Source organism: Streptomyces sp. NPDC037288 (genome assembly GCF_055603265.1).
Window position 1 is genome coordinate 55,122 of sequence record NZ_JBVJVY010000019.1, and the last position, 54,641, is coordinate 109,762.

The 54,641-nt window shown below is 72.0% G+C and carries 50 protein-coding genes and 1 pseudogene (2 of these 51 cut by a window edge); 23 read left to right on the forward strand and 28 right to left on the reverse strand.

All coding sequences use genetic code 11. The features are described from left to right. Positions 1 to 2,194: the 3' portion of a D-alanyl-D-alanine carboxypeptidase gene (locus tag ACZ7GZ_RS21840; protein WP_471026526.1), read on the forward strand. 341 nt of this gene lie to the left of the window's left edge; the window shows 2,194 of its 2,535 coding nt (coding positions 342-2,535); its start codon lies off the left edge, out of view; its stop codon occupies positions 2,192 to 2,194. A gap of 236 nt (positions 2,195 to 2,430) precedes the next feature. After that, on the forward strand, positions 2,431 to 4,335 hold the full coding sequence (locus ACZ7GZ_RS21845; protein WP_471026528.1) for an MFS transporter: 1,905 nt from the start codon (positions 2,431 to 2,433) through the stop codon (positions 4,333 to 4,335). On the opposite strand, the gene ACZ7GZ_RS21850 is transcribed toward ACZ7GZ_RS21845, so the two are convergent. After that, positions 4,336 to 5,178: a hypothetical protein gene (locus tag ACZ7GZ_RS21850; RefSeq protein WP_471026531.1), complete on the reverse strand. Its 843-nt coding sequence runs from the start codon at positions 5,176 to 5,178 to the stop codon at positions 4,336 to 4,338. It lies immediately after the preceding gene. A 74-nt stretch (positions 5,179 to 5,252) separates the two neighbouring features. Here ACZ7GZ_RS21850 and ACZ7GZ_RS21855 point away from each other — a divergent pair, with 74 nt between their 5' ends. From ACZ7GZ_RS21855 to ACZ7GZ_RS21865, 3 genes and pseudogenes are all read left to right on the forward strand, one after another. After that, positions 5,253 to 6,041, forward strand: a complete 789-nt coding sequence (locus ACZ7GZ_RS21855; protein WP_471026534.1) for an SDR family oxidoreductase — start codon at positions 5,253 to 5,255, stop codon at positions 6,039 to 6,041. A gap of 61 nt (positions 6,042 to 6,102) precedes the next feature. Next, positions 6,103 to 6,795 (forward strand): annotated as a pseudogene (locus ACZ7GZ_RS21860) (SLC5/6 family protein); the annotation flags it as partial. A 38-nt stretch (positions 6,796 to 6,833) separates the two neighbouring features. After that, a complete protein-coding gene (locus tag ACZ7GZ_RS21865) occupies positions 6,834 to 7,448 on the forward strand; it encodes a hypothetical protein (protein WP_471026535.1) in 615 nt (204 codons plus the stop codon). A 30-nt stretch (positions 7,449 to 7,478) separates the two neighbouring features. On the opposite strand, the gene ACZ7GZ_RS21870 is transcribed toward ACZ7GZ_RS21865, so the two are convergent. Beyond that, on the reverse strand, positions 7,479 to 8,594 hold the full coding sequence (locus tag ACZ7GZ_RS21870) for an ADP-ribosylglycohydrolase family protein (RefSeq protein ID WP_471026537.1): 1,116 nt from the start codon (positions 8,592 to 8,594) through the stop codon (positions 7,479 to 7,481). 297 nt (positions 8,595 to 8,891) lie between these two features. Continuing rightward, entirely contained in the window at positions 8,892 to 9,299 is a 408-nt protein-coding gene (locus ACZ7GZ_RS21875) for an ATP-binding protein (RefSeq protein ID WP_471026539.1), read from the reverse strand. 113 nt (positions 9,300 to 9,412) lie between these two features. On the opposite strand from ACZ7GZ_RS21875, the gene ACZ7GZ_RS21880 reads away from it, so the two are divergent. Both ACZ7GZ_RS21880 and ACZ7GZ_RS21885 read left to right on the forward strand, forming a co-directional pair. Then, the gene (locus ACZ7GZ_RS21880) at positions 9,413 to 10,225 is read left to right on the forward strand and encodes a helix-turn-helix domain-containing protein (protein ID WP_471026541.1); all 813 of its coding nucleotides are present in this window, start codon (positions 9,413 to 9,415) and stop codon (positions 10,223 to 10,225) included. Further along, positions 10,222 to 10,410: a DUF397 domain-containing protein gene (locus ACZ7GZ_RS21885; protein ID WP_471026544.1), complete on the forward strand. Its 189-nt coding sequence runs from the start codon at positions 10,222 to 10,224 to the stop codon at positions 10,408 to 10,410. Before ACZ7GZ_RS21880 ends, ACZ7GZ_RS21885 begins: the two co-directional genes overlap by 4 nt. On the opposite strand, the gene ACZ7GZ_RS21890 is transcribed toward ACZ7GZ_RS21885, so the two are convergent. Further along, a complete protein-coding gene (locus ACZ7GZ_RS21890; RefSeq protein ID WP_471026547.1) occupies positions 10,398 to 13,457 on the reverse strand; it encodes a tetratricopeptide repeat protein in 3,060 nt (1,019 codons plus the stop codon). The genes ACZ7GZ_RS21885 and ACZ7GZ_RS21890 overlap by 13 nt on opposite strands. Positions 13,458 to 13,546: 89 nt before the next feature. Here ACZ7GZ_RS21890 and ACZ7GZ_RS21895 point away from each other — a divergent pair, with 89 nt between their 5' ends. Next, positions 13,547 to 14,053 (forward strand): DUF2165 domain-containing protein, encoded by a 507-nt coding sequence (locus tag ACZ7GZ_RS21895; RefSeq protein WP_471026549.1) that lies wholly within the window; start codon positions 13,547 to 13,549, stop codon positions 14,051 to 14,053. Here the strand turns inward: ACZ7GZ_RS21895 and ACZ7GZ_RS21900 are convergent. The 4 genes from ACZ7GZ_RS21900 to ACZ7GZ_RS21915 all read right to left on the reverse strand — a co-directional run bounded on the left by ACZ7GZ_RS21900 (position 14,046) and on the right by ACZ7GZ_RS21915 (position 18,539). Further along, the gene (locus ACZ7GZ_RS21900; protein ID WP_471026551.1) at positions 14,046 to 14,612 is read right to left on the reverse strand and encodes a hypothetical protein; all 567 of its coding nucleotides are present in this window, start codon (positions 14,610 to 14,612) and stop codon (positions 14,046 to 14,048) included. The genes ACZ7GZ_RS21895 and ACZ7GZ_RS21900 overlap by 8 nt on opposite strands. A 59-nt stretch (positions 14,613 to 14,671) precedes the next feature. Further along, a complete protein-coding gene (locus ACZ7GZ_RS21905) occupies positions 14,672 to 17,257 on the reverse strand; it encodes a bifunctional FO biosynthesis protein CofGH (protein ID WP_471026554.1) in 2,586 nt (861 codons plus the stop codon). 76 nt (positions 17,258 to 17,333) lie between these two features. Continuing rightward, positions 17,334 to 17,540 (reverse strand): hypothetical protein, encoded by a 207-nt coding sequence (locus ACZ7GZ_RS21910; protein ID WP_471026557.1) that lies wholly within the window; start codon positions 17,538 to 17,540, stop codon positions 17,334 to 17,336. 144 nt (positions 17,541 to 17,684) lie between these two features. After that, positions 17,685 to 18,539 carry a TIGR03619 family F420-dependent LLM class oxidoreductase gene (locus tag ACZ7GZ_RS21915; RefSeq protein ID WP_471026559.1) on the reverse strand — a complete coding sequence of 285 codons (855 nt, stop codon included), beginning with the start codon at positions 18,537 to 18,539 and terminating at the stop codon, positions 17,685 to 17,687. A gap of 155 nt (positions 18,540 to 18,694) precedes the next feature. On the opposite strand from ACZ7GZ_RS21915, the gene ACZ7GZ_RS21920 reads away from it, so the two are divergent. Then, positions 18,695 to 20,212 (forward strand): CehA/McbA family metallohydrolase, encoded by a 1,518-nt coding sequence (locus ACZ7GZ_RS21920; protein WP_471026562.1) that lies wholly within the window; start codon positions 18,695 to 18,697, stop codon positions 20,210 to 20,212. Here ACZ7GZ_RS21920 and ACZ7GZ_RS21925 read toward each other — a convergent pair. Then, positions 20,199 to 20,717, reverse strand: a complete 519-nt coding sequence (locus ACZ7GZ_RS21925; RefSeq protein ID WP_471026563.1) for a PadR family transcriptional regulator — start codon at positions 20,715 to 20,717, stop codon at positions 20,199 to 20,201. The two genes, ACZ7GZ_RS21920 and ACZ7GZ_RS21925, sit on opposite strands and share 14 nt — an antisense overlap. Before the next feature lie 57 nt (positions 20,718 to 20,774). Between ACZ7GZ_RS21925 and ACZ7GZ_RS21930 the strand changes: the two genes are divergently transcribed. Next, on the forward strand, positions 20,775 to 21,380 hold the full coding sequence (locus tag ACZ7GZ_RS21930; protein WP_471026564.1) for a hypothetical protein: 606 nt from the start codon (positions 20,775 to 20,777) through the stop codon (positions 21,378 to 21,380). After that, positions 21,377 to 22,690: a carotenoid oxygenase family protein gene (locus ACZ7GZ_RS21935; RefSeq protein ID WP_471026566.1), complete on the forward strand. Its 1,314-nt coding sequence runs from the start codon at positions 21,377 to 21,379 to the stop codon at positions 22,688 to 22,690. Before ACZ7GZ_RS21930 ends, ACZ7GZ_RS21935 begins: the two co-directional genes overlap by 4 nt. Here the strand turns inward: ACZ7GZ_RS21935 and ACZ7GZ_RS21940 are convergent. From ACZ7GZ_RS21940 to ACZ7GZ_RS21955, 4 genes are read right to left on the reverse strand one after another with little or no spacing between them, the layout of a single operon-like run. After that, positions 22,687 to 23,082: a hypothetical protein gene (locus tag ACZ7GZ_RS21940; RefSeq protein WP_471026567.1), complete on the reverse strand. Its 396-nt coding sequence runs from the start codon at positions 23,080 to 23,082 to the stop codon at positions 22,687 to 22,689. The genes ACZ7GZ_RS21935 and ACZ7GZ_RS21940 overlap by 4 nt on opposite strands. Before the next feature lie 26 nt (positions 23,083 to 23,108). Next, positions 23,109 to 23,684 carry a protease inhibitor I42 family protein gene (locus ACZ7GZ_RS21945; protein ID WP_471026570.1) on the reverse strand — a complete coding sequence of 192 codons (576 nt, stop codon included), beginning with the start codon at positions 23,682 to 23,684 and terminating at the stop codon, positions 23,109 to 23,111. 25 nt (positions 23,685 to 23,709) lie between these two features. After that, complete coding sequence (locus ACZ7GZ_RS21950; RefSeq protein ID WP_471026571.1) at positions 23,710 to 25,344, reverse strand: peptidoglycan-binding protein; 1,635 nt, start codon at positions 25,342 to 25,344, stop codon at positions 23,710 to 23,712. 10 nt (positions 25,345 to 25,354) lie between these two features. After that, positions 25,355 to 25,777, reverse strand: a complete 423-nt coding sequence (locus tag ACZ7GZ_RS21955; protein WP_471026574.1) for a hypothetical protein — start codon at positions 25,775 to 25,777, stop codon at positions 25,355 to 25,357. 146 nt (positions 25,778 to 25,923) lie between these two features. On the opposite strand from ACZ7GZ_RS21955, the gene ACZ7GZ_RS21960 reads away from it, so the two are divergent. Then, positions 25,924 to 26,319 (forward strand): nitroreductase/quinone reductase family protein, encoded by a 396-nt coding sequence (locus ACZ7GZ_RS21960; RefSeq protein ID WP_471026575.1) that lies wholly within the window; start codon positions 25,924 to 25,926, stop codon positions 26,317 to 26,319. A gap of 30 nt (positions 26,320 to 26,349) precedes the next feature. On the opposite strand, the gene ACZ7GZ_RS21965 is transcribed toward ACZ7GZ_RS21960, so the two are convergent. From ACZ7GZ_RS21965 to ACZ7GZ_RS21990, 6 genes are all read right to left on the reverse strand, one after another. Next, a complete protein-coding gene (locus ACZ7GZ_RS21965) occupies positions 26,350 to 27,801 on the reverse strand; it encodes an aldehyde dehydrogenase family protein (RefSeq protein ID WP_471026577.1) in 1,452 nt (483 codons plus the stop codon). A 5-nt stretch (positions 27,802 to 27,806) separates the two neighbouring features. After that, on the reverse strand, positions 27,807 to 29,537 hold the full coding sequence (locus ACZ7GZ_RS21970) for an N-acyl-D-amino-acid deacylase family protein (RefSeq protein ID WP_471026580.1): 1,731 nt from the start codon (positions 29,535 to 29,537) through the stop codon (positions 27,807 to 27,809). 13 nt (positions 29,538 to 29,550) lie between these two features. Continuing rightward, on the reverse strand, positions 29,551 to 30,669 hold the full coding sequence (locus tag ACZ7GZ_RS21975; RefSeq protein ID WP_471026582.1) for an LLM class flavin-dependent oxidoreductase: 1,119 nt from the start codon (positions 30,667 to 30,669) through the stop codon (positions 29,551 to 29,553). A gap of 99 nt (positions 30,670 to 30,768) precedes the next feature. Continuing rightward, positions 30,769 to 31,527, reverse strand: coding sequence for an SDR family NAD(P)-dependent oxidoreductase (locus tag ACZ7GZ_RS21980; protein ID WP_471026584.1), 759 nt, complete (start codon positions 31,525 to 31,527; stop codon positions 30,769 to 30,771). Positions 31,528 to 31,537: 10 nt separating this feature from the next. Next, complete coding sequence (locus ACZ7GZ_RS21985; protein ID WP_471026708.1) at positions 31,538 to 32,455, reverse strand: LLM class F420-dependent oxidoreductase; 918 nt, start codon at positions 32,453 to 32,455, stop codon at positions 31,538 to 31,540. 5 nt (positions 32,456 to 32,460) lie between these two features. Then, positions 32,461 to 33,684 carry an amidohydrolase family protein gene (locus ACZ7GZ_RS21990; RefSeq protein WP_471026587.1) on the reverse strand — a complete coding sequence of 408 codons (1,224 nt, stop codon included), beginning with the start codon at positions 33,682 to 33,684 and terminating at the stop codon, positions 32,461 to 32,463. Positions 33,685 to 33,873: 189 nt separating this feature from the next. Between ACZ7GZ_RS21990 and afsR the strand changes: the two genes are divergently transcribed. The 4 genes from afsR (at position 33,874) to ACZ7GZ_RS22010 (ending at position 38,623) form a co-directional block, all read left to right on the forward strand. Beyond that, the gene (gene afsR / locus ACZ7GZ_RS21995; protein WP_471026590.1) at positions 33,874 to 36,849 is read left to right on the forward strand and encodes an SARP-family global regulator AfsR; all 2,976 of its coding nucleotides are present in this window, start codon (positions 33,874 to 33,876) and stop codon (positions 36,847 to 36,849) included. Positions 36,850 to 37,059: 210 nt separating this feature from the next. After that, positions 37,060 to 37,281 (forward strand): hypothetical protein, encoded by a 222-nt coding sequence (locus tag ACZ7GZ_RS22000; RefSeq protein WP_471026592.1) that lies wholly within the window; start codon positions 37,060 to 37,062, stop codon positions 37,279 to 37,281. A 186-nt stretch (positions 37,282 to 37,467) separates the two neighbouring features. Beyond that, entirely contained in the window at positions 37,468 to 37,629 is a 162-nt protein-coding gene (locus tag ACZ7GZ_RS22005; protein WP_471026593.1) for a DUF397 domain-containing protein, read from the forward strand. A 73-nt stretch (positions 37,630 to 37,702) separates the two neighbouring features. After that, on the forward strand, positions 37,703 to 38,623 hold the full coding sequence (locus ACZ7GZ_RS22010) for a hypothetical protein (RefSeq protein WP_471026595.1): 921 nt from the start codon (positions 37,703 to 37,705) through the stop codon (positions 38,621 to 38,623). A 1,105-nt stretch (positions 38,624 to 39,728) separates the two neighbouring features. Here the strand turns inward: ACZ7GZ_RS22010 and ACZ7GZ_RS22015 are convergent. Next, positions 39,729 to 41,366, reverse strand: coding sequence for a FadD3 family acyl-CoA ligase (locus ACZ7GZ_RS22015; protein ID WP_471026597.1), 1,638 nt, complete (start codon positions 41,364 to 41,366; stop codon positions 39,729 to 39,731). Between the two features lie 87 nt (positions 41,367 to 41,453). Between ACZ7GZ_RS22015 and ACZ7GZ_RS22020 the strand changes: the two genes are divergently transcribed. From ACZ7GZ_RS22020 to ACZ7GZ_RS22030, 3 genes are read left to right on the forward strand one after another with little or no spacing between them, the layout of a single operon-like run. Next, the gene (locus ACZ7GZ_RS22020; RefSeq protein WP_471026599.1) at positions 41,454 to 42,608 is read left to right on the forward strand and encodes a lipid-transfer protein; all 1,155 of its coding nucleotides are present in this window, start codon (positions 41,454 to 41,456) and stop codon (positions 42,606 to 42,608) included. 6 nt (positions 42,609 to 42,614) lie between these two features. Next, entirely contained in the window at positions 42,615 to 43,025 is a 411-nt protein-coding gene (locus tag ACZ7GZ_RS22025) for a Zn-ribbon domain-containing OB-fold protein (RefSeq protein WP_471026602.1), read from the forward strand. Continuing rightward, positions 43,022 to 43,795 carry an enoyl-CoA hydratase/isomerase family protein gene (locus tag ACZ7GZ_RS22030; RefSeq protein WP_471026603.1) on the forward strand — a complete coding sequence of 258 codons (774 nt, stop codon included), beginning with the start codon at positions 43,022 to 43,024 and terminating at the stop codon, positions 43,793 to 43,795. Before ACZ7GZ_RS22025 ends, ACZ7GZ_RS22030 begins: the two co-directional genes overlap by 4 nt. A gap of 259 nt (positions 43,796 to 44,054) precedes the next feature. Here ACZ7GZ_RS22030 and ACZ7GZ_RS22035 read toward each other — a convergent pair whose 3' ends face one another. The 4 genes from ACZ7GZ_RS22035 to kbpA all read right to left on the reverse strand — a co-directional run bounded on the left by ACZ7GZ_RS22035 (position 44,055) and on the right by kbpA (position 48,504). Beyond that, positions 44,055 to 44,486, reverse strand: a complete 432-nt coding sequence (locus ACZ7GZ_RS22035) for a hypothetical protein (protein WP_471026605.1) — start codon at positions 44,484 to 44,486, stop codon at positions 44,055 to 44,057. Next, a complete protein-coding gene (locus ACZ7GZ_RS22040; protein WP_471026608.1) occupies positions 44,487 to 45,071 on the reverse strand; it encodes a hypothetical protein in 585 nt (194 codons plus the stop codon). A gap of 144 nt (positions 45,072 to 45,215) precedes the next feature. Then, positions 45,216 to 47,573 (reverse strand): protein serine/threonine kinase AfsK, encoded by a 2,358-nt coding sequence (afsK, locus tag ACZ7GZ_RS22045; protein WP_471026609.1) that lies wholly within the window; start codon positions 47,571 to 47,573, stop codon positions 45,216 to 45,218. Positions 47,574 to 47,751: 178 nt separating this feature from the next. After that, the gene (gene kbpA, locus ACZ7GZ_RS22050) at positions 47,752 to 48,504 is read right to left on the reverse strand and encodes an AfsK-binding protein KbpA (protein WP_471026611.1); all 753 of its coding nucleotides are present in this window, start codon (positions 48,502 to 48,504) and stop codon (positions 47,752 to 47,754) included. A gap of 122 nt (positions 48,505 to 48,626) precedes the next feature. Here kbpA and ACZ7GZ_RS22055 point away from each other — a divergent pair, with 122 nt between their 5' ends. Beyond that, positions 48,627 to 49,274, forward strand: a complete 648-nt coding sequence (locus ACZ7GZ_RS22055; protein ID WP_471026614.1) for a TetR family transcriptional regulator — start codon at positions 48,627 to 48,629, stop codon at positions 49,272 to 49,274. A gap of 87 nt (positions 49,275 to 49,361) precedes the next feature. Here ACZ7GZ_RS22055 and ACZ7GZ_RS22060 read toward each other — a convergent pair whose 3' ends face one another. Beyond that, positions 49,362 to 49,814: an Lrp/AsnC family transcriptional regulator gene (locus ACZ7GZ_RS22060; protein ID WP_055710012.1), complete on the reverse strand. Its 453-nt coding sequence runs from the start codon at positions 49,812 to 49,814 to the stop codon at positions 49,362 to 49,364. A gap of 82 nt (positions 49,815 to 49,896) precedes the next feature. Between ACZ7GZ_RS22060 and ACZ7GZ_RS22065 the strand changes: the two genes are divergently transcribed. Continuing rightward, on the forward strand, positions 49,897 to 50,514 hold the full coding sequence (locus ACZ7GZ_RS22065) for a LysE family translocator (protein ID WP_471026616.1): 618 nt from the start codon (positions 49,897 to 49,899) through the stop codon (positions 50,512 to 50,514). 78 nt (positions 50,515 to 50,592) lie between these two features. On the opposite strand, the gene ACZ7GZ_RS22070 is transcribed toward ACZ7GZ_RS22065, so the two are convergent. Both ACZ7GZ_RS22070 and ACZ7GZ_RS22075 read right to left on the reverse strand, forming a co-directional pair. After that, positions 50,593 to 51,072 (reverse strand): nitroreductase family deazaflavin-dependent oxidoreductase, encoded by a 480-nt coding sequence (locus ACZ7GZ_RS22070; RefSeq protein ID WP_471026617.1) that lies wholly within the window; start codon positions 51,070 to 51,072, stop codon positions 50,593 to 50,595. Continuing rightward, a complete protein-coding gene (locus tag ACZ7GZ_RS22075) occupies positions 51,072 to 52,280 on the reverse strand; it encodes an acyl-CoA dehydrogenase family protein (protein ID WP_471026619.1) in 1,209 nt (402 codons plus the stop codon). The genes ACZ7GZ_RS22070 and ACZ7GZ_RS22075 overlap by 1 nt, the downstream gene beginning before the upstream one ends. Positions 52,281 to 52,356: 76 nt before the next feature. On the opposite strand from ACZ7GZ_RS22075, the gene ACZ7GZ_RS22080 reads away from it, so the two are divergent. Continuing rightward, a complete protein-coding gene (locus ACZ7GZ_RS22080) occupies positions 52,357 to 53,529 on the forward strand; it encodes a thiolase C-terminal domain-containing protein (protein ID WP_471026622.1) in 1,173 nt (390 codons plus the stop codon). Between the two features lie 25 nt (positions 53,530 to 53,554). Next, complete coding sequence (locus ACZ7GZ_RS22085; RefSeq protein WP_471026624.1) at positions 53,555 to 54,223, forward strand: pyridoxine/pyridoxamine 5'-phosphate oxidase; 669 nt, start codon at positions 53,555 to 53,557, stop codon at positions 54,221 to 54,223. 40 nt (positions 54,224 to 54,263) lie between these two features. Here the strand turns inward: ACZ7GZ_RS22085 and ACZ7GZ_RS22090 are convergent, their stop codons facing one another. Continuing rightward, positions 54,264 to 54,641, reverse strand: the final stretch of a protein-coding gene (locus tag ACZ7GZ_RS22090; protein ID WP_471026626.1) for an NmrA family NAD(P)-binding protein. The gene runs 468 nt beyond the window's last position; only the last 378 of its 846 coding nucleotides appear in the window; the start codon falls outside the window, past its right edge; its stop codon occupies positions 54,264 to 54,266.

Below are 54,641 nucleotides of genomic sequence, written 5' to 3' on the forward strand. Positions count from 1 at the left end.
GGCAGACACGGAGGCGGACGCGAAGGCGGACGCGGACGCAGGCGCGAAGGCGAAGGCGGAGAAGAAGCCGGACGCGAACGCCAAGCCGAACACCGGTCAGTCCACGGACGAGGACGGCGAGAAGGCCGACGCGGTAGCGAAGGCGAAGGCGGAACCGGACTCCGCGGCCGACACGGACGGCAACGCGGAGACCGACGCGAAGGCAGAGGCCGCCGAAGGCGAAGCAGAGACGAAGGAAGCCGAGGACGGCGACGCCGACGCCGACGCGAAGGCCGAAGACCGCGACGCCGGCGTGGAGGCCGAAGACCGCGACGCCGACGCGAAGGCCGAAGACCGCGACGCCAAGGCGAAGGCCAAGGTCCGCGACGCCAAGGCGAAGGCCAAGGTCCGCGATGGCGAAACCGACGCCAAGGCCGAAGACCGCGACGCCGGGACTAAGGCCGGGGACCGCGACGCCGACGCGGAGGCCGGGGACCGCGAGGGCGGAGCCGAGGCGGACGGCGCCGGGGATGAGCCTGAGGACGCCGACGGCGGGGACGACCCGCAGGGGCCGCCCGCGGCCGGCAACGAGACCCGCACGGGTGGTGCGGGTGGGAACGACACCGACGCCGAGGGCGAAGCCGAGGCGGCGGACGCCATCGATCAGCCCACCACCGTCTTCAAGGCGATATCGCCCAAGCCGGCCCCGCAGGTCGACCAGCCGACGACCATGCTCAAGCTCGGCAGCAAGCCGGACACACCCAGGACCTCCAAGGCCCCCGAGTCCGACCCCGAGCGCACCAGCAAGTTCGTCGCGCTGAAAAACGACATCGCGCCGGCGACCAAGCCCGCCGCCAAGCCCGCCGCCAAGCCGGACGCCACCACCCCCGTCCCCCAGATCGGCCCCGAGCGCACCACCCAGCAGCCCCTTCCCCCGAAGCCCCCGCTGGACCTCCTGGCGGAGCTGACGAACACGCCCCCGCCCCCGGAGACCCCGGTCCGCACGATCGTGCGCCGGGTCAAGATCTGGACCCCCCTGGTCCTGCTCCTGGCGATCATCTTCGCGGTCGTACAGACCCTCCGCCCGCTGCCGTCCCCCACCCTCGCGCTCACCGCCAAGGACAGCTACACCTTCGACGGCACGACCAACCTGCCCTGGCCGAGCGAGGGACAGGGCTGGATGGACGGCGACGGCATCGGCACGATGGGTCACTTCGGCAAGCAGACGCCCGTGGCCATCGGCTCGGTCGCCAAGACCATGACCTCCTACATCATCCTCCGGGACCACCCGCTCAAGCCGGGCGAGGAAGGCCCGAGGATCCCGGTGGACCCGCAGGCGGAGAAGGAGGGCGGCTACGACAAGAGCGGCGGCGAGTCCACGCTCAACACCGTCAAGGCCGGCCAGTACCTCACCGAGAAGCAGGCCCTGTCGGCCGTCATGATCCCTTCCGCGAACAACATCGCCCGGCTGCTGGCGCGCTGGGACGTGGGCTCGGAGGGGGCGTTCGTCAAGAAGATGAACGCCACCGCGAGGGACCTGGGGATGACCAACACGACGTACACCGACCCCTCGGGCCTGAAGGAGACGACCGTCTCCACCGCCGAGGACCAGGTGAAGCTCGGTCGCGCGGTCGTCAAGAACCCCGCCCTGGTCGCCATCACCAGCGCGGCCAGCTGGACGGACCCCTCCGGCCACAACTGGAACAACGTGAACGATCTGCCGTACCTGATCGGCGCGATCGGCATCAAGACCGGCAGCACCACCGCGGCCGGCGGCAATCTGCTCTTCGCCTCCCGCAGGCAGGTCGGCGGCGAGACGGTGACGATCGTCGGCGCGATCCTCGGCCAGCACCAGGGGACGTCGATCCTCAAAACGGTCAACCGGGTCAGCAAGACCGCGCTGCTCGCCGCCCAGGACGCGCTGACGTCCTCGAAAATCCTGAAGCAGGGCGACGTGGTCGGCTATGTGGACGACCAGCTCGGCGGCCACACCCCGGTCGTGCTCACCAAGGACGTCCCGGCCGTCGGCTGGGCGGGCCTGAAGGTGAAGCTGTCCTTCACCTCCGGCAAGGTGCCGCACACCGCGAAGACCGGCACCAAGGTGGGCATGCTCACCGTGGGTGACGGTACGGCCGGAGCCGTCAAGGTCCCGGTGGCCCTGCAGAAGGACCTGACCGAGCCCGGCTTCGGCGCCAAGCTGACCCGCCTGGGCTGATCGCACCGCGCCCCGTCCGCCCCGCGCAGCCCGTCCGCAGCGCCCCCACCCGGGGGCCCCGCGGCGGGCTGCGTGCTAGCGTCACGAATCGGGGCAGGTCGCCGGTCACGGGACACGACCGCGAACTGAACGGAAAGCTGCCGGGAACACCAGGGAACCCGGCCGGGAACAGAAGCGGCCGGCAGACCACGGACCACGGCCGAGAACAAGAGACGGGACACGGGGAGTGCCTTCAGGTGGCAACAGCGGAGCCGACACGCGCCGACGACGCCGATCCGGGCTCGGGATCCGGCCCGCGAATACGCCTGTCCACAGCTGACCGGGAGCGTCGCACCGACCTGCCGGACGGTCGTACGGGCCTGCCCGGCGGTCACACCGACCGCCCGGGCGGCGCTACCGACCGTGATCGTCCCGGCACCCCGCCGCGCCGACTCGCGGGCCTCCTCGTCGCCGCCGAGCCCCTGCGGCAGCGGCTGCTCCGCCACCCCGTGCTGTCCATGACGGCCCTCGCGGGTGTCCTCCACATCATCTGGTTCTTCACCTTCGCGAACAGCGGCGGTGATCTCGCGGCCCAGGACGCCTGGGCGGAGTTCGTCGGCCGGCACCCGGACTCGGCGTACAACCTCGCCTGGTACGGCGGTATGCACCCGGTGTCGTACAGCGTGGTGTCGCCGTACCTGATGGCCGTCCTCGGCGTCCGTACGACGATGATGATCGCCGGAACCGTCTCGGCGGGCCTGCTGACCCTGGTCATGATCCGCAGCCGGGCGGTGAAGAACCCGCTGTGGGCCTCGCTCGCCGGGATCTTCGCGCTGCTGTGCAACGCGATCTCGGGCCGGGTGACCTTCGCTCTCGGCACGATGTTCGCGCTCGGCGCCGTCGGGGCCGTCTTCTGCTGGCCGTACCGGTGGCGGTACAAACGCTGGGCGAAGGCGGCGGTGGCCGCTCCCCTGGCCGGTCTTTCCACCATGGCCTCGCCCGTGTCGGGCCTGTTCGTGGGCCTGGTCGCGGCCTCGCTGTTCCTGCAGAAGCGACGGCCGGGCGCCTGGGCGCTGGGGCTCGCCCCGACGGCGGTGGTCGCCGCCTCCTACTTCCTCTTCCCTTTCTCGGGCACCCAGCCGATGACCATAGGGTCGGTGGTACTGCCCCTGCTCTACGGCCTGCTGTGCCTCTTCCTGGTGCCGAAGGAGTGGGTGACCGTCCGGCTGACCGCCGCCGTCTACAGCGTGGGCGTGCTCCTGGTCTGGCTGATCAGCTCGCAGATCGGGTCGAACATCTCGCGGCTGCCGATGCTGTTCGCGGGGGCGGCACTCATCGCCGCCCTGCCGTTCACGGTGCGCAAGTCGCGCAAGTGGTACACGACCGTGCTGGCGCTCCTCGGCTTCGTCGGCTGGATCGGCTTCAAGACGGTCGACGACATCATGCACACGACCCCGGCCGCGTCCTGGGCCCGGGAGCTCGCCCCGCTCGTCCACCAGCTGCAGAAGGCCGGCGCCGAGAAGGGCCGCGTCGAGGTCGTCCCGGCCCGCTCGCACCGGGAGGCGTCCGCGCTCGCGCCGTACGTCAACCTGGCGCGCGGCTGGAACCGGCAGGCCGACATGGAGCGCAATCCGCTCTTCTACGACGACACGCTGAACTCGGCGAACTATCACGAGTGGCTGCAGCGCTGGGCGATCCACTTCGTCGTCCTGCCGAAGGACGACCCGGACGGCGACGGCGGCGAGCGTGAGGTGGAACTGCTCCGGCGCGGGATGCCGTATCTGAAGCAGGTCTGGGGCGACGCCAACTGGCAGCTGTTCCAGGTGACCGATCCGACGCCGCTCGCCGAGCCGGACGCGGTGGTGGACCGCGCCGGGCAGGGGGAGATGACGCTGCGGGTGCGCAAGGCCGGGCGGATCCTGATCAGGATCCCGTACTCGCCGTGGCTGAGCGTCGTCGACGAGCACGGCAAGAGCCTGAAGGCGCCGCAGGAGACGAAGGCGAAGACGTACGTCAACGTCAACGGGTGTCTGATGGAGACGCCGGAGGACGCCAAGGGCGACAAGTGGACGATGCTGCTCGCTCCGCGGGCCGGGACGTACAGGTTGGCGGCGCCGTACCAGCTGCCTCGCGGTACTCCGTGCCCTGACGCGCTGAAATGATCAGCCGCGCAGTTCGGTGACGTAACGATCCGTGCCCGGGACCGTGGGGATGAACGGCGCGATCAGCTCCAGCCTCCCCAGCCCCGACCCGGCCACCTGCTCGTCCAGACCCGTGAAGTGGTCCTCCCAGCACTCCCGCGGGTCCTCCTCCAGGAACCACAGCAGGGTCAGCCGGGTGTCCACGCCCTCGACCTGCCGGACGTAGGTCATACGGTCGCCGGGCAGCGGGGTGGGCCGGAACACGGTCACCATCGCGGCCGGGGAGCCGGGCAGCCGCTTCGGCAGGTGCCGGACGCGCAGCCACCGCAGCAGCTCGGCCCGCTGCCCGGCCGACTCGCTGTCGATCACCTCCAGCACCAGCCCGGCGTAGGGGTGGTCGAGGGCGTGGAAGTCCCTGGGGCCGGCCGCGCCGTCCCGGTACACCGTCGTCTCGTGGTCCTGGAAGGCCGTGAAGACGTGGGTGCGGGCGTGGTGGACACGGGCGTCGCGGTTCAGGCGCTTGTTGATGGCGACGGTCCACTTCATGTGGTCGTCGTAGCGTCCGTCGGTGATCCAGTAGGTGGAGAGGTAGCAGCCGGTGGTGACGGGCCGGGCGACCGCCGACTTCTCGGGATACCGCAGGAGCTGCAGGTCCCGGGTGGCGACCCAGCGGCGGCCGGCGTACATCCAGGGCATGGCCATCGCGCCGGCGTAGTAGTGGTCGTCCTCGTACCAGCGGTTGTAGGCGTACTCGTGGCCGGGGTGCGGCTCGACCATGGTGATCAGGGCGTGGCCCGGGTGGACGCCGTACGGGCCGACGGCGGCCAGCTCGCCGTACAGCGCGCCGCGGGTGTCCTCGCTCATGCGCTTCCCCTTTCCTGCGGTGCGCCATACTCTGACGCTCCGTCAGATAAAGCGCCATACCGCGGGAGGCACCGATGTCCCTGCTCGCAGGCAAGACCGTCGTCGTCTCGGGAGTCGGCGCCGGGCTCGGCCGCCAGGTCGCCGCGGCCGTCGTGCGGGACGGCGGGAACGCGGTGCTCGGGGCGCGCACCGAGGCGAACCTCGCCAAGAGCGCGGCCGAGATCGACCCGGACGGCACGCGCACGGCGTACCGGCCGACCGACATCACCGACGAGGACCAGTGCACGGCGCTGGCGGAGCTGGCGCGGGCCCGCTTCGGCGGCATCGACGCGGTGGTGCACGTGGCCGCCTGGGACTCTCATTTCGGCGGGCTCGAGGACGCGGACTTCGCGACCTGGCAGTCGGTCATCGACGTGAACCTGCTCGGCACCCTCCGGATGACACGGGCCTGCCTGCCGGCACTGAAGGCGGGTGGGGGCGGTTCGGTGGTCTTCATCGGGACGCAGTCGGCACTCGCCGCGCCCTCCCAGGTGCGGCAGGCCGCGTACGCCGCCTCGAAGGGGGCGCTGACCAGCGCGATGTACTCGCTGGCACGGGAACTGGGACCGCACCGGATCCGGGTCAACACCGTACTGCCGGGCTGGATGTGGGGGCCGCCGGTGCAGGCGTACGTCCAGTTCACCGCGCAGAGCGAAGAGCTGACGGAGGCGGAGGTGCTGGGGCGGCTGACGGAGCGGATGGCGCTGCCGGAGCTGGCGACGGACGGGGACGTGGCGGACGCGGCGGTGTTCCTGTCCTCGGACCGGGCTCGGGCCATCACCGGCCAGTCCCTGCTGGTCAACGCGGGAGAGCTGATGCGCTGAGGCAACGGGCCCACCCTGCCCGACTGTTCGTATATATAGACGCTGCTCACCAAGGCGAACAATTTTACACCACGCACAGAAGCCGGACGGCTCCGACTCCTACGGCCTGATGACCGAACAGCTCCTGCCGCACGGCCTGTTGGGGCTGGTCGTCGTCGGCTTCTTCTCTCACACGATGGCCATGTGCTCCTCCGACGCCAACGCGATCGCGGCGGTGTTCACGCGGGACGTGGCGCCGGTGCTGTCCGCACGGGCCCGGACATGGGGCCGGCGCTCGGGCCTGATCGCCGCCCGCGTGACGACGGTCGTCTTCCTCGGCCTGTCCATGGCGGTGGCCACGCAGGTCGACTCCCCCGCCTTCAAGGACATCATCACCGTCGTCATCAAGTGGGTGGCCGGGCTGATGGGCCCGATCGCGATCCCGATGATGCTGGGCCTGCTCCGCCCGTTCCGCCGCTCCGGCCCCACGGCGGCCCTTACCAGCTGGGCGGCGGGCCTGCTGGCGTTCTGGCTGGTCAACTACCCCGTCAACGGGCACGTCTCCGGCGGGGTCCCCCTCCAGTACCAGGTCTCGGTGCCGCTGGCGGTGTCCCTCGTCCTGTACGTCGTCATCGGTTTGGTGAAGCCGGAGGACACACCGGAACGCCTGGCGATCATCGAGAAGGTCAACACCGACGGTGATGCGGTGGCCGCGGTTCCGGTGCCCGCGAGTGCGGGGGACGATGCGTTGGGCGTGTCCAACCAGCCTGGGTAACCTGCCCGTTGACATTGATCGGCAGGAACGGGGAACGAATGAGCATCCAAGCGTGGCGGGCGGCCTCCCGGCTGGTGGGCCGCCGTACCACCCTGCGCTATCTCACCGTCGGCGTCGGCGCATCGCTGCTGGCGGCGTGCAAGGGGAACGACGAGGGCAAGGGGAAGGGGCCGGGGAAGGGCCAGGCGACAGGGACGGGCAAGGGCACGGCCGGCCCGAGCGGATCGTCGCCGGCGCCCGGGGTGACCGGAAAGGCCTTCGCGGCGTTCGTCCGCGGCTCCTGGAAGGTCACCTCGAAGCCCTCCTCCGGAGCCCCCTTCTCCTACTCCATGAACATCGCCGACGGTACGTGGTCGATGAACGGCAGCGGGAAGTCGGTCAAGGGCACCTGGGCGCTCCAGGGCGGGCGGCTGGTGATGAGCGTCCCCGAGGACATGGGCGGTGACAGCTCCGGCGCACAGAGCGCCGCCGCCTCCCACGTCCCCGCGTCGGTCGGCGACTTCGCGAACCAGGTCCTCCCCTGGCAGCCGCCCGGGACGGCCGGCACCGATTCCGGTCAGCGGCTGGAGGTGATGTACGCCCACGGGGTTCTGCACATCATGCACGTGGACGAGAACGGCAGCACGACCGAGCACACCTGCACCCGGGCCTAGGGCCCCGGTCCGCCGCCGCGGGTGCCCGGCTCAGGCCCGTGGATACCGGGCCAGCCACCCCGGCGACGACCCGGCGGGCCCGTGCAGGGCCGGCCCCTGGGTCATCTCCATCGCGAAGTCGTCGGCGAGTTCCAGCACCGTGGGACGGCCCTCCAGCTCCGCCAGCCACCCCGGCGGGAGGGCCGTCTCGCCGTGCAGGGCGCCGAGGAGACCACCGGTCAGCGCGCCCGCCGCCGCCGACGGTCCGCTCTGGTTCACCGCCAGACACAGCCCGTGCCGCACGTCCTCCCCCACCAGCGCGCAGTACACGGACGCCGCCAAAAGCCCGTCCGCCGTACCGTCGCCGGCCAGTTCCTCCACCCGCGTCGGACCGGGAATCCCCTGCCGCACCGCTCCCAGCGCATGCTGCAGCGCGTCCGAGACGGGCTGGTGGCCCGGCCGGGCGGCCAGCAGGGACAGGGCCCGCTGCACGGCACCGTCCAGGCTGTCGCCCCGGGCCAGGCCATGCACGATCACGGCGTACGCGCCCGCCGACAGGTAGGCGATGGGGTGCCCGTGGCTCTGCGCCGCGCACTCCACCGCGAGCTGTGCGACCAACTGCGGCTCCCAGCCGACCAGCAGCCCGAACGGCGCCGACCGGGCCACGGCCTCCGGACCCAGCTCACCGGGGTTCTTCGGCGACTCCAGCGTGCCCATGGTCTCGTCACCGAACCCGATGAGCAGCGCCCGGGTCGGCTCGCGCCGGGCGTACAGCCACTCCTCGCGCGCGAGCCAGCCGTCGTCCTTGCGCCGCTCGTCGGGCCCCCAGTCCCGCTGGGTCGCCGTCCAGCGCAGGTACGCCCGGTGCAGATCGGTCGGCGGGTGCCAGGCGCCGGTGTCCCGGCGTACCTGCGCGCGTATCAGGCCGTCCACGGTGAACAGCGTGAGCTGGGTGTGGTGGGTGACCGTACCGCGCCGCCCGTGCCCGAAGGCCAGGTCGAGCAACCCCTCGGGGCCGTAGGCGGTCCGGATCTCGTCCAGGGACAGCGGATCGGCGGGCCCGCCCAGCGCATCGCCCACGGCGACCCCGAGCAGGGCACCGCGCACCCGGCTGCGGAAGTCCTGCTGTTCGGCTCGGCCCCAGACGGCCCCGGATGTCGTACCCACGCAGACCTCCTCATGGCACCGTCCGTCCGTACGACGCTAGGCACTGTAATCGACGGGGAACGGTCCGTTCACGCGGGCAAATCACCCTCCACGGGTCATTCCCCCCGACCAGTTCCTGGACCTTCTTCTGACGAAGGTCCGGCCGGTGGTGGCGCAGGGCCCGCTGCTCGGGGCGGTAACGGGACAGGACCCCGTGTTCGCCCCGGTCCTGGTCCCGGCGGCGGAAAGGTGAGCGGACCTCACGGCACGTTCAGCCGCCACTCCGCCTCCGCGACGACTTCGCCGCCGGCGCCCTGGTCATGGACCGCCGCGACCCGGTACGAGCTCGGCCCATACGGTCTTCGCGTTCGCCGGCGCCTTTTCCACGCCCCAGCGGTCGGCGTACGCCGCGACGATCCGCAGGCCCCGGCCGGTCTCCGACCCCTCGGCCACCGGCTCGTGCAGACACGGGCCCCCGTCGCCCCGGGCGTCGGTCACCTCGATACGGAGGGTGCCGTCGTCGTGCAGCGTCAGTCCGAGGCGGAAGTCCCGCCCTCGCACCCGCCCGTGCAGCACGGCGTTGGCCGCCAGCTCCGCCACGATGTGCACCGCCTCCTCGAACGGCACGCCCCACTCGTCCAGTTGGCGCTCGGCGAAGAGCCGGGCCAGGCGGGCGCCTCTGCGGGTCGCCGAGAGCTGGATCGTGAGGCGGGTTTTCTCATTCATGTCACCCAGCGTGGCCGCCGATCCCTACTCTGAACAGCGACGACCACAGTACGCAGCGTCACTGTCCGGGCGCTCGGCGTGGTCGTACGGCTCGTACGTCACAAGGGGGCAGCGTGGAGGACGAAGAGGCCGAGGCCGTACTCAAGGCGGTCGGACGGCAGATCAAGGTGTGGCGGGAGGCCGCCGGGCTGAAGCAGGGGCAGTTGGGGGCGCGGATCAAGTACAGCGAGGAGATGGTCTCGTCCGTGGAACGCGGACGGCGTTCCCCCAAGCCGGACTTCCTGGACGCGGCCGACGAAGTGCTGGGTGCGGGCGGCAAGTTGGCGGCGATGAAGGAGGATGTGGAGAAGGCGCGGTATCCGAAGAACGTCCGGGACTTGAAGCAGCAGGAGGACGAGTCAGTCGAGCTGGGCGCCTACGCCAACCACTACGTGCATGGCCTGTTGCAGACCCCTGAGTACGCAAGAGGCCTGTACACGATGCGACGCCCGTCGTATACGGAGGAGGAGATCGACCGTCATGTCAGCGCCCGCCTGGCGCGGCAGGAGATCTTCGAGCGCGTACCGAGCCCGACGATCACGTTCGTTCAGGAAGAGGTGACCCTGCGGCGCCCCATCGGAGGCCGCACGGTGTTGCGGCGGCAACTGGAACAGCTTCTGAACGTCGGCACGTTGAGGCACGTCGAGATCCAGGTGATGCCAACCGACCGCGAAGACCATGCGGGCATGGGTGGGCCGTTTCGCCTGTTGAAGCTCCGGAACGGCAAAACCGTGGCACACGAGGAAGGGCAGACCTACAACCGGCTGATCAGTGACCCCCGGGAAGTACAGCTTCTTGAGATGCGCTATGGGATCATCCGAGCGCAGGCTCTCCCGCCCCGGGAGTCGCTGACATTTATCGAAAAGGTGCTGGGAGAAGAGACATGACCACCCGCACGCTGACGTGGTTCAAGAGCAGCTACAGCAGCAACGAGGGCCCCGACTGCGTCGAAGTAGCCATAACCCCCGGCGCCGTCCACCTCCGCGACTCCAAGAACCGGAACGGCGCCCAACTCGCCGTCAGGGATACCACCTGGACGGAGTTCCTGGACTTCGCCGCTCACTCCGCGTAACGCGCCCGCATCTCGTCGCGGGCCGTGATCACCCTGGCCAGGCGGGGTGCGAGTCTGGACCGGTCGATGCCGGGGCTGTGCAGCAGGATGCCGAGGTGGTCGGCCAGGGTCGCCAGGCCGGGCCAGTCATACAGGACCAGCGCACGGTCCAGCGATGCGTCCAGGAGGGGCCACCTGTGAAAGGCCGTGCTGAGGGTGGCTGCGAAGAGGACACGCAGGGTCGGTGGCCGGGGACCGTCTCGCCGTACCGCGGGGAGAATTCTCGTCCACACAGGGCGGGCGGCGGCCAGACCCTCCCCTCCGCTCACCGCCAGCGCCAGCCTCAGCAGGCGGGACGGTTCGTCTTCCGGCCGCTCGGCCTCGGCCGCCGCCCGGGCCCGCGGCCAGTCCCGCAGGAGCAGGTACGCCCAGCACCGGTCCCCGGCCGTGTCCGCCGCGGCCAGTGCTTCCTCGAAGCGGCCGTCCAACAACCGCAGGCGGGACACCTGCGGCTGTGCCCACTCGGCGTCGGCACGGCTCATGGTGACGTACCGGTCCAGGGCCGCGGAAGCCTGTTCCAGCCGGCCGACGCCGATGTCCGTCAGGAACCTGTTCGCCAGGGCCCACGCGCCGTCGGGGTCCAGCTCGACCGCGCGGTAGGCGTCGGCGAGCGCCTTGTCGTACACGCGCCGACGACGGTGGATCCTGGAGCGGTGCACCAGGGCCCAGGGGTAGTCCGGCGCGAGGCTCAGCGCGCGGTCGAGGTCGTCGACCGCCTCCTCGTCGCGGCCGTGTTTGCTGTGCAGGGCGCCTCGGCTGGCGTACACCGAGGCGTAATCGGCATCCAGGTCGATGGCCCTCTGGTAGTCGGCGAGCGCCTCCTCCTCGCGGTCGGCCGCGCTCAACGCGTCGCCCCGCTCGCACAGCACCCAGGGCGCCTCGGGAGTCAGGTGCACGGCGCGGTCGAGGTCGGCCAGTTGTTGTGCGCGCTCGCCCCGTGACCGCCGTACGCGGGCGCGGCGGACCAGGCCCCAGACGAAGTCCGGGGCGATCTCGAGGGCCCGGTCCAGGTCCGCGAGTGCGAGGTCGGACCGGCCGAGCGCGTGGTACGTGGTGCCCCGCACGGCCCAGGCGACGTTCCGCGTCGGGTCGAGTTCGATCGCTCGGTCCAGATCTCGTAGCGCGGCGTCGTAGTGCCCGGATATCCGGTGGTAGTCACCGCGTGTGGTCAGGTGCCGGGGGTCGTCGGGTGCCAGGGCGGTCGCCCGGTCCAGGTCCTCGATGGCGCCCTCGTAGTCGCCCAGTGCGGCGCGGACGGCACCGCGGCCGTGGAAGGCGCGCGCCAGGCCGGGGTCCAGGGCGAGGGACCGGTCGTATTCGGTCATGGCGCGCTCGTATGCGCCGTCGGTCCTGAAGAGCCCGCCGCGGACGGCGTGCGCCAGGGCCCGGGAGGCGGTGTCGAGCGCGGCCCGGTCGAGAAGCAGGGTGAAGGGGGCGGCCCGGTCCGGAGCCTGCAGAGCGCGCAGCAGGTCCGCGCCCCAGCGGGCCAGCGCCTCGTCCTCGAGGTCTGCTCCGGCCTCGGCCAGCATCCGCGCCCAGTGGCGTCCTTCCTCGGCGCTGTGGACACGAGCCCACACCATGGCCCCGAGCACACGCGGCAGCGCCCCCTGCTCCCCGGCGCACAACCGGTGATACGTCTCGGCCAGGCTCAGTTCCCGCCACCGTCGATCAGCCCAGGGGTCGGTCAGCCCCGCCCGCCGCTCCTCCTTCCAGCGGCCGAAGACGTCCGCCAGTCGCTGGTGCCGTTCCGTCCACCCCTGCGGTGACTCGCGGCGCTGCAACCGCAGCATCGGCGCACGTACGACGTCGTGGTACTGCACCCGGTCGCCCCGCTCGCTGACGAAGGGCATCGCGCGCAGCCAGTCGTACAGGGCCCCGGCCTCCTCCTCCGGGCAGCCCACGACCGCCCGGAACACGTCCGCGTCGAGCCGCCGGGGCAGTGCGCAGGCGAGGGCCACCGCCCGCCGCCGATCGGGCTCCCACTTCAGGAACCGTCCCACCGCCGTCGCGCTCGGGTCGCCCACGTCGTCCGGGTCGGCGGGGCGGGCTTCGGCGAGGGTGGAGACGAGGACGGGCAGGCCGCCGGTGAGGCGGAGCACCTCCGCGACCACCGGCTCGGCCACCACCCCCCGGCCGGCGAGCAGCCCCCTCGCCTCCGCCTCCGTGAACGGGCCGAGCGGGACGTCCCGCACGCAGTCCGGGAAGCCGCCCCAGCGGGCGGTGTCGAAAGGGCCCTGGCCCGCGGTGACGACGATGACGTTGGCGGGGACGGCGCCGTACCGGTCGGTGGTCATCAGCTCGTGCAGCCAGCCGTCGAGGAAGGGGCCGGTGCGTTCGTACGTGTCGAAGAACAACACCAGCCACGGGACCGAAGAGGTCACCGCCGCCAGCTCGTCCAGCAGCCGGGGTGTCAGCACCCGCTCCGGGGACAGCACCAGCTGTACGTCCTCCTGGTTGCGGAAGCGGGCGCTGAGCCTGGCCTTCAGGCGGGTCGCGCCCTCCGCCAGCTGGCCCGCGTCCACCGCTCCCACGAAGGCGCCGGCGCCCGGGAGGAGCGCGCCCAGGCCCGCCATACCCAGCCGTACCGCGGTCGTCGCCAGCGGGGACGGGCCCTCGGGCGCCGGCTCCAGGGTCGCCACCTCGGCCTCCGCCTCGTGCCGCCGCTCCCGGTGGGCGACGAGCGCCTCCTCCAGTTTCTTCAGGCGGTGTCCCTGCTGCGCGAGTTGGAGGCCGATCGCCTCCATCGCCTCCGGCACGCTCCCGGCACTCTCGTCGACGTACACCGTCAGCGCCCCGCGCTCCTGGGCGATCTGCTTCCACTCCTTGACCAGGAACGTCTTTCCGACGCCCGCGTCGCCGTGGACGTGGAAGAGGAAGCGGTGGCGTTCGTCCTCCGGCTCGATGTCCAAGTTCTCGCGGAAGGCGGCCCGTTCAGCCGTCCGTCCGACGAACCCCGCCCGGCTCTGCCGCGCGAACAGCTCCTGCAACGTAGGCCGTGCCCGCGCCATCCGTACGCCCGCCCTTCCCCCCGACGTCCCCCTCATTCTGGCGCAATGCCCCCGCGCTAACAGGGCCTGCGGCAGGGGAGAATTCAGCCATGACCACCACCCCCACACGCAACTCCGGCCTCAGGCTGGCCGCCGGTGTGCTCACCGGCATAGTCGCCCTCTACATCGCCCTGGTCGCCCTCGGGAACATCACCGACTTCGGGACGAACCAGCAGTTCGTCCGGCATGTGCTGGCGATGGACACCACCTTCGAGGACCCGGACCTGATGTGGCGGGCCGTCACCAGCACCGGGCTTCAGGACACCGCCTACGTCGCGATCATCGTGTGGGAGACGGCGGCGGCCCTCGTGCTGATCTGGGGGACCTGGCTGTGGGCGTGGCGCAAAGACGACGCCGCCCGGCGCTGGTCCACCTACGGGCTGCTGATGCTGTTGCTGCTCTTCGGTGCCGGGTTCATCGCGATCGGCGGTGAGTGGTTCTCGATGTGGCAGTCCAAGACCTGGAACGGGCTGGAGGCGGCGACCCGGATCGTCGTGCTCTGCGGGGTCGCCCTGATCGTCAACCAGCTGCCGGCCCGGCAGGGGGAGGCTACCTGACGACCGCCACCCTGGTGCCCTGATCGCCGAAGGACCACAGCGCGGCTCCGTCCTCCTTGTGGAGGCGGATGCCGCCCAGCTTCCGCCCGCCGGTCGCCGGCGGCGGAGAGGAGCCGTCCAGGGCGTTGGAGAACGCTATGTTCACGCCCTCGGCCTTGGTGAAGTACATGACGTGCTCGATCTCGACGCCGTCCGAGCCCTTGAGGGACGGGGTGCGCAGGGTGACCGAGTAGCGGCCGGGCTGCGGGCTCACCGAGCCCGCCCACACCGTGAACGTGCGGGTCGCCTTCCCCGTCGCGTCCACCAGCCACACGCGCTTCTCACCCACCGAGTACACGATCCGGCGACCCGTGCCGGAGTCGTCCGGCAGGGCGGGCGCGGCCGGTTTCCCGGGAGTCGCGGGCGGGTGGGCGCTCGCCGACGCGGACGGGCTCGGCCCGGCCACGGCGGCCGTGGGGTGCGGCCCGTGGTCCGCCTGTACGGCGAGGGCCACGACGACCGCGGTCGCTCCCGCCGTCAGGCCGGTGACCCAGGCCCACGAGGGCAGTCGGGCAGCCACGGGTACGCATCTCCTCCGCTACGGGGCCCCTCGTCAGGTCGAGGGTCGGATCATCGTACTCAGTCCAGGACCGGCAGCAGTTCCGGCAGGTGGCCGTCGGAGGCCTCCGCCGCCCGCTGCCGTTCCCGGGGCACCTCGCCGTAGAGCGTGGTGCGCGGTTTCGCCGGCCGGCCGGCCGCCTCGGCCACGGCCACCAGGTCGCGGACCGACTTGTAGGAGCCGTACGACGAGCCCGCCATGCGGGAGATCGTTTCCTCCATGAGGGTCCCGCCCAGGTCGTTCGCACCCGAGCGGAGCATCTCCGCCGCACCCTCCGCGCCCAGCTTGACCCAGCTTGTCTGGATGTTGGGGATCCATGGGTGGAGCAGCAGGCGGGCCATCGCCGTCACCGCCCTGTTGTCCCGCGTCGTCGGGCCCGGCCGGGAGATGCCCGCCAGATAGACCGGCGCGTTCGTGTGGATGAAGGGAAGCGTCACGAACTCGGTGAAACCACCCGTCTCGCGCTGGATCCGGGCCAGCGTGCGCAGGTGACCGAGCCAGTGACGGGGCTGGTCGACATGGCCGTACATCATCGTCGAGGACGAACGGATGCCCAGCTCGTGGGCGGTCGTGATCACCTCGATCCAGGTGGCCGCCGGCAGCTTGCCCTTGGTCAGCACCCAGCGGACCTCGTCGTCCAGGATCTCCGCCGCGGTACCCGGGATGGTGTCCAGGCCGGACTCCTGGGCCGCCGTGAGCCACTCGCGCACGGACAGGCCGGTGCGGGTCGCGCCGTTCACCACCTCCATCGGCGAGAAGGCGTGCACATGCATGCCGGGGACGCGGGACTTCACCGCCTTGGCGATGTCGAAGTACGCCGTGCCGGGCAGGTCGGGATGGATGCCGCCCTGCATGCACACCTCGACCGCGCCCACGTCCCAGGCCTGCTGGGCGCGGTCCGCGACCTGTTCGAGGGAGAGGGTGTACGCGTCCGCGTCCGTCCTGCGCTGCGCGAAGGCGCAGAAGCGGCAGCCGGTGTAGCAGACGTTGGTGAAGTTGATGTTGCGGGTGACGATGTACGTCACGTCGTCGCCGACCGCCGCCCGGCGCACGTCGTCGGCCACCTGGCACAGCGCGTCCAGCGCCGGACCGTCCGCGTGCAGCAGGGCCAGGGCCTCGGCGTCGGTCAGCTTCGCCGGATCGTCGGCCGCAGTGCGCAGGGCCTGGCGCACGTCGGTTTCGATGCGCTCCGGCGCCATGCCGGGCGCGGCGGCCTCGCGCAGCGCCTCCCAGTCGCCGTACACCTCGTCGAAGTCGTCACGCCGGTCGGCGGCACGGCCCTCGGTGTCGATCGTGCGGTGCAGGTCCGTACGGCCGGTCGGGACGAAGGCCTCCTCCGGCTCCTGCCACGGGCGGCCCTCGACCGGCGCGTCCGGGCGGGCGAGGCCCGTCGCCGGGTCGGCGAGCGCGCTCACGTGCGGGCGCAGCCGCGGGTCCAGCCAGGGTTCGCCACGGCGCACGAACTCCGGGTAGACGCAAAGGCGTTCGCGTAGTTCGAAGCCTGCCGCGGCCGACTTCGCGGCCAGTTCCTCGATCTGCGGCCAGGGGCGTTCGGGGTTGACGTGGTCGATGGTCAGGGGCGACACCCCGCCCCAGTCGTCGATGCCGGCGCCGATCAGCCGGTCGTACTCGGAGTCGACCAGGTTGGGCGGGGCCTGGAGGCAGGCGGACGGGCCCATGATGTGCCGGGCCACGGCCACCGTGGCGACCAGGTCGTCCAGTTCGGCGTCCGGCATGCCGCGCATCGCCGTGTCCGGCTTGGCGCGGAAGTTCTGGATGATCAGCTCCTGGATGCCGTGGTAGGCCCGGGAGACCTTGCGCAGCGCGAAGAGGGACTCGGCCCGCTCCTCATAGGTCTCGCCGATGCCGATGAGCAGACCGGAGGTGAAGGGCACCGAGGAGCGTCCGGCGTCCTCCAGCACCCGCAGCCGTACGGCCGGTTCCTTGTCCGGGGAGCCGTGGTGCGGGCCGCCGGGCTCGGACCACAGGCGGGTCGCGGTCGTCTCCAGCATCATGCCCATGGACGGGGCGACGGGCTTGAGCCGCTGGAAGTCCGTCCAGGTCATCACGCCGGGGTTGAGGTGGGGCAGGAGCCCGGTCTCCTCCAGGATGCGCACGGAGACGGCGCGGACGTAGGCGATGGTGTCGTCGTAGCCGTGCGCGTCGAGCCACTCGCGCGCCTCGGGCCAGCGGTCCTCCGGCTTGTCGCCCAGGGTGATCAGGGCTTCCTTGCAGCCGAGGGCGGCGCCCCTGCGGGCGATGTCCAGCACCTCGTCCGGGGACATGAACATCCCGTGGCCGGCCCGGCGCAGCTTGCCGGGGACGGTGACGAAGGTGCAGTAGTGGCACTTGTCCCGGCACAGCCGGGTGAGGGGGATGAAGACGCTCTTCGAGTACGTGATGACGCCGGGGCGTCCCGCCTGTTCGAGACCCGCGTCCCGCACCCGGGCGGCGGACGCGGCGAGGTCGGTCAGGTCCTCGCCGCGGGCCTGGAGCAGCACCGCTGCCTCGGAGACATCGAGGGCGACGCCGTCCCGGGCCCGTTTGAGGGCGCGACGCATGGAGTTCTCGGTCGGGCCGGTTCCGGGGGTCGCGGAAGTCGTCATTCTTTGAGCATACGTTCGGCTTGATCAGGCCGGAGAGCACCCGCCCGGCCCTGTTCCGCCCACACGGGGTGCCCTCTCAGTGGAAGGCCAGCCATCCGATGCCGGCGGCGGAGGTGAGGCCGGCGGCGATCAGGGCGACGGTCCGGCGGCGCCGCAGCGCGTGGCCGACCAGCAGGGCGGCGAGCAGTACGGAGACCGTGCCGATGGTGGCGGGCAGCGGCCCCTTGCTGTAGTCGAATTCGTCGAAGTGCAGTGCGAGCCGTGTGAGCCAGGCAATTCTCATGACGCTCTCTTCGCCGGGTCGGGTGCGGGAACCGAACCGGTCGATCACCTGCCGCTGTTCATCCGACTCGCTTCGTCACTGACAGTTTACCGATGGCCATGACAGGAGCCGACCCCACCAGGGCCGACGCACCGTCAGGCGCCCTCAGACGCCCGGCAGATGCCGCGCATACGCGTCCAGCACCCGCAGCACCTCCGCCTCCCCCGCCGGCGGCAGCTGGAGCACCACCTCCTCGATGCCCAGCTCGGCGTAGTGGGCGAGCTTGCCCGGGGTGGGCTGGACCGCGTACGGGACGACCTGGAGGGCGGCCGGGTCGCGGCCCGCGTCGGCCCAGGCCGCGCGCAGTACCGGCAGGGACTCGGTGAGGCCCCGGCCGCCGATGGGCAGCCAGCCGTCGGCGTACTCGGCGATGTGCGCGAACAGCTTCGGCCCGGCGGCGCCGCCGACGAGCGTGCGTGGGCCGGTCACCGGGCCGCGCGGTTCGCGTACGGGCTTGGGGTACGCGTGGCTGGCCCGTACGCTGCCGAACTCGCCCTTGTGGGCCGTCGGTTCCCCGGACCACAGGGCCTGCATGAGCCGCACCCGGTCCCGGACCAGTTCCCGGCGGGTACGCCACGCCACGCCGTGGTCGGCGGCCTCCTCGACGTTCCAGCCGTAGCCGAGACCAAGGGTGAAACGGCCGCCGGACAGGTGGTCGAGGGTGGCGATCTGCTTGGCCAGGGCGATGGGGTCGTGCTGGGCGATCAGGGTGATGCCCGTGCCGAGGCCGAGGCGCTGGGTCACGGCCGCGGCCTGGCCGAGGGCGACGAAGGGGTCGAGGGTGCGGCCGTACTCGCGGGGCAGGTCGCCGCCGGCGGGGTACGGGGTCGTGCGCTCCACGGGGATGTGGGTGTGTTCGGGGAGGTAGAGGCCGGCGTAGCCGCGCTGTTCGAGTTCGCGGGCGAGTCGCACCGGCACGATGGTCTCGTCGGTCAGGAAGATGGTGACGGCGATACGCATGGCCCATCCGTACCGGACCGGACTCCACCTGTCCATACCGACTGGTCGGCACTGCGCCGCACCGTGGCCATGAACGGCGCGTGCATGACACATTGTCGAGTGCGAAACGCCTTCTCTTTCACCGGAGTTCACGCCTGGACGGGAGAGTGACCACCATGGGTGAAGACACACACGATCAGGCTCACGGCATCGGCAGACGCGCTCTGTTCGTGACGGGCGCCGCCGCTGCCCTTACGTTGGGAAGCGTGAGCTTCGCAGCGGCGGACGGGCAGGGCCAGGAGACGCGGACGGTGCGCGGCACCCTCCCGCCCGGCTCCCCCGACTTCGTGTACGTGCCGGTCGAAGTCCCCGCCGGCGTACGGGAGATCAAGGTCTCCTACACCTACGACAAGCCGTCGGTCCCGGCCGGCACCCAGGGCAACGCACTCGACATCGGGCTCTTCGACGAACGCGGCACCGAGCTGGGCGGCCGGGGTTTCCGGGGCTGGTCGGGCGGCGCGCGCACGGAGTTCTTCGTCCGCGCCGACGACGCGACGCCCGGCTACCTCCCCGGCCCGATGCGGGAGGGCACCTGGCACGTCGCGCTGGGCCCCTACACGGTGGCGCCGCAGGGGCTGGCCTACGAGCTGACGATCACGCTGACCTACGGCGAGGCGGGCACGACCCCGCGGCCGGTGTATCCGCCCTCCCGGGCGAAGGGGCGGGGCCGGGCCTGGTACCGGGGCGACTGCCATCTGCACTCCTGGTACTCCGACGGCCGCCGCACGCCGGCCGAGATCGCGGCCCTCGCGCGGGCGGCGGGCCTGGACTTCATCAACTCCTCGGACCACAACACGAACTCCTCGCATGCCCACTGGGCGGACCAGGCGGGCGACGACCTGCTGATCATGCTCGGCGAGGAGGTCACCACCCGCAACGGCCACGTGGTGGCGCTCGGCACCGATCCCGGCACGTTCGTCGACTGGCGCTACCGGGCCCGCGACAACCGCTGGTCCCGCTTCGCCCGGGAGATCCGCCGCACCGGCGGCCTGGTCGTCCCCGCCCACCCGCACGCCACCTGCGTCGGCTGCGGCTGGAAGTTCGGCTTCGGCGAGGCGGACGCCGTCGAGGTGTGGAACGGCCCCTACACCCCGGACGACGAGGTGACGCTGGCCGACTGGGACAACCAGCTGGTCGCCTCCGTGCGGCAGGGACGGGGCTGGCTCCCGGCGATGGGCAACAGCGACGCCCACCGCGACCCCGACACGGTCGGCATGCCCCAGACGGTCGTCCTCGCCGACGACCTGACCCGGGAGGCGATCCAGGAAGGGATCCGCGCGGGACGCTCGTACGTGGCCGAATCGAAGAACGTGACCCTCGGCCTCACGGTGACGGGCGGGCGCGGGCAGCAGGCGGGCATCGGCGAACGGCTGGCCCTGGCCGCCGACACCCCCGTGACGGTCCGGCTGGAGGTCTCGGGCGCCCCGCGCTGCTCGGTCCGTTTCGTCACCGACCAGGGCGTGCTGTTCACCAGCGATCCGCTGCCGGTGTCGGGCACGGGCACGGTCGAGTGGCGTACGACCCCCGCCTGCGCGGCGTACGTGCGCGCCGAGCTGCGGCACGAGGCTGCCCTCGGACCGCTGCCGGGGCCGTTGGCCGCCTTCACCAACCCGGTCTTCCTCACGGCTGCTTGAGCTGCTCGGCCGCCCATTCGGCCCACTCCCGCCGCATCGCGTTGAAGCGCAGGCCGTACTCCAGCGCGATGCGGCCGTAGACCGAGAGGTTGTCGTCGTCCCAGTCGACGGAGTCGGCGAGCTGCCGCAGCCGCTCGTGCCCCTCCCGGGACATCTCGATCAGGCCGGTCAGATAGGTGCGCGCCTGCTCGGGCCGCAGTACGCCGAGGAAGAAGACGCGCAGCAGGATGTCGCTGCGGGTGTTGCGCTGGGGTGCGACCTCGGTCAGCCAGTGGCGCAGCTCCGCCATGCCCTCGTCGGTGATCGCGTACTCCTTGCGACCGCGGGGGCCCTCGGCGGCCACCGTGATCAGCCCGGAGCCCGCCAGTCTGGTCAGCTCGGTGTAGATCTGGCTCTGCGTCGCCGGCCAGACGTTGGCCAGCGAGGTCTCGAAGGTCTTCAGCAGGTCGTAACCGCTGGCGGGACGCTCCGAGAGCAGGCCGAGCAGTGCGTGTCTGAGGCTCATGCCCCTCACCTTACATTCCACTGTTGACATGTCGAGACTTGACCTTCTACTTTTGACATGTCGAGTTCGGAACTCAAAGAGACCGGGGGAACCATGTCGTACCTGCTCACCTTCCTGCCGTGGATCGTCTTCGCCGTCATCCCCTCGGGGCACTGGCAGTGGGGCGCCCTGGCCGCCCTGGTGGTGTCCGTGGCGCTCATCACCCGGCAGAAGCGGGACGGCGCCGGTTTCGACGCCCTCGTCATCGAGTGCGGCTCGGCGGTCTTCTTCGCGGTGCTCGCGGCCATCGCCTTCGCCGACCCGCACTCGGGCGTGCACGACTACTCCGCCGCCCTCTCCTCCGGCACGCTCGCCGTCATCGCCGGGGTGTCGCTGGCCGCCGGCCGGCCCTTCACCCTGGGCATCGCCAAGCGCACCACGCCGCGTGAGCTGTGGACGCTGAAGCCGTTCATCCGGATCAACGTGGTCATCACCGCCGTATGGACCGCCGCGTTCGCCGTGACCGCCGTCGTCCTCGCCCTGCTGGACCACTCCGGCCGCGCCCACGCGACACCCGCGACCCTCGTCCAGATCGCCGGCTTCGCCGTCCCGATGGTCTTCACCGTCCGCTACGTCGCCCACGCCCAGGCGAAGGCCCGGACCGCCGGGCAGGCCGCCCGGTGACCGCCGCACCCCGCCATCTGGGCGGCAACTACGCCCCGGTCACCGAGGAACTCACCGCGCACGACCTGCCGGTGACCGGCACCATCCCGCCCGAACTGGCCGGCTGGTACCTGCGCAACGGCCCGAACCCGGCCGACGCCGCCTCCGGCCACTGGTTCTTCGGCGACGGCATGGTCCACGGAGTGCGCCTGGAGGGCGGCCGGGCCGTCTCCTACCGCAACCGCTGGGTGCGCACCAGCCGCCTCACGGAGGGGGCGCGGACGTACGACGGCCACGGCCGGCGCGACCTCACCGCCGGCCCCGCCAACACCCATGTCGTCCGGCACGCGGGCCGCACCCTCGCCCTGGTCGAGACCGCCCTGCCCTACGAGCTGACCCGCGACCTGGACACCCGGGGCCCCTACGACTTCGCCGGCCGGCTGCACACCGCGATGACCGCCCACCCGAAGACCTGCCCGGCCACCGGCGAACTGCACTTCTTCGGCTACGGCATGCTGGAGCCCGCCCACCTCACCTACCACCGCGCCGACGCCACGGGGGAGTTGACGCTCAGCAGGCCGATCGAGGTCCCCGGGCCGACCATGCTGCACGACTTCGCGCTCACCGCCGGGCACGTCGTCTTCATGGACCTGCCGGTCGTCTTCGACGCCGAACCGGCCCTGACCGGCGGCACCATGCCCTACCGCTGGGACGACGGGTACGGCGCCCGGCTCGGCCTGCTGCGCCGCGACGCCCCGCACGGCGAGGTCCGCTGGTTCCCCGTCGACCCCTGCTACGTCTTCCACGTCCTCAACGCCCACGACGCGCCGGACGGCACCGTCGTCCTGCGGGTGATGCGCTACCCGGAGATGTGGCGCCGCGACGCGGACGGCGGCACGCGGCCCCAGCGCGCGGTGCTGTGGAAGTGGACCGTCGACCCGGTGGCCGGCACGGTCCGCGAGGAGCAGTGCGACGACCGGCCGGGCGAGTTCCCCCGCGTCGACGACCGGCTGACCGGTCTCGCGGCCGGACACGGGCACATGACGAGCGGCACCTCACTGGTCCGCTACGACCTGTCCTCCGGTACCGCCACCGCACACGACTTCGGGCCCGGCCGCACCCCCGGCGAGGCCGCCTTCGCCCCCGCCGACGACACGCCCGGCGGCCCCGGCTGGCTCCTGACGTACGTGTACGACGCCGCCACCGACCGCAGCGACCTGGTCGTCCTGGACGCCGACGACCTCACGGCCCCTCCGGTCGCCACGGTTCGCCTGCCGGCGCGGGTGCCGTTCGGGTTCCACGGCAACTGGCTGGCGGACGCGGACGCCTAGGCGGTGCCCCGGCGCGTGGTGCGGCGCAAGGCGATGATCTCGGCGACCGCCTCCAGCCAGCGGGCGGCCCGCTCCTCGGCCTCCGGGATGGTCGCCGTCTGCGCGGCGTCGGTCAGCCAGTCACGCAGGACCGTGGCCGGTTCGGGGGACGGCAGTGGCTCGGGCAGCCCGGCCGCGTAGGCCAGGCCGCCGCAGCGGACGATCTCGGCGACGAACACCAGCGAGCGCGGCAGCACGCCGAGCCGGTCGAGGGCGACCGCGGCGGCGATGGCACCGTCCCCGAACAGGGCCGTGCGGAAGGCCTCCCGGGTCAGGCCGTAGCGCAGCAGCATGGCCACGTCGGTGGCGGCCAGGACCTCGTCGTCGGTGCGGCTTTCGGGGGCGGGGGGCATGAGGGCCTCGGTTCCGGTCGTCCGGGTCAGCGGACCGTGATCGTGAAGACGTAGAACCCTGCTCCGACGTGGGCGTGCGGGACGGCGGTCAGGGTGGGGTACGGAGACGGGGACGCCGTGCCGTCGGGGCTGGGGCCCAGGGTGGAGCGGTCGTGGGGGCCGGGGCCGGTGCACGTGTTCAGGGGGCAGTGCAGCAGCCGTACCGTGGCCTTGCCCTTCGCCAGGGCGGTGAAGTCGAAGGACTGGGTGCCGCCGGTGCCGCCGACGAGGCCGCTGTCGTCGCCGGACTCCCGTACACCCCGGTACTTCAGCACGGCCGCGTCCGGCTTCGGATCGGTGAGGTACCAGTGCTCGCCCAGGGTCGCGGCCGACGGGACGGTGAGGGAGAACCGTTTGCCCGGCTCGACGGTGACGGTCCGGTGGTCGATGCCGTACTCGGCACCGGCAGCCCGGCCGGGCGTGGCCGGCGTGCCGGGTGTGGCCGTCGTGGGCGTCGTGGTGGGCGTGCCGGTGCCGCCGGCCCCGCCCTCCTTCCCGCAGCCGGTGAGGGCGAGCAGGCAGACGAGCGCGGCCGATCCGAGGAGTGGTGCACGTGATGTCATGGTCGGTCTTCGGTTCCCCGGTCTCTCAGTCCTGCGGCAGGTGCACGGCGTACGCGTTCGGCAGCCGGTTGTCGCTGGCCTTCGCCATGCCGCCGTTGACGAAGTCGTCCTCGCTGACCCAGGTGGTCTTCCCCCACGGGTTGTAGATCTCCAGTTTGTCGCCCTCCTGGCCGACGATCATCATGGAGTGCCCGTGCCGCGTACCGTCCGCCTCGTACCCCTCGGCATCGAAGGGCACCGGCTTCCCGTCCGCCACCGCCTTCTCGATGTCCGGCAGGATGGTGCGCCGGGAATCCGCGTCGCGGACCTCGTGCAGTGCGTAGGAGCTTCCGGTCTCCGGGCTGATCTCCTTGTTGGAGATCTCCTCCTGTCCCCGCAGGTCCATGCCGTCCCAGCCGGCACCGCCGTGGCCCTCCACGTGCATCCGGTGCTGTTCGGCTATGAGGCGCTGCCGGAACGCCGCCGGGTCGTCCTCCTGCCCGCCGGGGCCGCCGGTGAGCGAGAGGGCGTAGACGGGGTCGACCATGGCGCGCGCGGTGACCGTGGTGGAGGCGACACACGTGCCCTCCTGGCCGTCGCCGCCCTGGGCCCATTCCTGGCCGTCGAAGTCCTGCAGTTCGGTGTTGAGGTTGGCGCCGTTGGTGGGGTCCGTCCCCTCGTCCCTCAGGCTGTCCGCGCCGGTGACGATCGGCGACAGGTGCCGCTGCAGCCAGGCCGGGTCCTTGCCGTGGATCTTGCCGTCGAACGTCTGGACGTCGTCGACGCCGTGGCCCGCGGCGAGCGCCTTCATCAGGTACGCCTTCTCCTGCGGGGTCTTCGCCCCCGCGAGGAGCTGGTCCATCCGGGCCCGGTCGGCCGGCGAGAGCCCGTCCATGGCCCGGCCGGAGCGTTCCAGGTCGGCCGCGGTGAGGATCTCGTTGTAGTCGGCCGCGCCGGCCTTGCCGCTGGTGTCGGCGAGCATCAGCCGGTCCACCGCCGACAGCTGACCGGTGTGCATCTTCCCGGCGCGCGCCTCGGCCGCCCACTTGTTCAGGTCGCGGGCCGCGGCGCGCACGGCGTCGTCCGCGGCGACGGCGGCCCTGTGCATCAGCTCGACCCCGTCGGTGGCGAGCGTGCGGCCCGCGGCCAGGGCCGCCTTCTTCCGCGCCTTCTCCTGGTCGGTCTCGATCAGGCTGCCGATGTCGAAGAAGCTGTCCGGGGGGCCGAGCTTCTGCTTGGCCTGCTGCATCTTCGCGCGGCCGTCGGCGTCCTGTTTCTTCGCGGTGCCGAGCGCGTCGGCCAGCGCGTGCAGCGCCTTCGCGCCGCCCTGGAACGCCTCGGACATCCTGGTCGCGGCGCGGGCGGCGGCGGCCACCCCGTCGGAGGCGAGGACGCTGGTGTCGCCGACCCAGACCTCCGGCAGACCCTTGTGGGCCACCTTGTTCACCCGGTCGTGCACATCACCGGCGTGGTGGACCTGGTCGCGGTAGCGCTTGCCGAGCGATTCGAGCGTGGCCGTGTCGCCGGCCGGCGCGGGGACGAGGAGCGCCTGGTCGATCTGGTCCAGCAGGTCGTTCTTGTCCCCGGCCCTGGGAATGCTCGCGCACAGGCCGGCCAGCCAGGAGCGGCGGCCGGCCGGGGTCTCCAGGGCGCCCAGCGGGTTCAGGTCGAACAGTCCCATCGGCCCGCCCTCAGTACCTGGTCAGGGCCGACGGACGGTCGGCGTGCACGGGCATGGTGGTGACGTACTCGTTTCCGACGGGCGTGGGCAGGGTGGTGACCCCGCTCCCGAGGCCCTCCCCGCCGGCGGACACGGCTGCGGCGCGCGTGGCCACGGCGTGGTCGGAGCCGCCGTACGCGCCCTTGGCGAGGCGCACCTTGCCCGCGAGTTCGTGCAGTGCCGACTCCAGCGTGGCCGCGTCGTCCAGCCAGGCCGAGGCGAACGCGTTGAACGCCGCCGCCGACTCGGCGCCGCCCAGGGCGTCCTGCGTGTAACACGCGTCGGTGACGATCGCCTTGTGTATGTGTCCCGCGTCGTCGCCGGCGCCGTCCAGTTCGTTCGCCTGGCCGGACATGCCGGACCTGACCGTGTAACCGTCCGAAGACGCGCCCATCACGCTCCCCCGTTTGCGCCGGCTCATGTCCGCGGGGGAGGCTAACACGCGTACGCCGTACGGCCCTCCACGCGTCACAGGCCGCGCACGAGGCCGACACAGCATCCACGCGGGCGCCGTCCGCGCCCGGGGAGCAGGAGAGAGACATGGCAGGCCGCAGCGACCTCAAGCACCGCCTCGTGACCCGCTTCCAGCGGTACCTCGCCAACCCGCTGAACCGGCGGCTGCCGTTCCAGACCCTCCTGGAGACCACCGGCCGCACCTCGGGCCTGCCCCGGCAGACACCGGTCGGCGGGCGCCGCGTCGGGGAATCGTTCTGGCTGGTCTCCGAGTTCGGCCACAAGTCGCAGTACGTGCGCAACATCCAGGCCGACCCCCGGGTGCGCGTCCGCATCGCCGGCCGCTGGCACCACGGCACCGCGCACCTCCTGCCCGACGACGACCCGGTGACCCGCCTGCGTTCCCTGCCCCGCTTCAACAGCGCGGCGGTACGGGCCTTCGGCACGGACCTGCTGACGGTGCGGGTGGACCTGCGGGACTGACGGAGACCACATCGCGCGCGTGCCGCACCCTCACCCCGGCCACACGATCGCCTGCACCTCGCTGTACGCGTGCAGGGCGTAGGAGCCCACGTCGCGGCCGACGCCGCTTTTCTTGAAGCCACCGAACGGTGCCTCCATGTTGCGGCCGACGGTGTTGATGCCGACGCCGCCGGCGCGCAGCTGCCGGGCCACCCGGAAGGCGCGGGCCACGTCGCCGGACCAGACGTAGTCGACGAGGCCGTAGTCGGAGTCGTTGGCCAGGGCCACACCGTCCTCCTCGTCGTCGAAGGGGACGACCACGACGACCGGCCCGAAGATCTCCTCCCGGGCCACCCGCATGTCGTTGGTGCAGTCGGCGAGCAGGGTGGGTGACACATAGAAGCCGTGGTTCAGGGGCGGCCGTTCACCGCCCGTGACCACGGACGCGCCCTCCTTCCGGCCGAGTTCGACGTACGACTCGACCCGCGCCCGGTGCTCCGCCGAGATCACCGGCCCGACGACCGTGTCCGGCTCCCGTGGATCCCCGACCCTCAACCGGCTCGCGTATCCGGCGAGTCGGTCGACCAGCCGCTCGTACACCCCGCGCTGGGCCAGCACCCGCGTCGGTGCCGTGCAGATCTGCCCGCTGTAGAAGGAGAAGGTGGTGCCGATGCCGGCGACGGCCGAGGCGAGGTCGGCGTCGTCGAACACGAGCGCCGCGCCCTTCCCGCCCAGCTCCATCAGCTGCCGTTTCATGTCCCGCCCGCACACCTCGGCGATCCGCCGGCCGACGGCCGTGGACCCCGTGAAGCTGACCATGTCGACGTCGTCGCACCCGGCCACCGCCTCGCCCACGGCCACCTCCCGCCCGGAGACGACGTTCACCACGCCTGGCGGTGCCCCGGCCTCCTGCAGCGCCTCGGCCATCCGGTAGACGGACAGCGGATCCTGCGGCGCGGGCTTCACGACCACCGTGTTGCCCATGGCCAGGGCCGGCGCGACCTTGCCGGCCGGGTTGGCCCAGGGGTTGTTGTAGGAGGTGATGCAGCTGACGACCCCGACGGGCTGCCGTACCGCCAGGGCCCCCATCACCCCGGCCCTCCCCATCGGCCCGGCCTCGTTGATCTGCGGTGCGACGGCCCACTCGGCGGGCTCCACACTCGCGTACCGGCGGAACCGGGCGGCGGCCACCCCGACCTGCATCGCCCGGGCGGTCCCCGTCGTCGCCCCGGTCTCCGCGCGGGCCAGCTCGGCGTACGGCCCCGTCCGGTCACGGATGAGGCCGGCGGCCCGGCCCAGCACCGCCGCCCGCTCCTCCGGCCGGGTCCGCGACCACGCCCCGAACGCCTCCCGGGCCGCCGCGCAGGCCGCCCGCGCCTGCTCCGGCGAGGCCTCCGGCGCCCAGCCGACCGTCTCCTCGGCGGCCGGGTCGGTCACCGGGTAGTGCCCGCCGTCCGGTTCGACCCACTCCCCGCCGACGAACAGCCGCTGCCCGTCGCTCACCGGTCTCACCGCGTACTCACCGTCCGGGTATCGGCCCCCGACCGCAGCACCTTCCCCGGTACGGCGCCCGTCACCACGTCGTCCCGGATCGCCTCGACCCCGTTGACCCACACGGCCCGCACCCCGATCGCCGTGGAGTCCAGGCGGGGACTGTCACCCGGCAGGTCGTGCACCAGCCGGGCCCGCCCGGCGTCGATCCGCTCGGGGTCGAAGAGGACGAGATCCGCGTGCCAGCCCTCCCGCACCCGCCCCCGCTCCCGCAGCCCGAACAACCGCGCCGGATCGTCGGTCAGCATCCGCACCGCACGCTCCAGCCCGACCAGCTTCCGGCCGCGCAGGCAGTCCCCGAGGAACCGGGTGGTGTACGGCGCCCCGCACATCCGGTCCAGGTGCGCCCCCGCGTCCGAACCGCCGAGCAGCACGTCCTCGTGCCGCCAGGTCTCGGCGCGCAGTGCCCAGGAGGCCGGATCGTTGTCGGTGGGCATCGGCCACAGCACCGTGCGCAGCTCGTCGTTGGCGCAGATCTCCACCAGACAGGCGAAGGGGTCGATCCCCCGCTCCCCGGCGATGTCCCCGACGACCCGGCCGGTCAGGCCGCGGTTGGCCGCGCTGTAGGTGTCCCCGATGACGTACCGGCCGAAGTTCGCCAGCCGCCGGAAGACGCCCGCCTCCTTGGACCGGGCCCGCCGCAGCATCTCCGCCCGGACGGCGGGGTCCCGCAGCCTGGCGATCCGCTCCGGCACCGGCAGCCCGAGGACCGGCCCCCACCCGGGGATCAGGTTGAGCGCGCAGAACGTGCCCAGGGACATGTTCATCGGCGTGAGGATCGGCATGGTGAGCGCCACCACCCGCCCGCCGGCCTTCCGGGCCCGCTCACTCGCGCCGAGCTGCCGTGGCACCCGCTCGGGTACGGCCGCGTCGACGGTCAGGACGTTCCAGTTCAACGGCCGCCCGGCCACCGCGCTCATCTCGACGAGCAGATCGATCTCGTCGTCGCTGAACTGGTCCAGGCACCCGGCGACGATCGCCTCGATCTGTGTCCCCTCGTGCTCGCCGACGGCACGGGAGAGGGTCAGCAGCTCCGGCGGCTTCGCATGCCGGGAGGCGACGGGCTGCCCGTCGCCGTCGGAGTGGGTCGACGACTGGGTGGTGGACAGCCCCCAGGCCCCGGCGTCCATGGCCTCGTGCAACAGCCCGGCCATCGCGCCGAGCTGCTCCTCGGAGGGCTGTCCCCCGACCGCCTCCGGCCCCATCACATACCGCCGCAGGGCACAGTGCCCGACCATGAAACCGGCGTTGACGGCGATCCGCCCCTCCAGGGCGTCCAGGTACTCCCCGAACGAGTGCCAGCTCCAGGGCGCCCCCTCCTCCAGCGCCACCAGGGACATCCCCTCCACCTTGGACATCATCCGCCGGGTGTAGTCGGCGTCCTCTGGCCGGGAAGGGTGGAGCGGGGCGAGCGTGAACCCGCAGTTCCCGGCGGCGACCGTGGTCACCCCGTGGTTGAGGGAGGGCGTGGCGTACGGATCCCAGAAGAGCTGCGCGTCGTAGTGGGTGTGGGGGTCGACGAAACCGGGGGCGAGGACGAGGCCGGAGGCGTCCTCGCTGGTGCGGGCCTCCCCGGTGATCCGTCCGACGGCGGCGATACGGCCTTCCCGTATGCCGACGTCGGCGGTGAAGGCAGGCGCCCCCGTCCCGTCCACGACGGTGGCTCCCTTGATCAGGTGGTCCAGCATGCCCGCAGCCCCCTCAGACAGCCTGTCGGAACCGGGACGTCCGATGCACGGGATCCGTGTCGATCCTGGGAATCACATGCTCCCCGATGAGCCGGATCGTCTGCAGCGTCTCCTCCTTCGGCACCCCCACCGGCAACCCGAAGCTCAGCTGATCGGCCCCCGCCTGCTCCCACCGCTTGCACTGCCGCAGCACCTCGTCGGGATCGCCGCAGACGAGCAGTTCCTCCTCCACGAGCAGTTCCACGAACTCCGGCGTGTAGGGGGGCAGTGTCTCCGGCCACACGGGGAACCCCTCGGGCCGCGGGAACGTGTCGTGGTACCGGAACACCAGCGAGGGCAGATAGTGCAGCCCCCCGTGCACGGCGATGTCGATCGCCTCGGCGTGGGTGGGCGCACAGATCGCGGTGGTCGTCACCATCACGTTGTCGTTCACGAAGTCCCCGACGGGTTCCGCGTTCACGATCGCCGTCTTGTACTGCTCCAGCACCCATTCCATGTCGGAGACCTTCTGGATGCTGAAGCCGAGCACGCCGAGCCCCTTCCTCGCGGCCATGGCGTACGACGGCGGCGACCCGGCCGCGTACCACATCGCCGGGTGGGAATTCCCGTACGGTTTCGGCAGGACCTTGCGCGGCGGCAGCTGCCAGTGCTTGCCCTGGAAGCCGGCGTACTCGTCCTGGAGCCACATCTTCGGGAACTCGGCGATGGTCTCTTCCCAGATCTCCTTGGTGTAGTTCATGTCGGTCACACCCGGTATGAACCCGAGGATCTCGTGCGAGCCGGCACCCCGCCCGCTGCCGAACTCGAAGCGCCCCTCGCTGAGGTGGTCCAGCATGGCGACCTTCTCGGCGACCTTCACGGGGTGGTTGACCTGGGCCAGGGGGTTGAAGATCCCCGATCCCAGATGGATCCGCTCCGTCGCGTGCGCCAGGTACCCCAGGAACACGTCGTTGGCCGACAGGTGCGAGTACTCCTCCAGGAAGTGGTGCTCGGAGGCCCAGGCGTACTTGAAGCCGGACTTGTCCGCCTGGATGACGTACTCGGTCTCCTCCATCAGCGCCTTGTGCTCGGCCAGCGGGTCGGTCTCGGCGCGCTTGCCCACGTATCCCTGTACAAAGAGCCCGAATTCCAAGGCAGTTCACCGTCCCCAGTCATTTCTGACGTACCGTCAGATACTGTCGTTGGCCGACTGTCGCACCGGCCGCCACGGCCGTCAATAGCTGACGGTCAGTCAGATAACCGAGACCCCCGCCAGCCACCCGCCGTCGATCACGAACGGCTGCCCGGTGATGTACGAGGAGTCCTCCGAGGTGAGGAAGAGCGCCAGCCGGGCCACCTCCTCCGGCCGCCCGACCCGCCCGAGCGGTACGAGCTTGCGGTACAGCTCGTCCAGCGCCCGGCTCATCTCCTCCGGGTCCAGCCGGGCCGGGTTGGACATCGGGGTGTCGATGGCCCCCGGGCAGATGGCGTTGACGCGGATCCTCCGGGCCGCCAGCTCCAGCGCGGCCACCCGGGTCAGCCCCAGCACGGCATGCTTGGTGGCGGCGTACGTCCCCACGGCCGCCATACCGGTCAGGGCCGTGTACGACGCGGTGTTCACGATCGTGCCCCCGTCGGCCATCTCCGGCGCCACCGCCTTCATCCCCAGGAAACAGCCGACCTGGTTGACCTGCACGACCTGCATGAACTCGTCCAGCGGGGTGTCCACCAGGGCGTTGAACCGCAGGATGCCCGCGTTGTTGACCAGCCCGTCGATCCGCCCGTACGCCTCCTTGACGGCCCCGACGGCCTCCCGCCAGCCCTCCTCGGTGCCCACGTCGAGGTGCACGTACACCGCGCCTATCTCCTCGGCCAGGGCCTTCCCCCGGTCGTCCAGCACATCGGCGACGGCCACCCGCGCCCCCTCCGCCCGGAAGAGCCGCGCCTCCTGCTCACCCTGTCCGCGCGCCGCCCCGGTGACGATGACGACCCGCCCGTCCAGCTTGCCCATGGTGCCCTCCTCACTGCAGCCGGGGTGCGACCTCTGCCCCGAACCGCTCGATCTGCTCGACGAGTTCGGCGCGGCTCCGGCTGCGGAACCGCACCTGGACCTGGTCCACGCCCATCGCCCGGTACGCCCCCAGCGACTCGGCGATCTCCTCCGGTGCCCCGGCGAGGGTCCGCCGCCCGACCTCCCAGCCGGGCCGCCCGACGTACAGCGGCTCGGCGATCGCGCCGACGGTGAACGGGCCCTGTACGCCCGCCTCCTCCCGCAGCTGCCGCAGCCGGGCGATCTGCGCGGGCAGCCGCTCCCGCGGATCCCCCTGGGGCAGCCAGCCGTCGCCCTTGAGCGCGGCCCGGCGTACGGCGGCGGGCGAGGAGCCGCCGACCCACAGCGGTACGTCCGGCTGCGCGGGCCGCGGGCGCTGCCCCAGCCCGCCGAAGTCGTGGAACTTCCCGTGGTGCTCCGGAAACTCCTCCGGTCCGAGCGCGGCCCGCAGCGCGTCGATCGTCTCGTCGAGCACGGCCCCGCGCCGCTCGAAGTCCACGCCGAGCACCTCGAACTCCTCCCGCACATGCCCGGCCCCCACCCCGAGGATCAGCCGGCCGCCGGAGAGGTGGTCGAGGGTGGCGTACTGCTTGGCGGTGAGCAGCGGGTGCCGCAGCCCCACGACGGCCACATGGCTGAGCAGCCGGACCCGCCCGGTCACGGCGGCGAGATGGGCGAGGGTGGCGACGGGGTCGTACCAGACCGTGCTCATGGCCGGGGCGAGCCGGCGCGGGACGGCCACGTGGTCGCAGCAGGCCAGGTAGTCGAAACCGGCGCCGTCCACGGCCCGCGCGACGGCCACCAGGTCCTGCGGTCCGGCGCCGGCCTCCCAGCCTTCCGCGTACAGGGTGCTCTGCGACTGGACGGGCAGCTGGATGCCGTACGCCAGGGCGCTCACCGCCACAGGCCTTCCGGTGTGAGCCCCAGCAGCTCGATGGCGTTGCCCCGTACGATCCGCTCGACCACGTCGGCCGCCAGATGCCCCATCTGCGCCTCGCCCACCTCGCGTGACTTGGGCCAGGTGGAGTCGGAGTGCGGGTAGTCGGTCTCGTACAGCACGTTGCCCGTGCCGATGGCGTCCAGGTTCCTGAGCCCGAAGGCGTCGTCGAAGAAGCAGCCGTAGACATGCCCGGCGAACAGCTCGGACGGCGGCCGGGTGACCTTGTCGGCGACCCCGCCCCACCCCCGGTTCTCCTCCCACACCACGTCCGCGCGCTCAAGGATGTACGGAATCCACCCGATCTGCCCCTCGGCGTACATGACCTTCAGGTTCGGGAACCGCTCGAACTTGCCGCTCATCAGCCAGTCGACCATCGAGAAGCAGCAGTTGGCGAAGGTGATGGTGGAGCCGACGGCGGGCGGGGCGTCGGCCGAGGTGGAGGGCATGCGGCTGCTGGAGCCGATGTGCATGGCGACGACCGTGCCCGTCTCGTCGCAGGCCGCGAGGAACGGGTCCCAGTCGTCGGTGTGGACGGACGGCAGACCGAGGTGCGGGGGTATCTCGGAGAAGGCGACGGCCCGCACACCTCGCGCCGCGTTCCGCCGGACCTCCCGGGCGGCCAGCTCGGCGTCCCACAGGGGGATGAGGGTGAGGGGTATGAGCCGGCCGCGCGCGTCGGGCCCGCACCACTCCTCCACCATCCAGTCGTTGTAGGCGCGGACGCAGAGCAGCGCGAGCTCCTTGTCCTCCGCTTCCGCGAAGGTCTGCCCGCAGAAGCGGGGGAAGGTGGGGAAGCAGAGGGCGGACTGGACGTGGTTGACGTCCATGTCGGCGAGCCGGGCGGGCACGTCGTACGACCCGGCCCGCATCTGCTCGTACGTGATGACCTCCAGCCTGACCTCGTCCCGGTCGTACCCGACGGCGGTGTCGAGGCGGGTGAGCGGGCGCCGCAGGCCCTCGTAGACCCACCAGTCGCCGAGGGGCCCCTCGGTGCTGCCGGGTTCGCCCATGACGGGGCTGAAGCGCCCGCCCAGGAAGGTCATCTCCTTCAGGGGCGCACGCACGATCCGGGGCCCGACCTCCAGGTACTTCTTCGGCAGCCGGTCCTGCCAGACGGTGGCGGGCTCCACGGTGTGGTCGTCGACGGAGATGATCAGCGGGAACTGTGTGGTCTCCATGGGCCTCACGTTAGCGCCGATCTGACGACCCGTCAGCTACCGTGTGGGGCCGTGAGGCTGCGAAGAGGGTGTGAGGGCTTTGTGGACTGAGCCGCACCACCCCGCGATCGGCGTCTCCCCCGGCTGACGGAACCGGCCCTAACAAGGCAAACTGACGGGGTTGTTCGAGATGTCGAGGGGGACGAGCGCATGGATGGTGGGCCGCGAGTGCCTGAGCAGCGGCGTCCCGGCTCCGTGACCGTCACGGAGCAGGAGGCGCTGCGGTTCGGCGTGCTCGGTCCGGTGCGGGCCTGGCGCGGCGAGGAGCAGCTCAGCACGGGCTCCCCCCAGCAGCGGGCCCTGCTGGCCGCCCTGCTGCTGCGCGAGGGCCGTACGGCGACGGCACCGGAGCTGATCGACGCGGTATGGGGCACCGAGCCCCCGTCGCAGGCGCTGGCGGCACTGCGCACGTACGCCTCCCGTCTGCGCAAGATCCTGGACGCCGGCGTCCTGGTCAGCGAGTCCGGCGGTTACGCGGTGCGTTCGCTGGGCGAGGGCGCCCTGGACCTGGCGGTCGCGCAGGACCTGGCGGCGGAGGCCGAGAAGGCACGCGGCACGGGCAACCTGTGCCGGGCCCGCGAGCTGCTGAACCAGGCCCTGGGCATGTGGGACGGCGAGGTTCTGGCGGGCGTCCCCGGCCCGTACGCCGAGGCCCAGCGGGTCCGCCTGGAGGAATGGCGCCTCGGACTGCTGGAGTCCCGCCTGGACATGGACCTGGAGCAGGGCTGCCACGCGGAGGCGGTCTCCGAACTGACGGCGCTGACGGCGGCGCACCCCCTGCGGGAACGCCTGCGCGAGCTCCTGATGCTGGCCCTGTACCGCAGCGGACGGCAGGCGGAGGCGCTGGCGGTCTACGCCGACACCCGCCGCCTCCTGGCCGAGGAGCTGGGGGTCGATCCGCGGCCGGGGCTTCGGGACCTTCAGCGGCGGATCCTGCAGGCGGACCCCGCCCTGGCGGAGCCGTCCTCTCCGGCGACGGAAACCGCGGTGGTCCCCGTCCGCCCGGCCCAGCTCCCCGCGTCCGTGCCCGACTTCACGGGCCGGGCGTCCTTCGTGTCCGAGCTGAGCGAGGTGCTGTCGTCGGCGTCGGAGGCGTCGGGGACGACGAGCCGGGTGATGGCGGTCTCGGCCCTGGCCGGCATCGGCGGCGTCGGCAAGACGACCCTGGCGGTGCACGTGGCCCACCGGGCACGGGGGACCTTCCCGGACGGCCAGCTGTACGTGGACCTGCAGGGCGCGGGGGCGCGTCCCGCGGAACCGGAAACGGTACTGGGCTCCTTCCTGCGCGCGTTGGGCACGTCGGACTCGGCGATCCCGGACAGCCTGGAGGAGCGCGCGGCCCTCTACCGCTCCGTCCTGGACGGCCGCCGGGTCCTGGTCCTGCTGGACAACGCGAAGGACGCGGCACAGGTACGCCCGCTGCTGCCGGGCACGGAGGGCTGCGCGGCGCTGGTGACGTCCCGCGTCCGCATGGTCGATCTGGCCGGGGCGCACCTGGTCGACCTCGACGTGATGTCCCCGGACGAGGCGCTCTCCCTGTTCACGCGGATCGTGGGCGAGGAGCGGGTGGCGGCGGAACGCGAGTCCGCCCTGGACGTGGTGGCGGCCTGCGGCTTCCTCCCCCTGGCGATCCGCATCGCAGCCTCCCGCCTGGCAGCCCGCCGCACCTGGACCGTCTCGGTCCTCGCGGCGAAGCTGGCGGACGAACGCCGCCGCCTGGACGAACTGCAGGCCGGCGACCTGGCGGTCAAGGCCACCTTCGAACTGGGCTACGGCCAGCTGGAGCCGGCCCAGGCCCGCGCCTTCCGCCTGCTGGGCCTGGCCGACGGCCCCGACATCTCCCTGGCCGCCGCCGCGGCGGTCCTCGACCTCCCGCCGGAGGAGACGGAGGACCTCCTGGAGTCCCTGGTGGACACGTCCCTGCTGGAGTCGGCGGCCCCCGGCCGCTACCGCTTCCACGACCTGGTCCGGCTCTACGCGCGTGCCTGCGCGGAGAGGGACGAGCAACCGCCGACCGAACGGAAGGCCGCGATGTCGCGGCTGCTGGACTTCTACCTGGCCACGGCGGCCCAGGTTTATGCGATGGAGCGGCCGGGGGACCGGTTGGTGGATCACCTGGAGCCGACCGACTATGCGGGGCTGACGTTCGACGACCGGCACCGGGCGCAGGACTGGTTGTACGCGGAGGCGGTCTGTCTGCTCGCCTGCGTACGGCAGTCCGCCTGTGGAAGTACGCTGCGGCGAGCGATCGATCTCCTGTGGGCATCCGTCGACCTTGCCGAATCCGGCGCCAATTCGAGGGACTACGAAGCGGTCGCCGCCGCGCTGCGGAAGGCCGCACAGGCCGCAGGCGACGTGCGTGCCGAGGGCAGGGCTTCGGTCGTTCTGAGCAACGCCCGGCTCTTCTCCGGCGTGTTCGACCAGGCGTACCGCGAGGCCAGGGAGGCGTTCCAGCTCGCTGAGGCCGCTCACGATCCGCTGCCCTCCTGCTGGGCGGCGAACGTGCTGGGCAGCACGGCTTTCTACCAGAACCGGCACGACGACGCCGAAGGCTATTTCAGCCAGGCCATCGAGAAGTTCCGCAGCTGTGGTGACCTCGCGGGTACGGCGGCCGCCCTGTGCAACCTGTCGCGTCTGCACCTGGCGACAGGCCGTGCCGAAACCGCGGTTGTCCTCGCCCGCCAGGGCACGGAGATCTACCAGGAGCTCGGGCACACCCTCAGAGGAGCGAACGGGCGCTACGCGTTCGGCATGGCCCTCGGCAAAAGCGGGCAGCACAGCAGCGCCACCGAGCAGTTGGAAGTGGCCCTGCGCGTCTTCCGCGACAGCCGTCAGCGGCTGTGGGAGGGAATGACGCTCTGCCGGCTCGCGGAGGTGGACCTGGACGCTCGCAAGCCGGGCCAGGCCGCGAGCAACGCCGAGATGGCGCTCACCGTCCTGCGAGGTATCGGAGGCGAGTGGCGCCGCGGCCACGTCCTGACCGTGCTGGGCAGAGCCCTGAACGGCATCGGCCACTCCGGCCGGGCCCAGGTCTGCTGGCGGGAGGCCTTGGAGATCTACGAGAACCTGAACGCCCCGGAGGCCGCCGACGTCCGCAAACTCCTTGCTCCGGTGGCGGCCGCCTGACGTTCTGCCGGGACGTTCATCGTTCGTTTATCCCGACCCTGCACTCTCGTGGTTGTCGATCCGTCGCGTCGGGGGGCAGACGGACCGCGGTGAGGGTCGCCCGTACCGGAGGAGATTAGGGTGGGGCGGCCTGTGAGGCCCGCCCGGCCATCCTCGGGGGAATGACTGGGCGGGCCTCACGTTCCACACGATCCACCCAGGGGAGGCACCATGAGCAACACCCAGAACGACACGATCGTCCAGCCGGACAACACCCACGTCACCGACGCTCCGGCGGGCGGGAAGGTCAAGCCGCTCAACACCCATGTCACCGACGCTCCGGCGGACGAGACGGTCAAGCCGCTCAACACCCACGTCACGGACGTCGAGGCAGCGGCCGCCGACGGCACGGTGACCCCGGACAACACCCACGTCACGTCCGAGCCCGCCTGATCCACAGACCGACGGGGGACCGGCCGCGACGGCGCCGAGGGGGAGCCGTCGCGGCCGAGGCGTGTCCGGGTGCAGATGCTTTGGCCCACTGCCGCGAACCGTGCCCAGCCGGGTCCGTGACCTCGACACGGTGCGGTTGCCGTCTGTTCGGACCACCCGCACACGGACAGTGGCCCCCTCCCCCACATGCCGGATCACGTTGGTGAAGAGTTCGGTGACGCAGAGCTGGACATCGGCGCAGGGAGCGCCCAGGTAGCGGCGTACGGTGCGGCGAAGGCCCAGGAGGGACCCGTACTCCTCTTCCCGCCCCTCGCCTGGTCCACCTTTCTCGCCTCGCTGAAGGGCTGATCCCGCCCGGTTATCCACAGGCCAAGCGGCAAGTCGCGGATTCTGCGATCTTGCCGGGGTGGAGCGGACGGGGTTGAGGGCGCTGGCAGACGGGGGCGTCCTGCTCACCTGGCGTGCCGTGGAGGCCGGCTGGCCCCGGCGCAGTCTCACGCGTGCGCTGCGGGCAGAGGGCTGGACCCGGCTGCGGCAGTGCGCCTGGGCCGAGCCGGGGCGGGAGGCGGACCTGCTCACTCACCTCCGGGCCGTGCTGCTCCGCGAACCCCGGCTGATCGTGAGCCACGGTTCAGCGGCCGCCCTCTGGCGGATCGAGATGCTCGGAGGTGGCCGCAGGACGTCGCTGGAGTTCATCGACCCGCAGCTCACCGTCCGCGGTGTTAGCGACGGCGTGCGCGTCCACCGGATGCCGCTCACCACGAGGGACGTGGTGGAACGACAGGGGCTACGGCTCACCACCCCCACCCGCACCCTCGCCGACCTGCTCCGGCGCGGCCCCAGGGACGAGGCGATCGTCGCCGTGGACTCGGCGCTGACGTACCGCAGGATCGGGCACATCCGTCGCGCACCGCTCACCAAGCTGGACGAGATCGCCGCGGCGCTCGAGACGATCTCGCAAGGGTCGGTCAGAGCCCGGAACTGGCTGCGCCTGACCGACCCCCTCGCCGGTTCACCCGCCGAGACGGTTGCCCGACTGCGCATGTACGACGCCGACCTGCACCCCGAGAGCCAGGCCGAGCTACGCACCCCGGAAGGCAGTCGCCGCGTCGTCGACTTCCTGTTCAGGGCGGCAGGGCTGGCGGTGGAGATCGAGGGATACGCCTACCACGGAACTCGTGACGCCCATCGAAGGGACGTTGCCCGCTTCAACCAGATCCTGAGGTGTCCCGAGATCCGCAGCCTCCTCCGCTTCAGCGCCGAGGACGTTTTCCATCGCCCTGAGTACATGGTCGAGGAGATCAGGGCCACCCTGGCTGCCCTGGCCCGCGACTCCCGGTGACCGTGGGGCCGCCCGCTTCTTGGCCAGGGTTGTGCTTCCGCGAGGCGAGTCAAGGGCGCTGCGTTCCGCTGCGCTCCACTCCGCGTCGGCTGCCGCCGATGACCCTCCGGGCCACCCTAGACACGCCTCGCTCCAGCACGGGGAAGAAGCGAGCGAGCGGCCCGGAAAGGCGGGTGGCCTGGTGGGGTTTGCGGCATGGCTCGGCTGCGTTCTGGGCCGGGGTTGACGGGCGCGACCGCGCGTCGCCGGCACGCCGGGGGATTGGCGGCTTGCGGTGAGTGGGGGGCGCCCCAGCGAGGTCGGGCACTCCGGATGGGTTCGGCGACTTGCGGTGAGCGCGAGGGGGCCCCACTCCACGTGGCCTGGTGGCGCGTCATCCCGCCATTCGAGGGCCCCGAAGGTGGGGACAGCAGGGATTGGAATCTTTGGGCGCTCTCTTCCTCAGGAGATAGGCAGGGCAGCCCTCCCCGACTGGCCCAAGTCTGCCGATTACTCCCCTGCCCGCGGCCCCTGGGGCTGGTGTGACAGAAGGGGCGCTCTGAAGGCCGTCGGCTACCCGAGTCGCCTCCCGGGGCGCCCAGTTGCCCCGTCCGTCGCCAACTCCTGCCGCCCGCACGCCGCCAACCGACCCTGCGAACCATCCACCTGGCGCGCCGCTCCCCCCGACCGAGAGCCACCAACCCCACCTGGCGCCCCGACCACCCCCCGCGCTCACCCCCACCCCCGGCGCCCCGACCACCCCGGCGCTCACCTCCACCCAGTGCAAGCCGCCGAACCCACCCGGCGTGCCGCCACCCCGCTGGCGCGCCCACCGACGCACCGCAAGCCGCCGCCCCCACCCGGCGTGCAGGCGAGACGCGGTCGCGCCTCCTCCGCCGACGACGCGAACGCAGCCGGCGTAGGGCCCGACCCCGGCAAGCCGGCCACTTTCCCCGGGCTGCCCGCTCGCTTCTCACCCGTGGTGGGGCGAGGCGTGTCAAGGGTGGCCCGGAGAGGGCCATCGCCGAAGGCGACGCGCAGCGCCCTTGACTCGCCTCGCGGAGGCACGACACTGGCCGAGGAAGCGGGCGGCCCCACGGTCACTTCGCGGTGCCAGAAGTGCAACTCACCGCCTCCCCCGCAAAACTCCCTTCACCACCTTGCCGCTCGCGTTCCGTGGGAGTTCCGAGACGAACTCCACCGACCTCGGCACCTTGTAGTTCGCCATCTCGCGGCGGGACCAGGCGATCAGGTCGTCCGAGGTCAGGATCGAACCGGGTCTGCGTACCACGTAGGCCTTGGCCACCTCGCCCAGCCGGGGGTCGGGTATGCCGATCACCGCGACGTCGGCCACGTCCGGGTGGGTGCCCAGCAGTTGCTCGATCTCCGCCGGGTAGGCGTTGAAGCCGCCGACGATGAACATGTCCTTGATGCGGTCCGTGATGCGCAGGTTGCCCGACTCGTCCAGGACGCCCACGTCGCCCGTGCGGAGCCAGCCGTCCGCCGAGATCGTCTCGGAGGTGGCCTGGGGATCCTCGTAGTAGCCGCGCATGACGTTGAAGCCGCGGACCAGCACCTCGCCCGAGGTGCCGGCGGGTACCGGGGCGCCCACCGCGTCCACCACCCTCACCTCCGTGCCGGGGATCGCGCGGCCGGAGGTGGACGCGATCACCGACGGGTCGTCGCCGCGCCGGCACATCGTGACGACGCCGCTCGCCTCCGAGAGGCCGTACGCCGTGAGGACCGTGTCCACGCCCAGTTCCCCGCGCAGGCGCTCCACCAGGCGCAACGGCACCACCGCGGCGCCCGTCACCACCAGGCGCAGCGCAGAGAGGTCGTACGCGTCCCGGGACGGGTGGTCCAGGAGGGACTGGTGGAGGGTGGGCGGGCCGGGGAGCACCGAGATGTGTTCCGCCGCGATGTTCGCCAAGGCCGTCTCCACGTTGAACACCGGCTGCGGGATCATCGTCGCCCCGCGCATCAGGCAGGCGATCACCCCCGCCTTGTAGCCGAAGGTGTGGAAGAAGGGGTTGATGATCAGGTAGCGGTCCGTCGCGCGCAGGCCTGCCAGGTCCGCCCAGGTCTCGTACGCCCGGAGGGTCTGGGTGTGCGTGATCATCGCGCCTTTCGGGCGGCCCGTCGTGCCCGAGGTGTAGATGATGTCCGACAGGGCCGAGCCGTCCAACCGGCTCCGCCGGGCCTCCACTTCGGACCCGGCCACGCCCTCCCCTCCCGCCAGGAAGTCCTTCCAGGTGCGGAAGTCCGGGGGTGCGTCCTGCGACAGGACCACCACCTCCATCAGGTCCGGCAGGGCGGGGAGCGGGGCGCCCCGGCCACCCGCTCCGGCCGGCACCTCCGGCGCCCCCTCCCCCGCCGCGCGCCGCAGGCTCGCCACGTACGACGTGCCCAGGAACGTGCCCGTCACGAAGAGCAGCCGGGCGCCGCTGCGGCGCAGTACGTCCGCCGCCTCCGCGCCCTTGAAGCGGGTGTTCAGCGGGACCAGGACCGCGCCCGCCGTCACCGCGCCGAGGGCCGACACGATCCAGTCCAGGGAGTTGGGGGCCCAGACCGCCACCCGGTCACCGACCCGCACCCCGCTCGCCAGGCAGGCCGCCGCCGCGCGCTCGACCCGGGCGCCGAGTTCGGCGTACGTGATCCTGGTGCGGCCCTCGACCACCGCCTCCCTGTCCGCGTACCGCTCGGCCGACCACCGGACCAGATCGGGGACGGTGCTCCCGTCGCTCCTGTCGCCCCAGTCGCTCATCGCAGCCCCCTGCCACCCTCATAGCTGACTAACCGTCAGATTAGCTGTAATCTGACGGCCTGTCAGGTCAGCTGTGAGGGGGACGCCATGGCACCAACCGGGTTCAAGGACGCCACCGCCGTCGTCGGGATCGGGCAGACCGCGTTCGCCAAGCACCTGGCGGAGGACGAGAAGACGCTCGCCTGCCGGGCCGTACTCGCCGCGCTCGACGACGCCGGGATCGCGCCCGGTGAGGTCGACGGACTCGCCTCCTACACCATGGAGGAGACCGACGAGGTGGAGCTGGCGAAGGCCGTGGGGTTCGGCGACCTGACCTTCTTCAGCAAGGTGGGGTACGGAGGGGGCGGCTCGTGCGCCACGGTCGCGCACCTCGCCGCCGCCATCGCCTCCGGCCAGGCCACCGTCGGTGTCGCCTGGCGCTCACGGAAACGGGGCAGCGGGCCCCGGCCGTGGGCCGGTACCACCGTGCAGCTGCCCACCCCGGCCCAGTGGACGCGGCCCTTCGGCCTCCTGCGCCCGGCGGACGAGATAGCCATGCTCACCCGCCGCTACATGCACGAGTACGGCGCCACCCGCGATCACCTCTTCAACATCGCCCTCGCCTGCCGGAACCGGGCCAATCAGAATCCGGCCGCCGTGATGTACGAACGGCCGCTGACCCGCGAGATGTACATGACCTCCCGGTGGATCAGTGAGCCGCTGTGCCTCTTCGACAACTGCCTGGAGACGGACGGGGCCCTCGCCTGCGTCCTCGTGTCCGGAGAACGCGCCCGGGACTGCGCCAGGAAGCCCGTGTACGTCCACTCCGCCGCCCAGGGCCTGCCCGCCCAGCACCACGGCATGGTCAACTACTGGAACGACGACCCCCTCACCGGCCCCGCCTGGACCGCCGCCCGGCAGCTGTGGAAGCACGCCGACTTCACCCCGGACGACGTGGACGTGGCGCAGATCTACGACGCGTTCACCGCCCTCATCCCGCTCTCCCTGGAGGGATACGGCTTCTGCGGGCGGGGAGAGGGGGGCGCGTTCACCGAACAGGGCGCGCTGGAGATCGGGGGGCGGCTGCCCCTCAACACCGGCGGGGGCGGGCTCTCCGAGGCCTACGTCCATGGCTTCAACCTCATCAACGAAGGGGTGAAGCAGCTGCGCGGAACCAGTACCGCGCAGGTTCCGGGGGCCGCCACCTGTCTGGTCACAGCAGGGGAAGGCGTCCCGACGTCCGCTCTGCTGCTGAGGAGTTGATCCAGCATGCTGACTCCCGTCACCGACACCGACGGCGCCCCCTTCTGGGAGTACGCGGCCCGCGGTGAACTGCGCGTCCAGGCCTGCGGCGACTGCCGCGAACCTCGCTTCCCGCCCCGCCCCTGCTGCCCGCACTGCCAGTCCTTCTCGACCGAGTGGCGGCTCACCAGCGGGCGCGGACGGATCTGGTCGTACGTCGTGCCGCATCCGCCGCTGCTGCCCGACTACGCCGAGCAGGCGCCGTACAACGTCGTCGTGGTGGAGCTGGAGGACCACCCGCGGATCAGGCTGGTGGGGAATCTGGTCAGCGGTGCCGGGGCCCGGCTCGACTCCGTCGATCCGCGGTGCCTGAGGATCGGCGCCCGGGTGCAGGTGGTCTTCGGCGACGGCGGGCTCCCGCAGTGGGTGCTCGCGTGAGCACCGTGCGGGTGGACACCGACAAGGACAGCGGGGTCGCCGTCGTCACCCTCGACCGGCCGCACCGGCTCAACGCCATCGACCTGGACATGGCCCGCGAACTCACCCGGGCCTGGCGGGCGTTGCGGTTCGACGACTCGGTGCGGGCCGTCGTGCTCACCGGGAGCGGGGAGCGGGCGTTCTGCACCGGGATCGACCGGGACGTCGTCGTGCCGCAGCCCTCGTCGCCGTACTCGCAGGACGATCCGCTGCTGCGGATCGGGCCGAAGGCGAACGACCTGTGGAAGCCCGTCGTGGCCGCCGTGCGCGGGATGGCCTGCGGGGGCGCCTTCTATCTGCTGGGCGAGAGCGAGTTCGTCGTCGCCGACCCGACGGCCGGGTTCTTCGATCCGCACACCGCCTACGGCATGGTCAGCGCCTACGAGTCCATGCTGATGGCCGCCCGGATGCCGTACGGGGAAGTGGCCCGCATGATGCTGATGGGCACCGCCGAGCGGATCTCCGCCCGGCGGGCCCATGAGATCGGGCTCGTCTCCGAAGTCACGGAGGAGGGCGGGGCGTTGGCGGCGGCCGTGCGCTGCGCCACCGTCATCGCCGGGTTTCCGGCGGAGGGGGTGCAGGGGACCGTGCGGGCATTGTGGGCGGCCAGGGAGGCGGGGCTGGCCCAGGCGTTCGCCCAGGCCCCGCAGCTCATCGCCCTCGGCAGCCTGCCGGCCGCGCGGCAGGCGGAGCTGTTCACCGGGAGGCGGCGGGGGTTCCGGCTGCGCTAGGTGTTCTGTCCGGGAGGTTGTGGACGGGTGAGCCAGGTCTCGGCTGGGGGATCCTGAACAGGTGAGGGTCTTCCGGTTCGGTGTGGATTGCGACGTCTACACCCACAGAAGGGCCCTCGTGGTCCCGGACCGCGCCGACGAGGAACTCGCCCTCGCTCAGCCTTGTCCCAGCGGATGCCGGTCTGAACCCGCAGCTCCCGGATCCACCGGACGCTCTCCAGGGGCCCCTTGGCCCGAAGCGGGCAGCCAGCACGGTGAGTTATGTGACAGACCTGATTTCGGTCCACTGCGCACAGACCAAGTCAAGCTCGCCAATTGCGAACCAGCCGAGGTAATCCACTTCGGCAGAGAGCGCGATGACCGATCCCAGCCGGTAAGCCTGCAATCTGCTCGAAATTCCGCCGGGAAGGCCGACTTCCTCGTGCCCGACCTTTAAATCCATGCGCCTTGGCGTCGGATCCCGCGGTTGCCGGTTCTTGACAAAAGTAGCGAGCCAGCGGTAAGCGAACGGAGGGTCGATATGCAGAGTTGTCGTGCCGACCCACATCCCGCGAACACCGAGATCGTACTTGATGAAGAAGGTTTCGCATATTCCGTCTTGTTGTTCTCCAAGCGTCCCCATGAGGTCCTGCCCGCCGAGGCCGAACATCACCCCGTCAAAGTCCCTCGCGGCCATCGCGATTTCTTTCACCTAGCCGCCCTGGTCGTCGAACCGCGCCCGCGGGTTTGCCTCGCAGTGGTCCAGCAGGTCGAGGTTGGCCTTGTCGAACGGGACCTTGACGGTGTTCGTGCCGTTGGCCGGTACGGAGACCTGCGCGTGCTGCGAGGTGAGCATGGACGTGCGGTCGGCCATGAAGGAGACCTGGACGTCGAAGCCGGCCCGGCGGCCGTTCGGGTTGGTGACCTGCACCGTCGCGTACGGGTTCCGCGCGGTCGCGCAGCTGATCAGCTTCGCCGTACCGTCCGCCAGAGGTGTGCCGCTGCCGCTGCCGGACGGTGTGGAGGTGGCGCGGTGCGTGGGAAGGCGACGGTAGGTACCGCCGCTCGTGCTCGTGCCGCCGCTGCTGTAGCCGTCGTCGTCCGAATCGCCGTACGAGCCGCCGCCCGAGGTGGACGACGTCGAGGTGTCGTGGTCCTGGTGCGAGCTGCTGCACCCGCCTCCTCCGCCCGAGCCTCCGTGGCGGCTGTGGTGCCGGCCGGTCGAGAAGCCGGTCAGGCTGAGGACCACGAAGGTCAGCACGGCCGTGAACCTCAGCGTGCGTGTCCGTGCAGGCATGGGCATGCCACCACCCTATCCGTACGGGGGAACCGCATGGCGGCTGCCGTGCGCCGGGGGTAGCGTCAGCCCTGGGACGGCCGCCGTCTGGAGCCCTTCCGTGACACACCGGTACGACGGCCGTCACGCACCCCCGTCACGTCCTCACGCGGTGCGTGCCGTTCCCGTCCCCTTCTCCGCGTCCAGCGCATACACACACCGGTCCTTGCTGCACGCGTACACCACCCCGTCCTTGACGACCGGGGAGCCGGTGATCTCGCCGCCGGTGGCGAGCTTCCACCTGAGCCGGCCGTCGTCCGCCTTCAACGTGTACAGAAGATGGTCCGTGGAGCCGAAGTGGATGCGGCCCTCGGCCACCGCGGGGGCGCCCACCAGGTCGCCGCCCGCCTGGAAGCGCCACTTGGGCGTACCGGTGACCGCGTCCAGGGTGTACAGGCCCTTGCCGCTGCCGACATGGACGTGGCCGGCCGCCACGAGCACCGGTTCGACGGAGGAGCGGGCCTCGGTGGCGATGCGCCAGCGGTCGCGGCCGTCGGTGGCGTCGAGGGCGTAGACCGTGCCGAGGTAGTCGGCGAGGTACACGCCGCCGCCCGTCACCGCCGGGCCCGGGGTGAAGGCGGGCGGGGACAGGAAGACCGCGGGCGCCTCGAAGTGCCAGCGGACCCGGCCGCTCGCCGCCTCGACGGCTAGGACGCGGGTGCCGGCCGAGACGTAGACGTAGCCGTCGGGCGCCGGGGTGAGACGGACGGGCACGCCGCCGCAGGACGCGGCGTCGCCGACCGGGTACGACCAGCGCTCCTCACCGGTGCGGGCCTCCAGGGCGCGCAGCCGGGCGTCCTGCCAGACGTAGACCGTGCCGTCGTGGACGAGCGGGCCGGACTCGGGGGACTCGAAGTCGGTCTGGCAGCCGGTGACCTCCCACAGCTTCTGCCCGCCCGACGCCTCCCAGCCCTGGACGCCGCCGCCCCGGGTGCCGGTGACGACCGTGCCGCGGTCGGCCTTGAGCGAGTACACCCAGGCGTCCGTGGACAGCCGCCACAGGTCGGTGCCCTCGCGGGCGTCCAGGGCGAACAGGGTCGGGCCGTCGGAGGCGTGGATACGGCCGTCCGCCACCGCCATCGACCAGGCGACGTCCCGCGTCTTGAAGCGGCGGCGGCCGGTGCCCACGTCCAGGGCGTGCACCTCGAAGGAGGTGACGTAGACCAGGTCGCCGTCGACGGCGGGGGTCCCCCAGACCTCGTTGGACATGCGGAACCGCCAGGGCCGCCAGCCGCTCGCGGTCTCCGGGGGCTGGGGCGGGGCCGGCGGCACGGCAGGGCCTACGGCAGGGTCTGTGCCGGCGACACCGGTGCGCGGGCGGGACCAGCTGGCGACCAGGCCGGCCTCCGGCGGGGGCGCCTTGACGGCGGCGGCGCGGGCGTCGGCGACGCGCGGGCCGGGACCGATGGGCACCTGGGCGCCGGCCAGCCGGACCGGGCCGGTGTCGGGCGCGACGGCGGAGGCGCCGGCGGGGACGGGCGGGTCGTACGGGGGCGGCGGGGGCACGGCCGAGCGGCCGCCGCTCCTGGGGCCGCCGGCCGGCGCCGGGGACGGCTTTGCGGCGGGGCGCCCGCCGCGGCGGGCCTCGATGAGGGCGACGGCCTTCTCGGGCAGCCAGGCGGAGGCGGTGCCGCTGTCGTCGGAGCCGGAGCCGAAGAGATGGGGAGCCAGCTGGGCCTGGAGGTCGGCCGGGCTGGGCCGGGCGGGGGCCTCCATCTGCATGCAGGCCTCGATCAGCGGGCGCAGCTCGTCGGGCAGACCGGTGAGGTCGGGGCCCTCGCGCAGCAGCATGAAGACGGTCTCGACCGGGTTGGCGCCGTGGAAGGGCGGGTGGCCGGTGGCCGCGAAGACGAGGGTGGAGCCGAGCGAGAAGACATCACTGGCGCCGGTGACGCTGCGGGAGTCCTTGGCCTGCTCCGGGGACATGTAGGCGGGGGTGCCGACGGCGACGTTGGTCATGGTCAGGCGCGTGTTCGAGACGCCGGAGGCGATACCGAAGTCGATCACCCGGGGGCCGTCCTCGACCACGAGCACGTTGGACGGCTTCAGGTCGCGGTGGACGAGCCCCGCGCCGTGGATGGACTGCAGGGCCTCCGCCACACCCGCCGCCAGCCAGCGCACCGCCTGGGCCGGGAGCGGCCCGCAGTCGTTCACTATCTCCTCGAGGGAGGGCGCGGGGACGTACGCGGTCGCGAGCCAGGGCACGGCGGCGCGCGGGTCGGCGTCGACCACGGCCGCCGTGTAGAAGCCGGAGACCGCGCGGGCCGCCTCCACCTCGCGGGTGAAGCGGACCCGGAACAGCTGGTCCTCGGCCAGCTCGGTGCGCACCGTCTTGATCGCCACGCGCCGGCCGGACGCCGAGCGGGCGAGATAGACCAGCCCCATGCCGCCGGCGCCCAGCCGGCCCAGCACCTCGAACGGCCCGATCCGCCGCGGATCGTGCTGCGTCAGCTGATCCACCACTTGCCTGCCACCTCCCCGTACGAGCCGCGCCACCCACATATGTACGCGACCGAAGTGCAGCGTCTCACCACCGCACCGCCGTGGCGGCACGCACCCCGATTCTTCCTGGCCGGGCCGCTGGTTGCGAACCCGGTGAGAATAGGGGTGTCTCCCCACCAATCAGACCAAAGCGGACGGATCAGCGCTGCAGCAGTGCGAAGGACGCCCCCTGATTGTCGGTGACGACGGCCACTCGTCCGTACGACGTCTCGAAGGGTGGCGCCTGCACCCGGCCGCCGAGCCGCTGTGCGGCCCCGAGCGCGTCGCCGAGGTCCGCGACCCGGAAGTGGGCGAGGAAGTGCGGGGGCATCTCGGCCGGGAAGACCTCGGTGACGTGGGCGCGCCCGAAGTCGGGCTCCGCACCCTCACCGAAGAGGGCCTCGCGGAAGAGGCCGCCGTAGAAGGCGTTGGCGGCGGTGGTGTCCCGGGTGTACAGCTCGGCCCAGACGAAGGTGCCGGGCTCGTGCCGCCGCCCGAAGCCGCGGTGGCGGCCCGGCTGCCACAGCCCGAACACCGCCCCCTCGGGGTCGGCGGCGAGGGCGGCGATGCCGAGGTCGCCCACCGGGAACGGGGCCATGACCATCTGCCCGCCGGCTTCGGTGATCCGCCGGCCGAGGGCCCCGGCGTCGGGGGTGGCGAAGGAGACCGTCCAGACGGTGGGCATACGGCCGTCGATCTTGGGGGCCAGCGAGGCGACGGGCTCCCCCTCCAGCCGGGCCCACACCGAGGAGCCGTAGGCGTCCTCGAAGGACCACCCGAAGAGCTCACCGTAGAACCGCTTGCCGGCCTCGACGTCGGCGAGCTGGGCGTCCACCCAGCAGGGCACACCCTCCCCGTACACCTCTCCGGCCTCTTCCGCCGCTTCATTCCCTGATGCCCTGTTTTCGGCCATGCCGTCAAAGTAACCGGGCCGCGCGCACCCCGCAGACCAGGCACACCACCCTCAGCACACCCGTGCACCCCATTTGCAGTCGGCCGAATCGCGCTCCGATCACCCCTCGGTAAGCTGACGGCATGACAGGACAAGTGCGTACCGTCGACGGCCGCGTGGCCGGCCGGCGTGGGCAGGCGACCCGGCAGAAGCTGCTCGACTGCCTCAGCGAGATGCTCAGCTCCTCCCCCTACCGGGACGTCAAGGTCATCGATGTCGCCCGGAAGGCGGGCACTTCGCCCGCGACCTTCTATCAGTACTTCCCGGACGTCGAAGGCGCCGTCCTGGAGATCGCCGAGCAAATGGCGGCCGAGGGCGCCGGATTGACCGAACTGCTGGAGGGCCGGTCCTGGGCCGGGAAGTCGGGATGGCAGACCGCACAGGAACTCGTGGACGGGTTCCTGGAGTTCTGGCGCAAGAACGACGCGATCCTGCGGGTGGTCGACCTCGGCGCGGCCGAGGGGGACAAACGGTTCTACAAGATCCGCATGAAGATCCTGAACTCGGTGAACAACTCCCTCTCGGACTCCATCGCCGAGCTGCAGTCCAAGGGCAGGGTCGACAAGGACGTGAACCCGGCGGCGGTGGCCGGTTCGCTGGTCGCGATGCTCGCGGCCGTGGCGGCGCACCAGAAGGGCTTCTCGTCCTGGGGTGTGAAGCAGGCCGAACTCAAGCCGAACCTCGCGCTGTTGGTCCATCTGGGCGTGACCGGGAAGAAGCCGAGCAAGTAGGAATCCGTCTCTTTCCGGTACCCAAGTCCTGTCTGTCGGGCGGTGGTTCACTCGCGCTGCACTCGCGGTGAGCCACCGCCTGCTCTGCTATGCGGGCAGCGGCCGGTCCCGTACGACGTGCTTCATCACCAGCGTCGAGGTCAGCCGCTGCACTCCGGGCAGGGTCGCGAGCCGCTCGTCGTACAGCCGCTGGAAGGCCGCGAGGTCGGCGGTGGCGACCCGGAGCAGGTAGTCGGGCTCGCCGAACAGCCGCTGGGCGTCCAGCACGTGTTCCAGCTCGCCGACCGCCCGCTCGAACTCGGCGACCGTGTCCCGGTCCTCCTGCCGCATGGAGACGAACACGAGCGCCTCGAAGTTCAGACCGAGCGCCGCCGCGTCCACGACCGCCCGGTAGCCCTGGATGGCTCCAGAGCGCTCCAGCTCGCGCAGCCGGCGGTGGCAGGGCGAGACACTGAGCCGCACCCGCGCGGCCAGCTCGGTCACGGTCAGCCGCCCATCCTGCTGCAGTTCCGCAAGGATTTTCCGGTCTACGTCGTCCATGCGACAGATCTTCCCTCAGGGTACGAGAGAACGGGCAAACTTCGGGAACACTTTCGGGCCATTCACGCCTAATGTCCCCACCATGGACTCGGGACTGCTCTTCTCCTTCCTCGCCGTGGACCTGCTGCTGGTGTGTGTACCGGGCGCCGACTGGGCGTACGTCATCGCGACCGCCCTGCGCGGCCGGTCCGTGCCGCGCGCGGTCGCCGGCCTGGTCTGCGGCTACGCCCTGCACACGGCCCTGGCCACGGCGGGTCTCGCGGTCCTGGTCGCGGGCTCGCCCCAGCTGCTGACGGCCCTGACGGTGGCGGGCGCCGGTTACCTGCTGTGGCTGGGCTGGGGCGTACTGCGCCGGCCGGCGGTACCGGGCGCGGACGGCACCTCACCGGCCGACGGCAGGCTCTTCCTCAGGGGCGCCACGATCAGCGGACTGAACCCCAAGGGGCTGCTGCTCTACCTCTCCGTCCTGCCCCAGTTCCTCACCCTGCGCGGCACCCACCTGCCCGTGGCGGCCCAGACGGCGGCCCTGGGCCTGCTCCACATGGCGTGCTGCGCGGTCGTCTATCTCACGGTCGGCACGTTGTCGCGTGTGCTGCTCTCCGCGAGGCCGGCTGCGGCTCGTGCGGTGACCCGTACGTCCGGGGCGGCCATGCTGGGGATCGGGGCGCTTCTGCTGGTGGAGCGGTTGGCCGCGTTCTAGCGCAGCAGGGGGTCCCACGACGTGCCGGCCAGCGGCTGCGGCATCGTCGTGGCTGGTCGCGCGGTTCACCGCGCCCCTTCAGGGCGGCGTGGTGAGCCGGAAGAGCCGGATCTCCCGTGTCACCCGGGCCTGGTAGGTGGCGTAGGGCGGCCAGAACTCCAGCAGCGCCGTCCAGGCCGCCGCACGTTCCTCCCCCGTGAGGAGTCGCGCCGTGACCGGGATGTCCCGGCCCTTCCAGCTGATCGACGCCTCCGGACGGGCGAGCAGGTTGTGCGTCCAGGCCGGATGGCCGGTGCGGCCGAAGTTCGATCCGACGAGCAGCCAGCTCTTGCCGTCCTCCTCCGGCATACAGGCCAGCGGAGTCCTGCGGGGCAACCCGCTGCGGGCGCCGGTGCAGGTGAGGATCACCCCGGGCAGCATCCGGGCGCTGAGCAGGAACCGGCCCCCGGTGAGCCGGTGCACGGTCCGGTCGAGGGCCGGGACCACATGCGGGGCGACCTTCGCGAAGACGCGGGTGGAGGACACCCGCTGCACGAGGCGGACACCGAGGCCGGCCATCAGACCGCCGCCCCGCCGCCCGCGAAGAGACCGGCGGCCTCGGCGGCCCGGTCCCGCAGCCGGTGGACGGGGCCGAACAGCAGCTCGTCCCCGGCCGCCCGCTTGAAGTACAGCTGCGCGTCGTGCTCCCAGGTGAACCCGATCCCGCCGTGCAGCTGAACCGCCTCGGCGGCGGCAAGGCGCAGCGCCTCCAGCGCCTGCGCGAGCGCGAGCCCACCGGCCCCGGACCCGCAGGCCGCCGACGGCGAAGCCGGGGCGGAGGCCGCCCAGGCACCGAAGTACGCGGCCGACCGCGCCCCCTGCACCGCCACGTACACATCCGCCAGCCGGTGCTTCACCGCCTGGAAGGACCCGACGGGCCGCCCGAACTGCTCGCGCTGTCCGACGTACTCCACGGTGCGCTCCAGCACCCGGTCGGCCGCCCCGACGGCCTCGCAGGCGAGCACGGCCGCGGCCGGCTCCCCGAGCGCGGCGAGGGCGGGCAGCACGTCCGTCTCCTCCCGCCCCAGCAACTGCGCCCACACGTCCCGCAGTTGTACCCGCCCCTGTGGCCGGGTGGCGTCGAGCGCGGTCTGCCGGGTCCGTACGACACCGGGTGCGTCCCCCGCCACCAGGAACAGCAGGGTCCGGGACCGGGCGAAACCCCCGGTGTGCGCGGCGACGAGCAGCAGCCCCGCGCTGTGCCCGTCCAGCACCTGGTCGGCCTGCCCGTACAGCCGCCAGCCGTCGTCGGCGTGCCGGGCCTGGACCCCGCCGGCCCGTCCGCCGCCGGCCAGGAAGGCTCCGTTGTCCCCGGTCAGGGCGAGGGCGGTGGTGAGGGCGGGGCCGGGGACGGCGAGGGCGCCGGTGCGGGTGCCGGTGGCCAGCTGCGGCAGCAGCTCGGCACGCTGGGCCTCGGTTCCGAGGGCGAGGATCAGCGGGGCGGTCAGGACCGAGGTGGCGAGCAGCGGGGAGGGGGCGACGCAGCGGCCGGTCTCCTCGCAGGCGAGGGCCAGTTCGGTGACCGAGCAGCCGACACCGCCGTACCGCTCGGGCAGGGCGAGCCCCGGCAGGCCGAGCTGGTCGGCGAGGGCGGACCACAGGAGGGGGTCGTGGCCGGGCGGGCTGTCGAGGGCGGTCCGCAGCTCCGCCGGGCCGCACCGCTTGTGCAGCAGCTCGCGCAGGGTGCGGCGGATCTCGTCCTGCTCGGCGGTGAGGCGCGTGTCCATGGCTCTTCCCTCTGCATCTGACGGACCGTCATATTAGGAGTCCGGGAACGATATGCACAGGGGAAGGTGGGCTGTGATGACTCCGGGAAGCCGGAAAGTCGCCGTGGTGGGCGTCTCGCTCTCCGACTGCGGACGCGTGGACGACGCCACCCCCTACACGCTGCACGCGCAGGCGGCCCGCCGCGCCCTGGCCGACGCGGGCCTCGGCCGTGAGGTGGTGGACGGTTTCGCCTCCGCCGGGCTCGGCACCCTGGCCCCCGTGGAGGTGGCCGAGTATCTGGGCCTGCGCCCCACCTGGGTGGACTCCACCTCGGTCGGCGGCTCGACCTGGGAGGTCATGGCGGCGCACGCGGCGGACGCGATAGCGGTGGGCCATGCGAACGCCGTCCTCCTCGTCTACGGCTCGACGGCCCGCGCGGACGTCAAGGCGGGCAGGAGGACCGGCGACCTCTCCTTCGGCGCCCGCGGCCCGCTGCAGTTCGAGGTTCCCTACGGCCACACCCTGATCGCCAAGTACGCGATGGCCGCCCGCCGCCACATGACCGAGCACGGCACGACCCTCGAACAGTTGGCCCAGGTGGCCGTCCAGGCCCGGGCCAACGCGGCGCTGAACCCGGAGGCCATGTTCCGCGACCCGATCACGGTCGACGACGTCCTCGCCGGCCCGATGGTCGCCGACCCCTTCACCAAGCTGCACTGCTGCCTGCGCTCGGACGGCGGCGCGGCGGTCCTGCTGGCGGCCGAGGAGTACGTCCGGGACTGCCGTACGGCACCGGTCTGGATCCTCGGCACCGGTGAACACGTCTCGCACGCGACGATGTCCGAGTGGCCGGACTTCACGGTGTCCCCGGCGGCGGTGAGCGGCCGCCTCGCCTTCGAGCGGGCCGGGGTGCGCCCCACCGAGATCGACTTCGCGGAGATCTACGACGCCTTCACCTACATGACCCTGGTGACCCTGGAGGACCTGGGCTTCTGCGCGAAGGGCGAGGGCGGGGCGTTCGTGGACAGGGGCCGGCTGCTGGTGCGGGGCGGAGAGCTGCCGGTGAACACCGACGGGGGCGGGCTGTCCGCCCAGCATCCCGGCATGCGCGGGCTGTTCCTGCTGGTGGAGGCGGTACGGCAGCTGCGCGGCGAGGGCGGGGAGCGTCAAGTCCGCGCTGCGGACGGGGCGTTGCCGCGGCTCGGGGTCGCCTCCGGGACCGGCGGGTGGTTCTGCTCGTCGGGGACGGTGGTGCTGGGCCGGGACTGAGGGGGCACCGGGCGATACTCGCCCCATGGCACAACACGATCTCCACGCACTGCTCCGCTCGCTGCGGGTCTGGGCCCCCGGGGCGACCGAGCTGCGCCCCTTCGACCCGGACACGGCCCCGCCGACCCCGTTGGCGCTGTTCACGAGCTGGTTCGCGGACGCGGTGGCGGCAGGGCAGCCGGAGCCGCACACGATGTCGCTGGCCACGGTGGACGGGGAGGGGAATCCGGACGTACGGATCGTGATGCTGCACGGCGCCGACGCGGACGGCTGGTCCTTCGCCACGCACCGCTCCAGCCGCAAGGGCCGGGCCCTCGGCACCCACCCGTACGCGGCGCTGGCCTTCTACTGGCCGGTGCTGGGCCGCCAGGTGCGGGTGCGCGGGCCGGTGACGGCGGCGCCGGCCCGGGAGAGCCAGGCGGATCTGCACGCCCGCTCGACGGGGGCGCTGGCCGCGGCGCTCACCGGCCGGCAGAGCGAGGAGCTGCCCTCGCTGGAGGCGCTGCGGCAGGCGTCGCAGACGGCCTGGGAGCGGGCCCGCGAGAACCCGGCCGAGCCGTCCCCGACCTGGACGCTGTACCGGCTGCACCCCGAAACGGTGGAGTTCTTCCAGGGCGACCCCGACCGGCGCCATGTACGCCTGGAGTACCGCAGCACGGAGTTCGGCTGGAGCAGGGCCCTGCTGTGGCCGTGAGGACCTCCTGCCGACGACGCTCCCGCCGGCCGAACCTCCGTCACGCGAAGAAGTGGCGGTTCCGGCGTACGAACTCGGCGAATCCGAGGGCCGGGGTGCCGGTGAGATCGGCGACGGTCGATGTGACGGTCTCGGCGCCGCCGTCGCGGTAGGCGCGGGCGACGCCGATCAGGGCATCGGCGTGGAACTCCGGCATGCCACGACCGAGCAGGGCCGCGCGCGCCCGGTCGTCGGACAGACCCACGTAGCGCACCGGCCTGCCGAGGACGCCGGAGAACTCTTCCGCGGCCTCGGCGTAGGTCAGTGCCCGCGGTCCGGTGAGGTCGTAGACGCGGCCGTCATGGCCCTCGGTGGTGAGGACCCGCGCGGCGACCCGGGCGATGTCGCCGGTGTCGACGAAGCTGATGGGTGCGTTGAT

What these genes read in the sequence shown, in the direction of transcription:
- ACZ7GZ_RS21855 (WP_471026534.1), top strand. Translation starts at nt 5,253, where the DNA reads ATGTCCCTGCTCGCAGGCAAGACCGTCGTCGTCTCGGGAGTCGGCGCC.
- ACZ7GZ_RS22040 (WP_471026608.1), bottom strand. Translation starts at nt 45,071, where the DNA reads ATGCCTGCACGGACACGCACGCTGAGGTTCACGGCCGTGCTGACCTTC.
- ACZ7GZ_RS21895 (WP_471026549.1), top strand. Translation starts at nt 13,547, where the DNA reads ATGACCACCACCCCCACACGCAACTCCGGCCTCAGGCTGGCCGCCGGT.
- ACZ7GZ_RS21850 (WP_471026531.1), bottom strand. Translation starts at nt 5,178, where the DNA reads ATGAGCGAGGACACCCGCGGCGCGCTGTACGGCGAGCTGGCCGCCGTC.
- ACZ7GZ_RS21920 (WP_471026562.1), top strand. Translation starts at nt 18,695, where the DNA reads ATGGGTGAAGACACACACGATCAGGCTCACGGCATCGGCAGACGCGCT.
- ACZ7GZ_RS21980 (WP_471026584.1), bottom strand. Translation starts at nt 31,527, where the DNA reads ATGGGCAAGCTGGACGGGCGGGTCGTCATCGTCACCGGGGCGGCGCGC.
- ACZ7GZ_RS21960 (WP_471026575.1), top strand. Translation starts at nt 25,924, where the DNA reads ATGGCAGGCCGCAGCGACCTCAAGCACCGCCTCGTGACCCGCTTCCAG.
- ACZ7GZ_RS21930 (WP_471026564.1), top strand. Translation starts at nt 20,775, where the DNA reads ATGTCGAGTTCGGAACTCAAAGAGACCGGGGGAACCATGTCGTACCTG.
- ACZ7GZ_RS21990 (WP_471026587.1), bottom strand. Translation starts at nt 33,684, where the DNA reads ATGGAGACCACACAGTTCCCGCTGATCATCTCCGTCGACGACCACACC.
- ACZ7GZ_RS21950 (WP_471026571.1), bottom strand. Translation starts at nt 25,344, where the DNA reads ATGGGACTGTTCGACCTGAACCCGCTGGGCGCCCTGGAGACCCCGGCC.
- ACZ7GZ_RS21890 (WP_471026547.1), bottom strand. Translation starts at nt 13,457, where the DNA reads ATGGCGCGGGCACGGCCTACGTTGCAGGAGCTGTTCGCGCGGCAGAGC.
- ACZ7GZ_RS22065 (WP_471026616.1), top strand. Translation starts at nt 49,897, where the DNA reads ATGGACTCGGGACTGCTCTTCTCCTTCCTCGCCGTGGACCTGCTGCTG.
- ACZ7GZ_RS22070 (WP_471026617.1), bottom strand. Translation starts at nt 51,072, where the DNA reads ATGGCCGGCCTCGGTGTCCGCCTCGTGCAGCGGGTGTCCTCCACCCGC.
- ACZ7GZ_RS22015 (WP_471026597.1), bottom strand. Translation starts at nt 41,366, where the DNA reads ATGAGCGACTGGGGCGACAGGAGCGACGGGAGCACCGTCCCCGATCTG.
- ACZ7GZ_RS22085 (WP_471026624.1), top strand. Translation starts at nt 53,555, where the DNA reads ATGGCACAACACGATCTCCACGCACTGCTCCGCTCGCTGCGGGTCTGG.
- ACZ7GZ_RS22075 (WP_471026619.1), bottom strand. Translation starts at nt 52,280, where the DNA reads ATGGACACGCGCCTCACCGCCGAGCAGGACGAGATCCGCCGCACCCTG.
- ACZ7GZ_RS21885 (WP_471026544.1), top strand. Translation starts at nt 10,222, where the DNA reads ATGACCACCCGCACGCTGACGTGGTTCAAGAGCAGCTACAGCAGCAAC.
- ACZ7GZ_RS21910 (WP_471026557.1), bottom strand. Translation starts at nt 17,540, where the DNA reads ATGAGAATTGCCTGGCTCACACGGCTCGCACTGCACTTCGACGAATTC.
- ACZ7GZ_RS21905 (WP_471026554.1), bottom strand. Translation starts at nt 17,257, where the DNA reads ATGACGACTTCCGCGACCCCCGGAACCGGCCCGACCGAGAACTCCATG.
- kbpA (WP_471026611.1), bottom strand. Translation starts at nt 48,504, where the DNA reads ATGGCCGAAAACAGGGCATCAGGGAATGAAGCGGCGGAAGAGGCCGGA.
- ACZ7GZ_RS22060 (WP_055710012.1), bottom strand. Translation starts at nt 49,814, where the DNA reads ATGGACGACGTAGACCGGAAAATCCTTGCGGAACTGCAGCAGGATGGG.
- ACZ7GZ_RS21955 (WP_471026574.1), bottom strand. Translation starts at nt 25,777, where the DNA reads ATGGGCGCGTCTTCGGACGGTTACACGGTCAGGTCCGGCATGTCCGGC.
- ACZ7GZ_RS22055 (WP_471026614.1), top strand. Translation starts at nt 48,627, where the DNA reads ATGACAGGACAAGTGCGTACCGTCGACGGCCGCGTGGCCGGCCGGCGT.
- ACZ7GZ_RS21915 (WP_471026559.1), bottom strand. Translation starts at nt 18,539, where the DNA reads ATGCGTATCGCCGTCACCATCTTCCTGACCGACGAGACCATCGTGCCG.
- ACZ7GZ_RS21865 (WP_471026535.1), top strand. Translation starts at nt 6,834, where the DNA reads ATGAGCATCCAAGCGTGGCGGGCGGCCTCCCGGCTGGTGGGCCGCCGT.
- ACZ7GZ_RS22005 (WP_471026593.1), top strand. Translation starts at nt 37,468, where the DNA reads ATGCCGGATCACGTTGGTGAAGAGTTCGGTGACGCAGAGCTGGACATC.
- ACZ7GZ_RS22080 (WP_471026622.1), top strand. Translation starts at nt 52,357, where the DNA reads ATGACTCCGGGAAGCCGGAAAGTCGCCGTGGTGGGCGTCTCGCTCTCC.
- ACZ7GZ_RS22025 (WP_471026602.1), top strand. Translation starts at nt 42,615, where the DNA reads ATGCTGACTCCCGTCACCGACACCGACGGCGCCCCCTTCTGGGAGTAC.
- ACZ7GZ_RS22000 (WP_471026592.1), top strand. Translation starts at nt 37,060, where the DNA reads ATGAGCAACACCCAGAACGACACGATCGTCCAGCCGGACAACACCCAC.
- ACZ7GZ_RS21945 (WP_471026570.1), bottom strand. Translation starts at nt 23,684, where the DNA reads ATGACATCACGTGCACCACTCCTCGGATCGGCCGCGCTCGTCTGCCTG.
- ACZ7GZ_RS21940 (WP_471026567.1), bottom strand. Translation starts at nt 23,082, where the DNA reads ATGCCCCCCGCCCCCGAAAGCCGCACCGACGACGAGGTCCTGGCCGCC.
- ACZ7GZ_RS21925 (WP_471026563.1), bottom strand. Translation starts at nt 20,717, where the DNA reads ATGAGCCTCAGACACGCACTGCTCGGCCTGCTCTCGGAGCGTCCCGCC.
- ACZ7GZ_RS21970 (WP_471026580.1), bottom strand. Translation starts at nt 29,537, where the DNA reads ATGCTGGACCACCTGATCAAGGGAGCCACCGTCGTGGACGGGACGGGG.
- ACZ7GZ_RS22020 (WP_471026599.1), top strand. Translation starts at nt 41,454, where the DNA reads ATGGCACCAACCGGGTTCAAGGACGCCACCGCCGTCGTCGGGATCGGG.
- afsR (WP_471026590.1), top strand. Translation starts at nt 33,874, where the DNA reads ATGGATGGTGGGCCGCGAGTGCCTGAGCAGCGGCGTCCCGGCTCCGTG.
- ACZ7GZ_RS21875 (WP_471026539.1), bottom strand. Translation starts at nt 9,299, where the DNA reads ATGAATGAGAAAACCCGCCTCACGATCCAGCTCTCGGCGACCCGCAGA.